Consider the following 56633-nt stretch of genomic DNA (forward strand, 5'->3'; position numbering starts at 1 on the left):
ACCTGGTCGAGCAGCTCGACGCCATGGAATCGAAAGTGGAAAAGGTGGTGGTACCGCTGTCGTACACCGACGAGCTCTACGCGCTGCGCAACAACATCCACCTGGTGCGCAAGAAGCTGCTGAGGAAAGTCTGAAGACCTCGCGAAGCGGGGAAGAGTGGGGGCAACGTTTTGCCGCCGGGCCGCCCCAAGGCAAAACAGCCCCCTCGGGGGGCAGCGACCCGCGCAGCGGCGGAGCGTGGGGGCTACGTTAAAGCCCTTCAGCCTTGATGCTGTTCAGCCAGGCTTGACGTGTGACCTCGTCCAGCGCTTCATCGACCACGCCGTGGTCCGCCACCACACGCAGTTTGTCCAGCTCGATCAAGCGGTCCAGGCCGCGACGGGTCATGGACAACGAGCGGCCATTGGCGCCCGAGAACAGAAACAGCGTGCCGTGCGGGCTGGCCCAGGTGATCTGGCAACGCAGGGCCTGACCGTCCTGCCACACGTCCACCCAGGTGCCCACGCTGAGTTGTGACGGCGGTTGCGCCGCCATCTCCGCCTTGAGATCCACCCAGTCCCGCTGCAGGGGCTGGGTGTCCACAAAGGAGGGATGGGTGTCGGGCTGAGAGTCCGGCAAGGAGTCGTCCATGAAGCAGGTGTCGCGCGCCTCGGCGGGCTGCATCCACGGCTCCAGGTCGTCCTCGAACTGCTGGCTGGGCTGCACGTCCTGCGGCGACTCGGTGCGCTGGGTCTTGTAGGCCGCTTCGTGCAGACCCATCAAGGCCTGAAAGAAGGCTTCGGCCTGTTCGCGCGGGTAGTCGATCGAGTCCAGGCCTTCGCGCAAGGTGCGCAGCACGGTCGGAATGATCTTGACCAGACGCGGGCGGTTCAGACTCGCCACCGCCAGCTGACTCGACCACAGCAGATCGGGCAGGATGTCCGTGTAACGCATCGCAGGCACCTCGGAGGGGCCCAGGCCTGTGGCGTTGGAGACTTCCAGCCGGGCCTGCGCCACCACCTGGGCCCAGGGGCCGGTGAGAAAGCGCCTGACCACCCCGGGGGAACGGTCAAAGTCGTTGCGCGACCGGAATTCGGCAGCCACGCGCTCGGCCAGCAGGTTGCGCTGCTCCACCCGCACCAGGGTCTTCACGGCCAGGCCACGCGCCTTCACCTGCTCGGGTGCCATGGCCTCGGTCTGCGAGCGGTTGAAGTGCTGAAGCAAGCCTGGAAACCGATCGGCGAGGTCCGGGCCGGGCTTCTGCAGCGTGTCGATGATGCCGCGCACCTGGCGCGAGAACGCAGCGTAGCCACGGTCCTGCTCGTTCGTGTAGGCCAGGCTGTGTTCGGTGATGGCGTCGAGCAATCGGCGCGCGGGATTCTGCCGATCGGCGAAGAAACGCGGGTCGGTGCGGGCCACTTGCAGCAAGGCGGGCTTCATGCCCTGCAGCATCTCGCGCACCGGCCGCAACAAGCGCTCGTCGGCCGAGATCTGCTTGAGCATGAGCGAGACGACCTCGCTGGCGAGCGTGCGCACCATGGCGTTGCCGGCACCGACCGTGCCAGGCTCGCGCAGGGGCTCGTCGTCGGGTTGCTCCAGGTTGCCCACCAGAAGCTGGTGCAAATGATCGAGCGTGAGCAGGGCCTCGGTCCCCAGGCCCGCCTCTTCCTTCGCACCACCGGCCCGACGGCCCATGGGGGCGTCGGCCGTGGCGGTGCGGGCATCGGGCAACTGGATCACGGCATAGCCAGCCGCCTGCACGCCCATGCGATCCAGGAAGGCGCTCAGCCGCGTGTACAGGCCCTGCAATTCGTGACCCAGGGAAATGGCGCCGGTTTGCAGCCAGCGCGAACGCACGGCCGGCGCGATGCTCAAGCCCTTGAGGGCCTTCATCAAAGCGCCGACCACCACGTCTGCGCGCAGCGGATTGGCCTCGGCATTGACGCTGTGCATGCCTTGTGCGGTGCACAGGCGGGCGGTGAGCTCGACGATTTCATGATCAACCGTCATGCTGACGATCTGCTGCACGCGGGCCAGCTCGACCGTCTCCTGCACCTGGTCGTCGCCCATGAGTTCGAGCTCGTCAAAGCTCACCGACTTGGCCCGGCGCGGCTGCGCGTCGGTGCCCGGCAAGGCGTTGCCCACCGAATCGCCAAGCGCTGCGAGGAACCGGGTTGCAATCAGGTCGCGATGCGACTCCAGAGCGGTGCGCGCTTCGACGAAAACCTGCTTGTCGCCCAACTGGCGGGCCGACAATTCCTTTTCCTTGAGTGCGGCTTGCAGCTTGTCCAGCCAGCGCGGCACCCACTCGCGCGTCTGGGCGAGCGCCTCCTTGAGGCAGGCGTCAAAGGCCTGGAGATGGGCAGCCATGCGGGCGAGTTCCTTCAGTCAAAGGGCCAAGGTGAAGTGATGGAACCATTGTGACCAGCAGCCGACCCACACACAACCGCGAAAAGAAACCGAATGTCCCGGCTGTTCACTCTTTAGCCATAAGGGCTCGCCAGCCCTCGGCGCCCAGATCGCGCAAGGTCTGCAGGTTGCGTTCGACGATGGCGTCGGCGTCACCGCCTTCACTGGCCACGGCGCGTTCCACGCTCTCCTCGCGCAGCAGGTGCAGCGTGGGAAACGGTGCCCGGTTGGTGCAGTTGGTCACATCGTCGGGCTCGGTGCCCTCGAACTGAAATAAAGGGTGAAAAGGCGCCACCTGGATCACACCTTCAAGCTCGTGCTCGGCCACCACGTCATCCACCACATTGAGGAAGTCGTTGAACACCTCGAAGTCGGGAAACAGCGTGGCGTGCACCAGCAACGTGGTGTCGATCTCCTCGGCTGGGGTGTTCACCAGCAGCGTGAGTTCGCGGTCCAGGTCGTCCAGAAACGCATCGAGGTGGCGCGCCTGGCTCACCACAATGCGCACCTGATTCTTCACATACACCGCCCGTGCGAACGGACACAGGTTGAGGCCGATGACGACCTTTTCCAGCCAGTGACGGGTGGCGGCTTCGACGTCCGACATCACTTCAAGGCTTTGAAGCGCATGCGTTTCGGTTTCGCGCCTTCTTCACCCAAACGCTTCTTCTTGTCGGCTTCGTACTCCTGGTAGTTGCCGTTGAAGAACACCCACTGGCTGTCGCCTTCAGCGGCCAGGATGTGGGTGGCGATGCGGTCGAGGAACCAGCGATCGTGGCTGATGACCAGCGCACAACCGGCGAACTCGAGCAGCGCGTCTTCGAGGGCGCGCAGGGTTTCCACGTCCAGGTCGTTCGAGGGTTCGTCAAGCAGCAGCACGTTGCCGCCTTCGGCCAGCGTCTTGGCCAGGTGCAGGCGCCCGCGTTCACCGCCCGAGAGGCTGCCCACGCGCTTTTGCTGGTCGCCGCCGGAGAAGTTGAAGCGGCCGCAATACGCGCGGCTGGGCATCTGGAACTTGCCCACCGTGATCATGTCGAGGCCGCCCGAGACGTCTTCCCACACCGTCTTCTCGTTCTGCAGATCGTCGCGGCTCTGGTCCACCACGGCCATCCGCACCGTCTGGCCGATCTTCACTTCGCCGCTGTCGGGCTGCTCCTTGCCGGAGATCAGCTTGAACAGCGTGGACTTGCCCGCGCCGTTGGGGCCGATGATGCCGACGATGGCACCGGCCGGAATCTGGAAGCTCAGGTTGTCGATGAGCAGGCGGTCGCCGAAGGATTTGCTGACGTTCTTGAACTCGAACACTTCGTTGCCCAGGCGCTCGGCCACGGGAATAAAGATCTCGTTGGTCTCGTTGCGCTTCTGGTAGTCCACATCGCTGAGTTCTTCAAAGCGCGCCAGACGCGCCTTGCTCTTGGCCTGACGGCCCTTGGGGTTCTGGCGCACCCACTCCAGCTCCTTCTTCATGGCCTTGGTGCGTGCGTCTTCGGTGCGCTGCTCCTGCTCCAGGCGGGCTTCCTTCTGCTCCAGCCAGGTCGAGTAGTTGCCCTTGTACGGAATGCCATGGCCACGGTCGAGTTCGAGAATCCACTCGGCCGCGTTGTCCAGGAAATAGCGATCGTGGGTAATGGCCACCACGGTGCCGGGAAAGCGCTTGAGGAACTGCTCCAGCCAGTCCACCGACTCGGCGTCCAGGTGGTTGGTGGGCTCGTCGAGCAACAGCATGTCGGGCTTGGACAGCAGCATGCAGCAGAGCGCCACACGGCGTTTCTCACCGCCGGAGAGCACGCCCACCTTGGCGTCCCATGGGGGCAGGCGCAGCGCGTCGGCCGCGATTTCCAGCTGGTGCTCACCATCGGTGCCCGAGGTGGAGATGACGGCTTCGAGCTGGGCCTGCTCGGCGGCCAGCGCGTCGAAGTCGGCGTCTTCTTCGGCGTAAGCGGCGTACACCTCTTCCAGACGTTTCTGCGCGGCGCGCACGCCGCTCATGCTGTTTTCCACCGCCTCACGCACGGTCTGCTCGGGGTCGAGCTGTGGCTCCTGCGGCAAATACCCGATGCGAATGCCCGGCATCGGAATGGCTTCGCCTTCGATTTCCTTGTCGATGCCGGCCATGATCTTGAGCAGCGTGGACTTGCCCGAACCGTTGGTGCCGAGCACGCCGATCTTGGCGCCGGGGAAGAAGGAGAGCGAAATGTCCTTGAGGATCTGACGCTTGGGCGGCACGATTTTGCCGACCTTGTTCATGGAAAAGACGTATTGAGCCATTGCTGTGTGTGCCTGAGAAATCTGCAGCCAGGACGGCCGCGCAACCTTTGATTATCCCAGCATGCGACAATACGGCTCGTCGGGCACTTCAGTTGGCTCGACACCAGCCTTTCGCTGGGGTGCTCGCCAACCACTGGCGGCACCAAACCCCTGAATCCATCTGCCCCAGACTGGCCGGGTCCCGCTTCCAACACCGAAGCGGTTCACGGAGTGGCCGATGCCCCCAGCGCCCTGGACGGGCGCCTCCAAAAAAATGACCTTTGACGATCTGAATCTGGCCCCGGCCATCGTGCAAGCCGTGCGTGAGCACGGTTACGAAACCCCCACCCCCATTCAAGCGGAAGCGATCCCCGCCGTGCTGGCCGGTCGCGACCTGCTCGGTGGCGCCCAGACGGGCACCGGCAAAACCGCTGCCTTCACCCTGCCCCTGCTGCAACGCCTTGCCGACGGCGAGCGCGCCAAGAACCGCTTCGGTGGCGTGGCCATCCGGGCGCTGGTGCTCACCCCCACCCGCGAACTCGCCGCGCAGGTCGAGGAATCGGTGCGCACCTACGGCAAACACCTGACGCTCACCTCCACGGTTGTCTTCGGCGGTGTGGGCATGAACCCGCAGATCAACGCCATGAAACGCGGCGTGGACGTGCTGGTGGCCACCCCGGGCCGTCTGCTTGATCTGCAACAACAAGGTTTCCTGGACCTCTCCGGCGTGCAGATGCTCGTGCTCGACGAAGCCGACCGCATGCTCGACATGGGCTTCATCCACGACGTGAAGAAGATCCTGGCGCTGGTGCCGAAAGACAAGCAGAGCCTGCTGTTCTCCGCCACCTTCAGCGACGAGATCCGCGATCTGGCCAGCGCGCTGCTCAAGGACCCGCTGCACATCCAGGTGACCCCGCGCAACACCACGGTGCAACGCATCACCCAGGTGATCCACCCGGTGGGCCGCGGCAAGAAGAAGGCCCTGCTGGTGCACATCATCAACCAGCACAACTGGAGCCAGGTGCTGGTGTTCACCCGCACCAAGTTCGGCGCCAACAACGTGGCCGAATTCCTCACGAAAAACGGCATCCAGGCAATGGCGTTGCACGGCAACAAGAGCCAGGGTGCCCGCACCCAGGCCCTGGCCGGCTTCAAGAGCGGCGACATCCGCGCCCTGGTGGCCACCGACATCGCAGCGCGCGGCATCGACATCGACGAACTGCCGCACGTCGTGAACTACGAAATTCCGAACGTCAGCGAAGACTACGTGCACCGCATCGGCCGCACCGGCCGCGCGGGCAACGACGGCGCTGCGGTCAACCTCGTGAGCCTGGACGAAGAAGGCTTCATGATGGAGATCGAGCGCTTCACCAAGCAGCGCATCCCCGTGCAGATGTTCCCCGACTTCATGCCCGAGCCGGGTGAGAAGGCCGAGCCCATCGCCATGGGTCGCCAGACCATCTGGGGCGGTGCCGGCAAGCCGCCGAGCCGCGACGTGATGGCCGCGGCCGCCAAGGCCGCGCGCACGGAAATGATGCAGCGCGTGCGAGAGAAAAAAGCCGGTGAGCCACAACAGGCTCGCGGCAACGGTGGTGGCGGTGGCCAGCGTCAGCGCCCTGCCGGTGACGGCGCCCAGATCGACGGCCCGCGCGGTGAAGGTCGCCGTGGTGGCGGCAACGGTGGTCAACGCGCGAATGGCAACGGGGGCAACGGTGGTGGCAACGGTCAACCACGCGGCAACAACGGCCCGCGCAACGGCGGCGGCCAGGGCCAGCGCCCGCCGCGCCAGCAGGCCGACCGGGGTGACCGCATGGACCGCGCGCCGCGCGAGGACCGTGGTCCGCGTGAAGACCGCGAACCCGGCGCCGAGCGCCAGCCCGGACCCAACGCCCACCTGGGCAGCCTGCGCATCAAGGAGCCGCGCCCACGCGCGGCCAACCCGGGCGGTCAGCCCGACCCGCTGCGCACCAGCATCGATGCCATGCGCACCGGCAACCGCGGTGGCAAGGGCGGCGGCGGTGGCGGCCGAGGCGGCCCACGCAATGCGGGTGGCGGCGGTGGTGGTGGCGGCAACGCCGATCCGCTGCGCACGAACTTTGGGCGGATTCGCTGAGCGGATTCGCTGAACTACAGTGCGGTCATGCAAACCGACCGCACTCTTCCCTCTCCCGACGCCCCGTCTGCCCTTATCGGCAACGGGGCGTCGCCACGTTGGGCCACGCTCATGGTGGCCACCTGCAACGTGCTCAACCTCGCGCAGGCCGGGCGCCATTTCTACGATGGGCAGGACCCCTACAGCCAGACCGAGTTCGAGCGCAAGGTGGACTGGCTGGGTAACCGCTTCAGGGCGCTCAACGCCGATGTGATCGCGGTGCAGGAGGTGTGGGACGAACTGGCCCTGCGCGCGGCCGTGGCGCGCAGCGGATTGCAATACAGCTCGGTGGTGGTGCCCGGCGCCGAGAACGGACCGGGCCAACCGGGTGCACAAGGCACGCCGCGCGTGGGCATCGTCACCCGGTTGAAGCTGGAGTCGGTCGAGTCCATCGTCAACTTCCCCGCCGCCGCCGTGGTTCAGGTGCCCGGCATCGGCGCCCACAGCCGCTTCGAGCGCCCACCGCTGGTGGCCACGCTGCGCTTGAAGCACGGCCAGCCGGTGTGCGTGATCACCGCGCACCTCAAGAGCAAGCGGCCGAAGTACCTGGAGGACGCCAGTGGCAAGACCATCGAAGACACCGCCGACCCTGCCGTGCAGGCGCTGGGGTCCCTGCGTTCCCTGATCATGCGGGCCGCTGAGGCGCTGGCACTGCGCCTGAAGGTGGTGGAGCTGCTGCACCGCACGCGCCTGCCATTGGTGCTCATGGGCGATCTCAACGACAGCCCGCACAGCGTGACCACCCAGCTCATTGCCGCCACCTCGCAGGTGGCTTACGACAAGGGCGCGCGCGACAACGCGCTGTTCAGTGCCTGGGATGTGCAGGGCGAAGCCGCGCTGCGCCGCGACGTGGCGTATTCACACATCCACCAGGGCTACCCCGAGGTGCTCGACCAGGTGCTGGTGAGCGAGGAGTTCGTGGCCACCAGCCGCAGTGCCATTGGCGATGTGCGGCGGGTGGAGGTGTTCAACGACCACCTGTTCGAGGGCCGCGACCGCAGCCGCAGCGACCACGGCTTCGTGCGCGCGCTGCTCAGGCTGCGCCTGCCCGATCCGGTGTGAGCGTCACACCTTGACGAACGCGGTCACCAGTGGCTCGTCACCCACCTGCCGGCTCCAGTGTCCGTGCACCGCCGCATCGAACTGGGCGCCCGCGGGCAACGTATCGGCCGAATAAAAGTGGTCGCCCGCGCCGAAGATGCGCGAACTGCCGTCCTGCAAACCGATTTCCATCTGGCCCTGAAGCACAAACAGCCACTGCGGCGCATCGGTGCAATGGAACTGGCTGCGGAACCCCACCGGACTCTGGCGCAACTGCAATCCGCTCGCGGGCAACACCGGCGACAAGCGGGCTGCGGGCGTGCCTTCGGTGAGGCCTACCGGTTCCTCGCGGAATCGCGCGCGGCCATCGGTGTCGGTGAACAGCACGACCTTGTTGAAGGGGATCATGAGAGGCTCCTGAAAAAGGTGCCCGGTTGTACCAGACGGCACAACGCCCGGGATCCTGTGAAGGACACCGGGCGTTGGCGTCGCCAGCCTCATGAGCCGGCGATGGGCTTTGCGAAGGCGATCAGTTGGCCCTGACGGTGCTCGCGTTCACCAGTTCGGCACGCACGTCCTCACGCGACTTGCCTTGGGCAACGGTCGGCTGTGGGTAGCGGTTGGGGTAGAGCTGGTTGAAGCGCTGACCCGTTTCGCTGTCGGCGATCAGGTCACCGTTGCGCTGGGCTTCGGCCAACTCGGCTTTCACTTCAGCGCGGGTCTTGCCCTGCGCGACCACTTCAACGGCGGGTGCCGACGTGCGGGTGGCTGCGTATTGCTCGGGGTACAGCTGGTTGAAGCGCTGACCGGTTTCGCCGTCGGCGATCAGGTCACCATTGCGCCGGGCTTCGGCCAGTTCGGCTTTCACTTCGTCGCGGGTCTTGCCCACGGAAGCCACAGCGGCCTGGGGGTAGAGGTTGGAGTAGATCTGGTTGAAACGCAGACCGGTTTCGCTGTCGGCGATCAGGTCGCCGGTGCGCTGGGCTTCAGCCAGTTCTGCGCGAACCTGTTCGCGGGACTTGGCAGCAGCAGGGTCGGCAGCCAGGGCGTGACCGGCAACGAGGGTGGAGAGGGCGATGGCAACAACAGACAGACGGGTATTCATGACAATTTCCTTTGAGAGGGGTTGAACATGCCGGTCGGTCCGTTGTGCGGTCTGGCCGGCTTCGATGCCTCTGCGGAGGGTTTGCGTGCATCGATGGGTTGAACTGTAAAGTTTCTGATCCTGAAGAAAAATAGCATTGGAACGACTGCTGTGTTTCGTATTCAGCAATAATCGAGGCTTTCTCACCCGGGAAAACCCTTTAAAGGAGCCTCTTCATGGACCGTCTGGCCTCGATGCGCGTCTTCCAAAAAGTGATCGACGAGGGAGGTTTTGCAGCCGCCGGACGCGCCATGGACATGTCGCCCGCAGTGGTCACGCGGCTGGTCGCCGATCTGGAGGATCACCTGGGTACCCGTCTGCTGCACCGCACGACGCGGCGCGTGTCGCTGACCGACGCGGGCGAGAGCTACCTCGACCGGGTGCGCGTGATCCTACAGGACCTCGACGAAGCCCATGCACTCGTGAGCTCACAGACCAGCGAGCTGGCGGGCGTGCTGCGCCTGCTGGCGCCACCGGTGCTGGCCACGCACGTGCTGGCGCCGCTGGTGAGCGGTTTCCGACAGACCTACCCCAAGATCCTGCTCGATATCGACGTGGAGTCGCACCGCGAGCCGCCGATCGAGGACTACGACATCACGCTCATGGGCGCCAGGGCTTCGTTCGACGCCAACGTGATTGCGCGCAAGGTGATGTCCAGCGTCACCGTGCTGCTGGCCTCGCCGGAATACCTGCGGCGCAAGGGCACGCCCGCGCGGCCCGAAGACCTGGCGCAGCACGACTGCCTGCGCCTCAAGCCCGCCGCCGGCCGCAGCCGGGCCTGGCGCCTGCTGCACGAGACGGACGAAGCGCGCTTCGCCGACATCGAGGTGCAGCCGGTGCTGTGGGCCAACCACACCGACACGCTGATGCACGCCGCGCTCGACGGCGCCGGCATCACCGCCACCACGATCGAGCTGGCCGCCCCGCTGATCCAGAACGGCGACCTGGTGCGCGTGCTCAACCCCTGGATCACCGACCGCCTCACGCTCTACGCGGCCCTGCCCAGCCGCAAGTTCATGCCGCGCCGCACCGAGGTCTTTCTGGACTACCTCATCGAGCAGACCCGCGCGCGCGTGGGCGGCGCTCTCGCCGCCTGCAGCAGTTGCTGACGGTTACATAAAAAGCGCCGCCGCTTCAACCCCGTTGAGGCGGGTGGTTCGTTTCACCAGGCTCCATCCACTTTTCGGAGCCCGCATGAAACCCCTGGCCATCCTGCGCACCACCCTCACCACCGCCGCCCTGCTCGCAGCAGCCCTGCCCGCCCACGCCGTGGGCCGCCTCGCCGACATCCAAGTGGTCGACCGCGACAGCGGCGAGACGCTCACCGTCTACCGTCACCAGGGCGAACACTGGGTGGCCGGGCGGCCGGGCGCGCGCTATGCGGTCTCGGTGCGCAACGCCACGGCGGGCCGCGTGCTCGGCGTGGTCTCGGTCGACGGCGTGAACGTGATCTCGGGCGAAACCGCCGCCTGGCAACAGACTGGCTACGTGCTCTCGCCGTGGCAGCAGCACGCCATCACCGGCTGGCGCAAGAGCGACGCCGAAGTGGCGGCCTTCCATTTCACGGCCTCCAGCGCGTCGTACGCCGAGCGCACCGGGCGCCCGGCGCACGTGGGCGTGATCGGCGTGGCCGTGTTCCGCGAGAAGCCCCTGCCCCCGCCGCCGCCCGCGGTGCTGCCCTGGCCTTCGCAGTGCGAACCCGGCGCTGCAGAGAGCCGCTCGTCCGCCCCGTCCAGCGCGGCGGATACGACCGCCGAAGCGCAGGCCAACAACGGAGCGCCACGCGAGCGAGCCGAATCGCTGGCCGCGCGCCGCATGGCGCCCGCCGCGCCGATGCCGGCGCCGCGCCTGGGCACCGGCCACGGTGAGCGCGAGGCATCGCACATCAGCCACACCACGTTCGAGCGCCGCAGCGAGCGGCCCGACGAACTCGTCCGCATCCGCTACGACAGCCGTGAGAACCTCATCGCCATGGGCATCATTCCCACGCAGGCCGTGCCGCTGCGGCCGAACCCGTTCCCCGCGGGTGTGCAACCGGGCTACGCACCGGACCCGCGTTGACCAACAACCGGCTTCCATAATCGCGTGCATGACCGACGAGGCCGTGCCCGCCAACGAAACCCTGATGCAGGCCTTTGCCGCGGGCGACGCGCGCGCCTTCGAAACCCTGTACGACCGCCACGCCCTGCCGGTGTGGCGCTTCGTGCAGCGCAGCGTGCACGACCACGCGCTGGCCGACGACCTGGTGCAGGACGTGTGGTTTTCGCTGGTGCGGCAGGCGCCGCAATACCAGCCCCGCGCGCGCTTTCGCACCTGGCTGTTCACGCTCGCCCACCACCGCATGGTGGACCACTGGCGCACCCACAAGGCCCACGCCAGCCTGGACGCCGAGACCGAAGACGGCGCGGCCCTGGCCGACACACTGGCGGCCGATTCGGGCTTCGGCCCGGTGCGGCAACTGCAGTCGCGCGAGCAGGCGCAGGCCCTGCTGGACGCGCTCGCTGCGTTGCCCCTGCCGCAGCGCGAAGCCTTCCTGCTGCAGGCCGAAGGCGGCCTGAGCCTGGCCGAGATCGCGCAGGCCACGGGCGTGAACACCGAGACCGCCAAGAGCCGGCTGCGCTATGCGCGCGAGCGCCTGCGCCACACCCTGGAGGCCCTGGCATGAGCGCCGCGCCGGGCCGCCCCAAGCCAGCTCGCACGGCAGCGCGATGCGCGGAGGTATCCCCATGACGCCCGAAGACGATCTGCTGCAACGCTACCGCGAAGCCAATGAGCACGACCCCGCACGGCCCGACCCGGCCCTGCGCGAGCGGGTGCTGGCGCGCGCGCGCGCCGCCGCACAAGCGCGCAGCGCGCCGGGCACCGGCAGACCACCCGCCGCCAACGACACCGCCTGGCGCTGGCGAGCCTTCGGTGGCCTCGCCGTGCTCGGCCTGGCCACGCTGGTGGCGTTGCAGTTCGACCGCGGCACGCCCGAGGAACGCAAGATCGCGCTCGGCGAGACCGCGGCACCGCAGCGCGAGGCCGCTCGCGCCGATACCGCGCCTGCGGCGCGCGAAGCGGCACCGTCAGCGGTGGTGACCCCACCCTCCCCTGCGGCCCCATCGGCGACCAAGTCACGACCGACGCCCACGCCGCCGCAGGCACGCAGCGCCGCGCCCGACCCGCCCCCGGCGCCACCGACACCCATGCCCGCACCCGCCCAGGCCTTTCCAGCGGCACCCCGCATGGCCGGCGCCGCCCCGTCGACGCAGGACGCAGAGGCCCGGTCCAGCGCGCCCGCGGACACGGCCGCCGCGCCCCGTGCGCGTGGTCTGGCGCGGGAGGAAGCCCCTGCCACCCTGTCATCGCGCCAGGCCGCGTCGCCCGCCAGCGCCACGCCACTCGCGGCCTTGTTGGGCGCTGCGGCGCACGGCGCAATGGTCGAGGTGCGCGAGGCCCTGACCCAGGGCGCGGACGTGAACGGCACCGATGCGCGCGGCCGCAGTGCACTCATGCTCGCGGCGCAGCGCGGCGATGCGCCGCTGGTGCGCCTGCTGCTCGACGCGGGCGCCGATCCGCGGCGCACCGATCGCGACGGCCTGCGCGCCGCCGATCTCGCGCAACAGGCCGGACACGCCGCGTTGCTGCCTTTGCTGGAAGAACGCGGCACGCGCTGAGACCGCTCGCTACCATGTCGGCATGAACATCTCAGCCCCTTCTTCCTCCGTGCACTTCGGCCATCAGGGTCGCATCGTCCTCGTCACCGGCGGTGCCCAGGGCATCGGCGAAGCCTGCGCGCGCCGCTTCGCGAGCGAGGGCGCCCACTTGGTGATCGCCGACGTGGCCGACGCCGCCGGCCGAGCACTCGCGCGCGAACTCGGCGGCATGTACATGCACTGCGACGTGGGCGACAAGGCCGATGTGGACGCCATCGTGGCGCAGGCGCTGGATGCGCACGGCCGCATCGACGTGCTGGTCAACAACGCCGGCATCTTCAAGGCTGCCGAGTTCCTCGACGTGACCGAGGACGACTTCGACGAAGTGCTGCGCGTGAACCTAAAAGGCGCCTTCCTCATGGGCCAGGCGGTGGCGCGCGCCATGGCGCAGGCTGGCGGCGGCAGCATCGTCAACATGAGCTCGGTCAACGGCGTGCTCGCCATCCCCGACATCGCCAGCTACAACGTGAGCAAGGGCGGCATCAACCAGCTCACCCGCGTGATGTCCTTGGCCCTGGCCGATCACGGCATCCGCGTCAACGCGGTGGCGCCCGGCACCATCGCCACCGAACTCGCCGCCAAGGCGGTGCTGACCAGCGAGGCCGCGCGGCAGAAGATCCTCAGCCGCACGCCCCTGAGGCGCCTGGGCGAACCCGACGAGATCGCCGACGTGGTGGCCTGGCTGGCCAGCGACGCGGCCAGCTACGTCACCGGCGAGATCGTCACGGTCGATGGCGGGCGCATGGCGCTGAACTACACCGTGCCGGTGGAGTGAGCAGCGCGCTGGTTCAAGCTGCTTGGGGCCGCACCACCACCGCTTCGCGGATCGGCAGGTGGATCAGCGCCGCACCCACGGCCAGCACGATGTCGATGTACCAGACCCAGTCGTAGCTGCCGGTGGCCTCGAACACCTGTCCACCGAGCCAGGCGCCGAGGAAACCACCCACCTGGTGGGACAGCATCACCAGGCCGAACAGCATGGCCATGTTGCCAGTGCCGAAGAACTTGGCGACCAGCCCCACGGTAGGTGGCACGGTGGAGAGGAAGGTCAGGCCCATCACGGCCGCAAACGTGAGCATCACGGCCTCGGTCTTGGGCGCGAGCAGGAAGATGAGCACCGCAAGCGCACGCGTGGCGTACACCAGCGAGAGCAGCGACTTCATGCGCCAGCGGCCCACGGCCCAGCCCATGGCCAGGCTGCCGATGATGTTGAACAGGCCGATGACACCCAAGGCCCACGCCCCCACCGGTGCCGGCAGGCCGCACGCGGCGACCACGCCCGGCAGGTGCGTGGCGAGGAACGCCACATGAAAACCGCAGACGAAAAAGCCGGCCGACAGCAGCAGATAGCTCGGTGTGTTCAAGGCCTTGCGGATTGCTTCGCGCGCCGGCAGCGCGACTGGCGCGGGCGCGGCACCCGCTTTGGCCGCCGGGCCGGGGCCGCGCAGCACCCAGGCCGTCGGGAGCGCCAGCAGCACGATCAAGGCCAGCGCCTGCATCGCGCCCGCTCAACCCAGGCCGAGCGTGAGCGCGGCGGCCAGCGGCGCCATGACGAACTGGCCGAACGAGCCGCCCGCGTTCACGATGCCGGTCGCCATGCCCCGCCGCTCGGCGGGGATCAGGCGCGCGGTGGCCGCCATCAGCACCGAAGGTCCGGCCATGCCGGCACCACCGGCCGCGAGCACGCCGATGGCCAGGATGAGGCCCCAGGTGCTCGTCATGAGCGGCGTGATGTAGGTGCCCAGCGCCACCAGCAAGACACCTGCGAGCAGCACACGCCCGGCGCCGATGCGGTCGGCCACGGCGCCCGCGAAAGGCTGCGTAAGGCCCCACCAGAGCTGGCCAAAGGCAAAGGCCAGGCTGATGCTGCCCACGCCCAGGCCAGTGGCGGTGTTCAGCGGCGAGAGGAAGAAGCCCATGGTCTGGCGCGTGCCCATGGTAAGCGCGAAAGCGCCGGCCGCGGCCAGCAGCACCACCCACCACGCATAGGGTGCGCGCGCGGGCGCGGCGGTTGAGCTCTCAGCTGGCATGGGTGTCTTCCTCGTGAAATGCGGCCAGACCCTGGTCCAGCAGGTCGTGCAGCGCCACCACCGTGGCGGCGCCAAGTTTGTCGTTGAGCGCCACCTGGGCGGCCTTCCAGCGCCGTTGCGCCTGGCGCCGCGTCTCGCGCCCCGCGTCGGTGATGTGCACGGTGCGGCTGCGCGCGTCGGCACCTTCGCCCATGGCCAGCCAGCCGGCCGCGATCATCGGCTGCAGGTTGCGCGTGAGCGTGGACGCGCCCATGTCCATGCGCCGGGCCAATTCACCGGGCGCGAGCGGCCCGAGGCGGTCCACGTGCGTGAGCAGCGAGTACTGCGTGATCTTCAGCCCCGCGCCGGCCAGGTGCTGGTCGTAGTGCTGGGTCACGCGGCGCGTGAACTGGCGCAGCTTGAAGTTGGTGCAGCCCACCGGAGTGGGCAGTGACGCATGGGTGTCAGCATTCATGAAATGATTGTATCTACAATATTTGTACCCGCAAATACATGGAGTTGAAATGACCCCGGAAGAAACACTGGCACAGTGGACGCAACAGTACGAAGCCGTCGTAGCACGCCTGAAGGCCGGTGTCGGCGTGGGCCTGGCCAACCCGGCCGATTTCGCGGGCCTGACCGGCCTGCAGCAGATGCAGGCCATGCTCGACGGCAAGCTGCCTTACCCGCACATCGCCGACACGCTGGACTTCTCGCTGGTGGAAATTGACGAAGGCCGCGCCGTCTTCCAGGGCCAGCCCCAGCTCAAGCACTACAACCCGCTGGGCTCGGTGCACGGCGGCTGGTACGCCACCCTGCTCGACTCGGCGCTGGGTTGCGCGGTGCACACCGTCATGCCGGTGGGCCGCGCCTACACCACGGCCGAACTCGGCGTGAACATCGTGCGCGCGGCTTCCTTCAAGAGCGGCCCGCTGCGCGCCATCGGCACCGTGCTGCACGCGGGCCGCCAACTCGCCACCGCCGAGGCCCGCATCGTCGGCGCTGACGGCAAACTCTACGCCCACGCCACCACCACCTGCCTCGTGTTCGAAACCCCGACAGGCTGAGGCCAGGCAAAAAAAAGCCCGGCGAACCGGGCTGACTGGAGGGTGGTTCGCCTTAGCCGGCGAGCATCCTTGCCGGCTCAACCGGCAATCGTCACTTCCACACGGCGGGCTTCGGCGTCGTTGCCGGTACCGGTGGTCTGCTCGGGCTTCTTCAGCTCCATGCTGGTCTCGGCCACGCCCGCACCCACCAGCGCGTCGCGCACGGCCAGCGCACGCTTTTTGGCCAGTTCGGCGTTGAATGCCGGGTCGCCGGTTGCGTCGTGAAAGCCCGAGAGCACCAGCCGCTTGCCGGCCTTGGCAGCAGCGATTGCATCGCCCAGCGCCACCAAAGCGCCAGATGCCAGATCGGCCTTGCCCGAAGCAAAGTAAAACTTCACCACGCCGTTTTCCACCACCACGCTGGCGTCGTCGCTCGAAGCCACTGCCGCGACCGCGGCGGGTGCAGCGGCCGCAGGGGCCGCAGCCACCGTCTTCGCAGCGCCACCACGGGATTTGTGGATACCCAGGCCCACGGCGAAGCCGGTCACCAGCACAATCACCGCCACCAGCAACACCGCGACCACGCGATACTCAACTTCGTTATCTTGGGAAGACATGGGAAACACTCCGTGAAAATGGTTGTACGTTCATCGACCTCCCGGGCGCAGCGCGCCAACCTGTCACAGCGGCACGGCCCTTCGGGCGCTGCAGGATTGTAAATGGCACCCTCCCACACCCCACCCCGCACGGTGCGCCCCACCACCTGGGACCCCGCCCAGCGCAACGGCGCGCAGATGATGGCCGACACGATGGCGCAGTGGCGCTCCCAAGGGCCTCGCCCCGACCTCTGGGTGTTTGCCTACGCCTCGCTGGTGTGGCGCCCCGAGTTCACCGCGGCCGAGCAGCGCCTGGCGCGCGTGCACGGGCACCACCGCTGCCTGGAAATGTGGAGCCGCGTCAACCGGGGCACCGTCGAATGCCCTGGTCTGGTGTTTGCGCTCCTGCCCGGCGGCAGTTGCACCGGCTTGGCGCTGCGTGTGCCGCACGACGAGGTGGAGAGCCTGATGCCGCTGCTGTGGGCGCGTGAAATGCCCAACCCGGTGTACGACCCCAGATGGCTGGCCTGTCAGACCGAACAAGGCCCGGTGCACGCGCTGGCTTTCACGCTCTCGCGGCGCAGCCCCAGCCACACCGGCACGCTGAGCGAGGAGCGCTACCGGGAGATTTTCAGCCGCTCCTGCGGACGCTACGGCACCACGCTGGACTACGCGCGCCAGACCTTCCATGGACTCTTGCACCACGGCATCCACGACCGCGCTCTGGGAAAACTGCTGCAGCTAGTCGACGAATGAGGCTCATTGACCTGCCGCAAGCCCGGGCGGACGGCCCACTCCTATACTGAAACCATGAACATCGCCGACCTGCGCAAGAGCTATGAGAAGGCCGAACTCAGCGAGTCGGCCTCCCACGCCGATCCCCTCCAGCAGTTCTCCAAGTGGCTGCACGAAGCCATCAGCAGCGAGGTGCCCGAGCCCAACGCCATGACCCTGGCCACGGTGGGCTCCGACCTGCGGCCCAGCACGCGCGTGGTGCTCATCAAAGGCTATGACGAGCGCGGCATCGTCTGGTACACCAACTACCAGAGCCGCAAGGGCCGGGAGCTGGCGGGCAACCCGTTTGCCGCGCTGCAGTTCCACTGGGTCGAGCTCGAGCGCGTGGTGCGCATCGAAGGGGTGGTGGAAAAGGTCGGTGATGCGGAGAGCGACGAATACTTCCACAGCCGCCCGCTGGACAGCCGCATCGGCGCCTGGGCCAGTCCTCAAAGTCAGGTGATCGACAGCCGCACGGTGCTCGTGACCAACGCCGCGAAGTACGGCGCGCAGTTCCTGCTGCAGCCGCCACGCCCGCCGCATTGGGGCGGCTACCGACTCAAGCCCGAGCGGTGGGAGTTCTGGCAGGGTCGCAAGAGCCGCCTGCACGATCGGCTTCGCTACACCGCACAAGTCGAGGATGGCTGGTTGCGCGAACGGCTTGCGCCCTAGAGTGCTTCGATCACCTGGTCAGCCACTGTGTCCAACTGGACGGCGCTGACCAGCAACGGCGCGATCTCGGCCAGCGGAACCAGCACAAAGGCGCGCTGCCCCATGCGAGGGTGCGGCACGGTCAAGCGCGGCGAATCGATGCGCGCGCCGCCAAACAGCAACAGATCGAGGTCGAGCGTGCGCGGTGCGTTGCGGTAGGGACGTTCGCGGCCGGCCTGTTCTTCGATGGCCTGCAGGGCGTCGAGCAAGGCCGGTGCGGTCAGGGTGGTCGAGACCTCGACCACGGCGTTGATGTAATCGGGCCCGGTGGACTGCACCGGTGCGGTGCGGTACAGACGGGAGGCACGCACGACACGGATGCCTTGCGTGTCGCCCAAAGCCGCCACAGCATCACGCAAGGCTTGGGCTGCATCGCCCAGGTTGGCGCCCAGCGCGACAAAGGCCGTGACATCAGGGCGGTCCACGGCCGACGAGGTCAGACCGGCCCCGGTTCGCCACCGGTGGCGGCGCCACCTGGCTTGCGGCGGCGACGGCGGCGCTTCTTGGCCGGTGCCGAGCCGTCGATGGACGCGGTCGACTCGGCGCCGTCATCGGACTCACCCGTGTCTTCCTCGTCCCGGTCGTCACCGCCCTCGTTGACCGCACGGAAACGCGGGTCGGGCGTGAGTGCGTCGCTCGACGCGCCGGCATTGGCCGGGTGGTCGTCGTCGCTGCGCTTCACGCGCCGCGCCTTGCCGGCACCGGGTTTGGCCAGGTTGTCTCGGCGCTGCGCGTCCACCATGTCTTCGCGCATGTCGTCACTGGCCATGCTGAAGGTTTCCCACCAGTGGGCCAGCTCTTCTTCCACCTCGCCCACCTGCGCGCGCAGGCGCAGGAAATCGAAGCCGGCACGAAAGCGCGCCTGGTCCACCAGGCTGAAGGGCGAGGTGCCCACGCGCTTGTCGAAGCGCGGCTGCATCATCCAGATTTCGCGCATGTCGGCGCCGAGCTTGCCGCGGCCCGACACATCGCCGATGCGCGCATCGAAGGCTTCGTCGACCGCATCCTGCAAGGCCGCGAACGGCGGCGGCGGGCGCTGACCCGGGCGTGCGTTCAGGCGCTGGCTCCAGCCCTTGCGCACATCGGCCCAGAGCACGCAGGCCAGCAGGAAACTCGGCGCCACGGGTTTGCCCTCGCCCACGCGCCGGTCGGTGTCTTGCAAGGCGAGTTTCACGAATTCGTCGTCGGCGCGTTGCACCACCACGTCGAGCAGCGGGTAGATGCCGGTGTCCAGACCGACGGCCTTGAGCTGCGCCACGCTGGCCAGCGCGTGGCCGGTCTGCAGCAGCTTGAGCATTTCATCGAACAGGCGGCTTTGCGGTACGTCCAGCAGCAGCTTGCGCGACGACGCCAGTGGCTCCAGCGTCTTGGCATCAAACGTGAAGCCGAGCCCGCTGAGCTTGGCGGCAAAACGCACGGCACGGATGATGCGCACCGGGTCTTCGCGGTAACGCGTGGTGGCGTCACCGATCATGCGCAGCGTCTTCTTCTTCGCGTCGCGGATGCCGTGGTGGAAATCGACCACGGTCTGCGACTCGGGGTCGTAGTACATGGCGTTGATGCTGAAGTCGCGGCGCGCGGCGTCGTGTTCGATGGGGCCCCACACGTTGTCACGCAGCACCCGGCCGCTGGCGTCCACCGCGTGTTTCATGCCGGCGAGTTCACCCTTGCTGGTCCGCTCGTTGCCGGCCACCTGCTCGGCGTCTGCACTGTCGAGGTAGGCGCGGAAGGTCGAGACTTCGATCATTTCGTGTTCGCGGCCGCGGCCGTAGATCACGTGCACGATGCGAAAGCGCCGGCCGATGATGAAGGCGCGGCGAAACAGGCCCTTGACCTGCTCGGGCGTGGCGCTGGTGGCCACGTCGAAGTCTTTCGGCCGCAGGCCCAGCAGCAGGTCGCGCACCGCGCCACCCACGATGTAAGCCTCGAAACCCGCCTGTTTGAGGGTGTGCACCACGTCCAGCGCTCGCTGGTCCACCAGCTTGGGGTCGATGCCGTGCACGGACACCGGCACGTCTTCGCGCTTGCCGAACGGGTTCGCGCGGCGCGCGGGGGCCGCTGGCGATTTGCCGAGCAGCCTGTCAATGAATTTCTTGATCATTCGAATAGGTTCAATATGCGCCAACCCCGTTCCAGGGCAATGGCTTGGAGCCGGGCGTCCGGATTGGTGGCCACGGGCTCATGCACTTTTTCCAGCAGCGGCATGTCGTTCATGGAGTCGCTGTAGAAGGTGCTGCGCTGCACGCCAGCCCATTCCAGGCCGCGCGCCGCCAGCCATTGTTCCACACGGGCGACCTTGCCCTCGCGAAACGACGGCGTGCCCCGAATCTCACCCGTGGGCTCGCCACGTTCGTCGGTGGCCAGATCGATGGCAATGAGCTCCTCCACACCGAAGGCCTGTGCGATCGGGCGTGTCACGAATTCGTTGGTCGCGGTGACGATCACGACCGTGTCGCCAGCGGCCTGGTGCGAGCGCACCAGTTCCAGTGCGGCGTCTTTCAGCGCAGGCTGCACCACCTCGGCCATGAAGCGTTCGTGCGCCTCCCGCGCGGTCTTCAGGCCGCGTTCGCGCACCGCTTCAATGGCAAAACGCACGTAGCGGTGGATGTCCAGCGTGCCCGCCTTGTAGTCGGCGTAGAAACCGTCGTTGGCCTGCGAGAAGCTGTTGGCATCGCGCCAGCCCAGGGCCACGGTGAACTCGCCCCACGCGTAATCGGAGTCAAACGGGATCAGGGTGTGGTCGAGGTCAAACAGTGCCAGTCTCATTCGTTTTCCAGCATGGATTTGATCAACGGGATGGTGATGGCACGCTGGGTGCGAAGCGCATAGGCGTCGAGCTGGTCCAGCAGCATCATGAGGCTGGAGAGATCGCGCGAAAAGCGGCGCAGCATGAAGTCCATCACCTCGTCGCTGAGGAAGACACCGCGGTCGTCGGCGGCGCGGCGCAGCACACCACGCCGCTCGGTTTCTCCGAGCGCGTGCAGTTGGAACACATGGCCCCAGCCCAGGCGGGTGCGCAGGTCCTCGCGCAGGTGAAGATCGGCTGGCGGGCAGTTGGCCGCGGCCAGCACCCAGCGCGCCGGGCCGTGAGCCGGGTTCTGCGCGTTGACGAACCAGTTGAAGGCCGCGGCCTGCTGCGTGGCGGTGTAGAGATGGCAGTCGTCCAGCAACACCGCGTCCCAGTGCTCGTCGAACTCGGGCGGGTCCAGCGTGTCAACGTCGATCCAGCCGACGCGGCTGCCTTGCTCGCGCAGGCTTTCGCGCACCGCTCGCAGCAGATGTGTCTTGCCGCTGCCGCTCTCGCCCCACACAAACGTGGGCACGGGCGAGCGCAGCGGGTTGTGCGTCCACAGCTTGAGGTGCTCCAGCGCGGCCTCGTTGCCGGCGGGCACGAAGTTGGCCAGTGTGGGGACGGGCGCAAGACCAATGTCCAGCGCCATCTGTTTCATGGGTCCTGTGCTCATGACTCGATGGTCCCGTTGGGGGTGCGGGGCCCATCGCCCAGGTACATCTGACTGGCCAGATAACCGCGCTTGGCGCGCCGGATAGCCACCAGCAGCACGGCGCTGGCGGGCAAGGCGATCAACACCCCCACAAAGCCGAACAGGTGACCAAAGGCCAACAGGGCGAAGATGACGGCGATCGGGTGCAGGCCGATGCGCTCACCGAGCAGACGGGGGGTGAGGTAGAGGCTCTCGACCACCTGGCCCAGCAGGTAAACGCCACCCACCAGCGCCACACCCAGCACGGTCTGGAACTGCAGCAAGGCGGCGAACAGCGCCATCACCAGGCCCAGGCCAAACCCCAGATAGGGCACGAACACGGCCAGCCCGGTGAACACGCCGATCGGCAGCGCGAGGTCCAGCCCCACGAGCGTCAGTGCCACGGTGTAGAGCACCGCGAGCACCGCCATCACCAGCAACTGACCGCGCAGGTACTGGCCCAGCACCTCGTCGGTTTCGTTCAGGAAGCTCTGCACACTCTCGCGCCAGCGGGGTGGAATCAGGTTTTTGGCGCGTGTGATCAGGTTCGTCCAGTCCAGCAGCAGGTAATAGGCCACGATGGGCATGAGGAACAGGTTGCCGATCACCGCCGCCAGCGCGCTGCCCCCGATGCGCAGGGAGGAAAGCAGGCCGTTGATCAGCTCACTTTCGTTGCCGGTGATCAAGGAGCGCAACCATTCGCGCACCTGGGTCACATCCACCTGCAGGTCGATGCCGAAGCGGGTGGCCAGTGGCAGCAGGGCATCGTTGAGCCGGTCCAGCAGCAGCGGCACCTGTTCGCGCAACAGCGGCACCTGCTTGGTGATGACCGGCACGATGAGCAGGAGCACAGCCAGCAGCACCAGCATGAGCAGCGCGATGGCCAGACCGGCGCCGAGCCAGCGCGGCACGCGCCGCTTGTGCAGCCGCTCCACCAGCGGATGCAGCGCGTACGCGAGCACGGCGGCCAGCAGGAATGGCATGAGCACTGGTGCCAGCAAGGAGAGCAGCAGAGCACTCACCACAGCGATCAGGGCCCAGAGCAAGGCGCGGATCTGGTTGGAAGTCAGTGGCATGGAGCGCGAGGGTCGATGAGGCCGCGAGGGCGACCCCTTAAAATCTGGAGCAAATTCTATCGGGCCACTCTCAGGGTACCCGAAAGCCCCCCACCCGCCCAGCGTCCCGCTCCACCGACCGCCCCGCCTCCCGCCGGGCCAGCCCGCACATGACCTCTTCCACCACCCCCCTTTCGTACAAAGACGCCGGCGTTGACATCGACGCGGGCGACGCGCTGGTCGAACGCATCAAGCCGCTGGCCAAAAAGACCATGCGCGAGGGCGTTCTGGCCGGCATTGGCGGTTTTGGAGCGCTGTTCGAGGTGCCCAAGCGCTACAAGGAGCCGGTGCTGGTGAGCGGCACCGACGGCGTGGGCACCAAGCTCAAGCTGGCTTTCGAATGGAACATGCACGACACCGTGGGCATCGATCTGGTGGGCATGAGCGTGAACGACGTGCTGGTGCAAGGCGCCGAGCCGCTGTTCTTCCTCGACTACTTCGCCTGCGGCAAGCTCGATGTGGACACCGCCGCTGCCGTGGTGGGCGGCATCGCCAAAGGCTGCGAGCTCAGCGGTTGCGCCTTGATCGGTGGTGAAACCGCCGAGATGCCGGGCATGTACCCGGCCGGCGAATACGACCTGGCCGGCTTCTGCGTGGGTGCGGTCGAAAAATCGAAGATCCTCACCGGCCAGAGCGTCAAGCCCGGCGACGTGGTGCTGGGCCTGGCCTCGCACGGCGTGCATTCCAACGGCTTCTCGCTGGTGCGCAAGTGCATCGAGCGCGCCGGCGCCGATCTGCCCGCCGCGCTGGACGGCATGCCGTTCAAGCAAGCCATCATGAAACCCACCCGGCTCTACGTGAAGAACGTGCTGGCGGCGCTGGCCGCTCACCCCATCAAAGCACTGGCCCACATCACCGGTGGCGGCCTGCTGGAGAACATCCCCCGTGTGCTGCCCGATGGCACGGCGGCGCACCTGGTCAAGGGCAGCTGGCCGCAGACGGAACTGTTTGCATGGCTGCAAAAGACCGCGGGCATCGACGACGTCGAAATGAACCGCACCTTCAACAACGGCATCGGCATGGTGGTGGTGATCGCCGCCGACCAGGCCGCCAGCTGTGCGGCCACGCTGCGCGGCCTGGGCGAAACCGTGTTCGAGATCGGCCGCATCGCCGAGCGCTCGGCCGGCGCCGCCGTGGTGGTCGCCTGAGTCCCTACAGAATTGCTTCCGACGGCAACACGTGCACCCCGGGCGCGGCCCCCAGCGCGGCCTTCAGCAGATGGTGTGCGATGCGCTCGGCAGGCACCACACGGTAGCGCCGCCGCAGCAGCGGCTGCACCCACCGAGACAAGGTCACGGCCAGCTGTTCGGCCGGCCGGCGCTGCTCTCGATCACCGCCGATCAACCCGGGACGCACCAGGGTCAGTGAGGGAAAGCCCACCGCCTGCAAGTCGCGCTCGGTCTCGCCCTTGGTTCGCGAATAAAACACCCGTGAGCCGGCATCGGCACCCAGTGCGGAGTTGAAGGCGAAGGCGCGCGCGCCATGGCGCCGCGCGAGGTTGGCCACCTCCAGCGGGTGGTCGTGGTCAACCTTGTAGAACGCTGCCTTGGAGCCCGCCACGCCGATGGTGGTGCCCAGCGTGCAGATGACCGACTCCACCTCCCACCAGCCGGCCTGCTCGGGCAAACGCTCGAAGTCCACCAGCGGGTTGAGCAGTTTGGGGTGCGGCACCAGTGACTTGCGCGTGGGAGCGACCACCCGGACCACGGAAGGATCGGCCAGCGCCTGGCGCAACACGTGGCTTCCGACCAGTCCGGTTGCTCCCACCAGCATCAGTTGTTTCATGGTCGTGTCCGTTGGGTTGATGGGGCTGCCCAGCCCCGGCAGGCCGATGCGGTGCTGCGTCCATTTCCGCAACCCGGTGGGGTAGGCGATGGTCACAGCGCACCCGTGGTGCGTCAACCGGCCTTACATGAGGTCACACAAATGAGGTCACACGGCCCTGCGGACGCACTCAGTTGAGCGCGCGGCGCAACTCCTTCACGCGCTGCGAGATGGCCTCGCGGTCCATGGTGTCCTCGGAGTGCTCGACGTAAATCTCCAGGTCGTTCACCGCCAGCCGCAGATCGCCCATTTCGGCCCACGCCAGGCCTCGATCGCGGTACTCGGACCACGCATCCGGCAACAAGATGAGCAAACGATCCTGCACGGCGATGAGCCGCAGCCAGTCTTCTTGCGTGCGGTGGATTTCCTTCAGGTTGCGCAGCAGCCGGGCGACGATGTCGCGCGGCGTGGCGGCCTGCAGATACAGCCCCACCGGCACATCGAAGTCGTCCACCAGGCCGTTGCGTCGCTTGTACGGCTCCAGCCGCTCCGAGAGGTCTTCGCGGCTCAGTGACTGACCAGTGAAGGGGTCGATCACCACCTGACCGTTGGGCAGGTTGACCTTCACCATGAAGTGTCCCGGAAAGTTGACACCCCGCGCCTTCAAACCCAGACCGGTGGCCAGCTCCAGCCACAAAACGGCCAGCGTGATCGGAATGCCGCGACGCGTGCGCAGCACGGCGTTGAGGTAGCTGTTGTCGGGATCGTAGTAGTTGTTGACGTTGCCGCCGAACCCCATGTCGCGAAAGAAAAACTGGTTCAGCGTGCGCAGCCGCTGCAAGGGGCCGGCGTCGGCATTGCAGCGCCGGCGCACGCGCGAGAGCATCTGGTCCACGTCACCCAGCACCTGTTGAACGTCCAGATCCGGGTACTCGTCCTGCGCGATGGACACGGCCGCCTCAAACAGCGGAAACGCGTCCTCTTCTCCCACTAGGGCGGCGAAATAGCCCAGGGGTGTCGGCGAAGGGAATGCGTACGCGGGGCTCATGACAGGCTTGCTTTCTGAAGCCGCAGGTTACGTCATTTTCGAACGAACTGGCGCAAGTTCAACCCCGCCAGCAACAGGGTAAGAAAATAGACCAAAACACCACCCAGCACGCACAGCGTCAGCAAGCCCACGCGCTCCAGTGCCCGGCCCTCGAAATCCAGCCAGTTCACCCGGGCGGCCACCCACATCAGGAACACGGCCAGCAAGGCACTGGAGGCCACCACCTGTGAGCCAAATCGAGCCCATCCAGGCGAAGGACGGTAGGCGCCCCGGCGCATCAGGCCGATCAGCAGGAACAAGGCGTTGACCATGGCGCCGATGCCGATGGCCAGCGCCAGCCCGGCGTGCGCCAGATGGGGCACCAGCAGGTAGTTGAGCACCTGCGTGAGGATCAGCACCACGATGGCGATTTTCACCGGCGTGCGGATGTCCTGGCGGGCGTAGAAACCCGGCGCCAGCACCTTGATGGCGATCAGGCCGATGAGCCCGGCGCCGTAGCCCATGAGCGCGCTGGCGGTGCGCTGCACGTCGGCCGCGGTGAAGGCGCCGTAGTGGTAGAGCACCGCCACCAGCGGCTGTGCAAAGGTGAGCAGCGCCACCGCGCAGGGCACGGCCAGCAGCACCACCAGGCGAAGACCCCAGTCCAGCAGGCCGCTGTAGCGCGCGGTGTCGTCGGCCGCCTTGGCCGCGGCGAGCTGCGGCAGCAGCACCACACCCAGCGCCACACCCAGCATGGCCGTGGGGAACTCCATCAAGCGGTCGGCATAGGTGAGCCAGCTCACGCTGCCGGTCGTCAGGTGCGACGCGATCTGCGTGTTGATCAGCAGCGATATCTGCGCCACGCTCACGCCGAGCAGGGCCGGCAGCATGAGCGTCGTCACGCGGCGCGTTCCCGGGTGGGCCCAGGCGGCCTTCAGGCCCGACCAGCGCAGGCTCACGCGCGGCAGCATGCCCAGCTTGCGCAGCGCAGGCAACTGCACACCGAGCTGCAGCGCGCCTCCGAGCAACACGCCCCCCGCCATGGCAAAGATCGGCTCGATGCCCTGCGTGGCGAACCAGGGCGCGCCCCAATAAGCGGCGGCGATCATCGCCACGTTGAGCAGCACCGGCGTGGCCGCCGGCACAGCAAAGCGCTTCCAGGTGTTCAGGATGCCGGCCGAGAGCGCCACGAACGACATGAAGGCGATGTAGGGAAACATCCAGCGCGTCATGAAGACGGCGGCATTGAACCCTTCCTCGCTCAGACCGCTGGCCATGGCCCACACCAGCACCGGCGCGCCCAGCACACCCAGCACGCAGGTGAACGTGAGCGCCCAGGCCAGCACGGTGGCAATCTGGTTGACCATCAAGCGCGTGGCGTCGTCGCCCTCCTTCTCACGCGCACCCGCCAGCACCGGCACGAATGCCTGGCTGAAAGCACCCTCGGCGAAGAGGCGGCGCAGCAGGTTGGGAATGCGGAAGGCGACGTTGAACGCGTCGGTCAGCGCACTAGCGCCAAAGGTGGCCGCCATGAGCAGTTCGCGCACCAATCCCGTGATGCGGGAAGCGAGGGTGAGCAGGGAAACGAGAGAGGCGGATTTGAACAAGGTCACGGCGCGAGTGTAGCGACGCGCCGCCGGGGCACCCAGTTCAGCCTTGCCAGCATCCTGGCCCGTGCTAAAATCGCGGGCTTTGCTGGCATCATCCCCAAACATTGAAGGAATCACATCATGGCAACCAAGCCGAAGAAAAAGAACCCCCGTCTGGCGTCTGGCCGCAAGCGCGTACGCCAGGACGTCAAGATCAACGCAGCCAACACCTCGCTGCGCTCCAAGTACCGCACCGCTGTGAAGAACGTGGAAAAAGCCGTTCTGGCCGGTGACAAGGACAAGGCGACCGAATTGTTCGCCAAGATGCAAAAAGTGGTGGACATCGTTGCCGACAAGGGCATCTTCCACAAGAACAAGGCCGCTCGCGACAAGAGCCGCCTGTCGACCAAAGTCAAGGGCCTCGCAGCAGCCGCTGCCTGAACCCCACCGGTCTGGCCCTGTCAGACCACCAGCCCGGACCTGCAAAGGTCTGCCGTTTGAAACGGGTGCGCTGCCAGCAAAAGCAAAAAAGCCGTCGAAAGACGGCTTTTTTGCGTCTGGGCTTCTTCAGGTCTGTGTGTTTCGAAGACACCTCTCGCCTGCACCTCGTGGGCTCGTGAGCGAGCGTCGCCCTGCTCCGCGGCTGTCCTCCGGGCCGGCTGCGCCGTCCCTCCTCCTTGATGCCGCTGCGCAGAACGCCACTCACTCACGAGCTGGCGTGATGTTGGCTCAACCACAGACCGAAAGCCAACAAGGTCATCGGCGGCCATGGGGCAGGGCGCAGCGAAATAAAGGGGGAGAGGCGGCGAAGCCGGCTCGGAGGACATTCGCGGAGCCGTGCTCCATGGCCGCCGAGACCGGACCAACCGGAGAAAACAAGCGGGAGAAAAGCCTCAGGAAGACCGCGGCAGGTCCGGCAACAAACAAGCTTCGGCCACCTGCAGATCGTTGTCCCGCGCAAAGTTCATGCAGAAGTCCCAGGCCATGGGTTCGGCTTCGCGCAAGTCCACGTGGACCACCACGCACTTGACGCCGTTGATGGTGTTGGGGACGCACCAGGGGGAGTAACTCAGGTGGCTGCCCGGTTGTGCGCCACCTGGGCGAAACGGGCTCATGACGCCGGCCAAACGCTCGGCCCAGTCGCTCGGCCGGAAGGTACGGCCGTTCTGGGTGATGCCCTGGATGAAGACTTGTTTGGCTGTCGGTGAAACCATCGGGAGAAGCCTTCGGATGGAGGGCCGTGCAGAGGAGAAAACCACCACCGGAACGAGGATCGCTCGCCGCTGGAAGCGATGGGTATTATATCTTATATAAGACTTGAAACGAGGGATTACCCGGACCCGGAACACCCGGTCGCGGCGCATTTCAGCGATGCCCAACAAGCAATGATGATGCCCGGGCGCTGCGCCTAAAATCGCGCTTCGACGGCTCAACCTTCGTTGAGCCGCTTTCTTTTTGGCCCCTCCAGCGCCTTTCTTTTCCGGAGTCACCGCATGAACGCCGCCCTCAAACCCGTCGCCTCGCCCCATGTGATGAACACCTACGGCCGCCTGCCGGTCGCGATGTCGCACGGCAAAGGCGTGCGGGTGTGGGACGTGAACGGCAAGGAATACATCGACGCGCTGGCCGGCATTGCCGTGAACACCCTGGGCCACGGCCACCCCAAATTGGTGCCTGCCTTGCAGGACCAGGTGGCCAAGATGATCCACTGCTGCAACTATTACCACATCCCCGACCAGGAACGCCTGGCGCAGATGCTGGTGGAGCGCTCGGGGCTGACCAATGTGTTTTTCTGCAGCACCGGCCTGGAAGCCAACGAAGCGGCCCTGAAGCTGGCGCGCAAGTACGGCCACGACAAGGGCATCGAGCGCCCCGAGATCGTGGTCTATGAGAAGGCTTTCCACGGCCGCAGCATCGCCACGCTCTCGGCCACCGGCAACCCCAAGGTGCAGGCCGGCTTCGGCCCGCTGGTGGAAGGCTTCATCCGCGTGCCGCTCAACGACATCGAAGCGCTCAAGAAGGCCACCGTGGGCAACCCCAACGTGGTCGCCGTGTTCTTCGAGACCATCCAGGGCGAAGGCGGCGTGAACCCGATGCGCGCGCAGTACCTCCAGGACGTGCGCGCGCTGTGCGACCAGCAGGACTGGCTGCTCATGATCGACGAGGTGCAATGCGGCATGGGCCGCACCGGCAAGTGGTTTGCCCACCAGTGGGCGGGCATCGTGCCCGACGTGATGCCGCTGGCCAAGGGCCTGGGCTCGGGCGTGCCCATTGGCGCGGTGGTGGCCGGCCCCAAGGCCGCCAACATCTTCCAGCCGGGCAACCACGGCACCACCTTCGGCGGCAACCCGCTGGCCATGCGCGCCGGGGTGGAAACCATCCGCATCATTGAAGAAGACGGCCTGCTGGCCAACGCCGAGCGCGTGGGCGCACACCTGCGCGAGGCGCTGGAGAAAAGCCTGGGCGGCCACGCTGGCCTGAAAGAGATCCGCGGCCAGGGCTTGATGATCGGCGTCGAACTCACCCAGCCCTGCGGCGCCCTCACCCAGCGCGCCGCCGACGCCGGCCTTCTGATCAGCGTCACCGCCGACAGCGTGATCCGCCTGGTGCCGCCGCTGATCATGACCATCGCCGAAGCCGACGAGGTGCTCGCCATCCTGCTTCCCTTGATCCACGCCTTTTTTGCCGAGCAGAGCCCGACATGACGATCCGCCACTACCTGCAGTTCAAGGACCTGAGCGCGGCCGAATGCGCCCACGTGCTGGAGCGCGCCGCCCACATCAAGAAGAAGTTCAAGGCGTTCGAGAAGTACCAGCCTTTCGCTGACCCCGACCGCACATTGGCCATGATCTTCGAGAAGGCCAGCACGCGCACCCGCGTGAGCTTCGAGGCCGGCATGTACCAGATGGGTGGTTCGGTGGTGCACCTGACCACCGGCGACAGCCAGCTCGGCCGCGCCGAGCCCATCGAAGACAGCGCCAAGGTGATCAGCCGCATGGTCGACCTGGTGATGATCCGCACCTTCGAGCAGCGCAAGATCGAGGCGTTTGCCGCGCACTCGCGCGTGCCGGTGATCAACGGCCTGACCAACGAATTCCACCCCTGCCAGATCCTGGCCGACCTCTTCACGCTGGTGGAGTACCGCCCGGCCGCCAGCGGCCAGCCGCTGGACGCCATCAAGGGCAAGGTGGTGGCCTGGGTGGGTGACGGCAACAACATGGCCAATACCTGGCTGCAGGCGGCCGAGCTGCTCGGCTTCACGGTGCATGTGAGCACGCCCGGCGGCTACGAGGTCGACCCGGTGCTCGCCGGCATCAGCAACCGCGACTGTTACAAGGTCTTCAAGGACCCGCGCGAAGCCTGCGCTGGCGCCGACCTGGTCACCACCGACGTGTGGACCAGCATGGGCTTCGAGGCCGAGAACGAGGTGCGCCGCGAGGCCTTCAAACGGTGGTGCGTGGACGAAGACATGATGCGCACCGCCAAGCCCGACGCGCTCTTTATGCACTGCCTGCCGGCGCACCGCGGCGAAGAGGTCAGCGCCGAGGTCATCGACGGTCCGCAGTCGGTGGTGTGGGACGAAGCCGAGAACCGCATGCACGCGCAAAAGGCACTCATGGAATTCTTGCTGCTCGGCCGCCTGGCCTGAGAGCGGCTTGATGCAGGCCCTGCTCGACGCGATCGCGCGCATTGAACCCGGCACCGACGCCCGCCGTGTCTTCCACGGTCGCGGTGGTCTGCACCCGGGCTGCGAACACTGGACGCTGGATGCGTTTCCACCGGTCTGGCTGCTCACCAGCTTCCAGCCGGTGTCCGAAGACACCCTGACCGTGATCGGTGAAGCCTTGTCGGCGCGCTGGAACGAGATCGCGCCGGGTGAGCCACTGAACTGGGTGTTCCAGTGCCGAGGCGAGGGCCAGGCCGACACCCGCCTGATGGCCGGCAGCGTGCCCGATCCGCACGTGGTCAGCGAGCGCGGCGCGCGTTACCTGGTGCACGTGCTCAAAGGGCAAAACCACGGCCTGTTTCTCGACATGGCCGAAGGCCGGCAATGGGTGCGCGAGCATGCCGCGGGCCACAAGGTGCTCAACCTGTTTGCCTACACCTGCGCGTTTTCGGTGGTGGCGCTTCAGGGCGGCGCGAAGCAGGTGGTGAACGTTGACATGAGCGCTGGCGCCATGGCCATCGGTCAGCAGAACCACCCCATCAACGCCCTGCCCTCGGGCGCGAGCTTCCTCGTGCATGACATCTTCAAGACCTGGGGCAAGATCACGCGCGGGGGTCCGTACGGCCTGGTGATCGTTGATCCGCCGAGTCACCAGAAGGGCAGCTTCGTGGCCACCCAGGACTACATCAAACTCATCCGTCGCCTGCCCGATCTGCTGCGCCCCGAAGGCCGCGTGCTGCTGTGCCTGAACGCGCCGCAACTCAGCCCGGCCTTTCTGATGGACCAGATGCGCGAAGCCGCACCCGAGCTGGTGTTCGAGCAACGCCTGGCCAACCCCGCGGTGTTCGCCGATGTCTCCGACGAGCGCTCGCTCAAGGTGCTGGTGTACCGGGCGCCTGCGGTGGTCAGGGCCAGCGCAGGTTCATGAGCTTTTGTACCGCTTGCGGCGCCTGTTGCGCGTGCTTTCGCGTTGATTTTTCGGTCCATGAAATGCAGGACATGGGCGGCTCGGTGCCTTCGGGCCTGGCGGTGGAAGTCACCAACACCACCATGCGCATGCGCGGCACCGACCACTCGCCACCCCGCTGCGCCGCGCTCACCGGCCAGCTCGGCAAGAAGATCGGTTGCGGCATCTACGAGTGGCGCCCATCGCCCTGCCGTGAGTTCGAAGAGGGCAGCGACGCCTGCACCCGCGCACGCCAGCGCCACGGCCTGCCGCCCGTCGACGGGGCAGACTGAAGGTCGCATTTACTTCAGGCCTCAACTTTTTTGAGGCCTGTTGGGATTAACCGACACCACGGTTTTTTTCACGGTGCTACCTTCACCGCACCATGAACAAACTCTGGGACATCTCCCCACCCGTGCACGCAGCTTCCCCGGTGTTTCCGGGGGACACGGCCTACACCCAGACCTGGGCCGCCACCATCGGCCCGGGCTGCCCGGTCAACGTGAGCGCGATCACGCTTTCGCCACATGTGGGTGCGCACGCCGACGCGCCACTGCACTACGACGCGGATGGCGCATCCATTGGTGAGGTTTCGCTCGACGCCTTCCTCGGTCCCTGCCGCGTGATCCACGCCATCGGTTGCGGCCCGCTGGTGCGGCCCGAACACATTGCACATGCACTCGCTGACTTGCCTGAAAGAGTGCTGATCCGCGTCTACGAGCGCCAGCCGCAAGACGCGTTCGACGACGCCCTGCCCGCCTTCGCTCCAGAAACCGTGGAACAACTCGCCGACCTGGGCGTGCTGCTGATCGGCATCGACAGCGCCAGCATCGACCCGGCCAACAGCAAGACGCTGGACAGCCACCACACCATCCGCCGCCGCGGCCTGCGCGTGCTGGAAAACCTGCTGCTCGACGACGTGCCCGAAGGCGACTACGAGCTCATCGCCCTGCCCCTGAAACTCACCACCGCCGACGCCAGCCCCGTGCGCGCCATCCTCCGGGAACTCTGAAACCGTTCGGGCTGAGCCTGTCGAAGCCCTCTTGAGAACCACCATGACAACGACCCTTCACGACTGCCGCGCACTCGACGCGCAAGACCCGCTGCGCTCCCTGCGCGACCTCTTCCACCTGCCCGAAGGCACCATCTACCTCGACGGCAATTCGCTCGGCGTGATGCCGCGCGCCACACCCGCGCGCGTGGCCGACGTGGTCACCCGCGAATGGGGCACCGACCTGATCCAGAGCTGGAACAAAAACGGCTGGTTCGCCATGCCGCAAAAGGTGGGCGACAAGATCGCCCGACTGATCGGAGCGGCACCCGGCACCGTGGTGGCCACCGACAGCACCTCCATCAACCTCTTCAAGGTGCTCTCGGCCGCGCTCAACCTCAGCACCGCCGACCACCCGCAGCGCAAGCGCATCGTGAGTGAGCGCAGCAACTTCCCGACCGACCTCTACATCGCCGAGGCGCTGTGCAAGGAGCGTGGCTTCGATCTGGTCCTGGTCGAACCTGAAGAGATTGCCGCGGCCCTCACGTCCGAGGTGGCCGTGCTCATGCTCACGCACGTGAACTACCGCACCGGCGCCATGCACGACATGCCCACCGTGACCGCCGCCGCACACGCGGCCGGCGCACTCATGCTGTGGGACCTCGCACACAGCGCGGGCGCCGTGCCGGTGGACCTCACCGGCGCGGGAGCCGACTACGCGGTGGGCTGCGGCTACAAGTACCTCAACGGCGGCCCGGGCGCCCCGGCCTTCGTGTGGGTCAACCCGCGCCACACCGACCGCTTCTGGCAGCCCCTGGCCGGCTGGTGGGGCCACGCCACACCGTTTGCTTTCACACCCGACTACCAGCCCGCGCCCGGCATCACACGCTACCAATGCGGCACCCAACCCATGATCAGCCTGGCCGCGCTCGAGTGCGGCGTGGACACGCTGCTGGCCACCGAGTCCGTTGGTGGCATGGCCGCGCTGCGCACCAAGTCGCTCGCGCTCACCGATCTCTTCATCTCGCTGGTGGACGAGCGCTGCCAGGGCCACGGCATCGGCCTGGCAACACCGCTCTCGCACGCACAACGCGGTTCGCAAGTCTGCTTGACCAAGGACGAAGGCGCCTACGCCATCGTGCAAGCGCTCATCGCACGCGGCGTGGTCGGCGACTACCGCGCCGGCGACCCTTCGACAGGCTCAGGGCGAACGGGGGCGAAGGACATCCTGCGCTTCGGCTTCACCCCGCTCTACATCGGCTTCGAAGACGTGTGGCACTCGGTCGAACACCTGAAGCAGGTGTTGGACAGTGGCGAGTGGCAGCGCGCCGAGTTCAACCAGAAACACGCGGTGACCTGATCATGTGCCCCCATCAACCCACCTCCGCCAAACCCGAAGACATCGTGCGCGAGGAAGGCGCGCAGCTCGACTTCAGCCGCGACATGAGCTACGGCGACTACCTGCAACTCGACAGCGTTCTGAACGCGCAGAAACCGCTCTCGCCCGCGCACGACGAGATGCTCTTCATCATCCAGCACCAGACCAGCGAACTCTGGATGAAGCTCATGCTGCACGAGCTGCACGCGGCAAAAGCGCACATCGCCGCGGACGAACTGCAGCCCGCGTTCAAGATGCTCGCGCGTGTGAGCAAGATCATGGAACAGCTGGTGCACGCCTGGGACGTGCTCGCCACCATGACGCCGCCCGAGTACAGCGCGCTGCGCCCCTACCTCGCGCAGTCCAGCGGTTTCCAGAGCCACCAGTACCGCTGCATCGAATTCGCCATGGGCAACAAGAACGCCGCCATGCTGAAACCCCATGCGCACAGCCCCGAGCGGCTGGCCATCGTGCAGGCCGCGTATGAAGCGCCATCGCTCTACGACGAAGCCCTGCGCCTGCTCGCGCGCCGCGGCATCGCGGTGCCGCAGAGCCACACCGAGCGCGACTGGACCCAGCCCTACGAGGCCAGCGACGCGGTCGAGCAGGCCTGGCTGCAGGTCTACCGCAACCCCAAGGACCACTGGGACCTGTACCAGCTCGGCGAAGAACTCACCGACCTCGAAGACACCTTCCGCCTCTGGCGTTTCCGCCATGTCACCACGGTGGAACGCGTGATCGGCTTCAAGCGCGGCACCGGTGGCACAGGCGGCGTGAGCTACCTGCGCAAGATGCTGGATGTGGTGCTGTTTCCGGAGATCTGGCGCTTGCGGACCTCGCTCTGAGCGGGCGCCTCACGGCACCACCACGGCCCCTTCTTCGCGCGCGCGTGGGCTGGTGTCCGGCGGCAACCGGGCGGGCACCACACCCGGGGCGCCACCGGGGCGCGGCGCGGCGGGTGTGTGCCGGGTGGGTGAGTTCGGGTTGCGCGGTTTCGCCAGCACATCGATGTACTCGGTGTTGGTGCCGGTCTCCGTGAGCACATCGTGCGCGGCCCTGCGGCTGGGCTCGGTCAACGTACCTTTGTCGGTGCGCGCGAAGCTGTAGCTGGAGTCGCTGTCCATCTCCCACACGTATTCCCCGGTCGCCCGGTTGAGGCGCGCGTTGAGCTCACCACCCGCCCGCGCCGAGCCGCGAAACTCACCACCGCCACCCGGCACCAGATCGCCGTGTTTGACCACCCGGCCAAAGCCCGGCTGCGTCTCGGGCGCGATGATCACGCGCCCCTCGGGGTCCACCACCCACAGATAGCGCTGGTTCGGGTCGAGGCGGGAGACATCGATGGGGCGGCCCCGTTCGGCCACGTACACCTCGGGGGGCAGGCGGTAGGGCAGTTCGTTGGCCCGGATCGTCTCGGCGGTGCTGGGCTCACCCACCCGCGCCAGCAGCTCGGGTGCCGGCCGCGTCGGCTCCATGCGCAGCACCCGCGTGCGCACCCACTCCACCGCGCTGCTGGCGCCGCCGCGCGTGCCGGCCCACATCTCCACACCCACCGCCCGCATGCCGCGCCCCATCTGGCCCATGGCGCCGCGCAGCCCGACAAAACCGCCCGGGCCAGATCGCATGCCAAAGAGCCCGCGCGGCAAGGCGCTGGGACGCACGAACGCGCCCCCGGGTGGCCCCTTGATGGCGCCGCGCACCCCCAGCGCCAGCGACACCATCGTCACCACGCCCATGGTTCCGCGTTCGGTGCGCTCGCCCTCGGTGAGGCGGTCGCCCGTGACGAAATCGTGGCCGCTCGCGGCTTCGTGGATGCCGACATAGCCCACCGTGTCGCCCAGCGCGATGGCCGCGACCTCGTACCAGGGTGCGTCGGCCAGTTGTTCCTGCTGCGAGCGCGCCCGCAAGGCCAGCACGAAGCCCACCACGAGCAGGATGGCGCCGGCGATCATCACGGCCGTCCACGCCGTGAGGATCACGCCGAAGGCGGCGGCGATCGCCGCGACCACCAGCGCCACAGCCACCATGATGACCAGCCCGATCACGATCTGGCCGATGGCGCGCGCCAGGCCTTCGTACCACGCGTCGTCGGCCTGGTCGGCGGCTTCGGCCGTGCGCGTCTCCACGTCGTCCGTGCGCGGCAGGATGGCCTGCTCGATGCTCTCGTCCACCCCCGCCTCCAGACCGGTGGCGAACTCGGTGGTGAGGTCGGTCATGGCCGCTTCGGCCTCGTCCAGCGCCTCGTCGATCTGCGCCATCACGGGTTCGATCAGCCCGTCCTGCTGCAGCGCCACCGCCTCCGCGGTTTGCTCGCCCTGCGTGGCCTGCCCCTGCACGATGCCGTCGCCCGCCGCGTCGGCCGCCGCCACCAGCGACCTCGTGCCCGCCGCCATGCTGCTGACCACCTGCGCGACTTGCACAGCCAGGCCCTGCGTCTCCTGGCCCAGCGCGCTCACGCTCGCCTGCGCCGTGGTTGCCAACGCGGTGCGCCCGTCGGACGCCGCCGTCTGCAGGCCCAGGCGCGCGCTGGCGATCACATCGAGCACGCCAAGCAGGAACACCTCGCCGCCACCCATCACCACCGCCTCGGTTTCCTGCAGCGCCACGTCGATGTTGGCCACCAGGATCCCGGCCTGCGTGTCGATGCCCGCGCAGGCCGCTTGCGCTTCACCATCCATGCGCGCCAGGCTGGCCTGCCGCGCCTGAGCCACCTGGCCCACCGCGCTGTCTTCCGACGACTGCAGCGCGTCGAGATCCGCGGCATGGCGCTGGTCCAGGCTGTCGCTCACGCCCTGGGCGCTGGCCTGCAACGAGGCCGTGGCCTGGGCCGCGAACTCCATCAGCGAGGGAAGGAGATCCGCGCGCGCCATGTCGATCTGATCGCTCACGCTCTGCGCGTACTCGCCGTAGCGGGTGGACGCATCGTCGCTGCGCGAGCGGATATCTTCGGCCAGGTCCGCTTTCTTCGCGCGGATGTCCTGCGCGCTCTCGCTGCCCACCTCGCGCGCGGCGGCGCGCTGGTCCGGGTTGCCATCGTCCCCGCCGGGGTGCTTCGCGGCTTCCGCCTCGCCGGCCGCGTCGCATTCGGCCGCCGCCGACTCCAGGGCGGCCGTGGCCCGCTGCGCCTCGGCCTGCGCCAGTTCGGCCGGGCGCGCCTGTTCGCTTTCAGCGGACGCGGTGACGCGGCTTTGCCGTTCGTCAAGCTGGGCCTGCGCCAACTCCATCTTCGCGGCCGAGGCCGCGTCCACACGCGCCACCTGCCCCGCGACCTGCTCGGCCAGCGCGGCCTTCTTCGCCTGCAATTGCGCCGCCAGCGCCGAGCGCGCGGCAGCACCCCGCGATCGCACCCCCGCGATGGCGCCCGCAGCCGCACCTCTCACCGCCTCGGCCTCGGCCGCCGCGGCCGCCAGCACCGTGTCCTTCTGCAACTGGGCGTCGGCCAGGATGGCCGCCTTCGCGGCCTCGGACTCGGCGCGCAGTTCCGCCAGCCATTGAGCGGCCTGCGCCAGATCCTGTTCGGGCGTCTGCGTCGACTCGACCACCGCGATGAACTCGTCCTCGGTCAATGCGCGTTCGGGCACGTGGGCGCGCAGCGCTTCGGGTTGCGGCGGTGGCACCGCTTCGTCGAGCGTGGCGGGCACCGCTGGCACGGTTTCGGCCTCGGCCTCCGTTGTTTCGGCGGTCTCCTCGGTGGCCACCAGCTCGGGCACCGCTTCGGGGTCGGGCACGACCCCGGCCGGTGCTTCGTCCGAGGCCCCACCTTCCGGTGTCGCCTCTGGTGGTTCCCGGGCCGGATCGGTTGGCACTGCGGCGCTGTCATGCGCCGATGCCGCCGGCGCTTCAGCGACCAGCGCGGCACGCGCAGCGGCGGGCGGTTGCAACACGGTCGGCCGCCCCGGTGCGCGCTCGGCCTCGATGCCGGGTGAGGCCGTCACCTCGGCCAGCTCGGCGTCGATCACGGTGCTGTCGATCAGCTCCGGTGGCAACACCTCGGCGCTGGCTTCGCTGTCCGGCGCGAGCCCCGAGGCGCGCAGCGCGTCGCCCACCTCGGGCGAGCCCGTGCGGTCGAGATAGCGCGGCGTGCGGCGCTCGGCCTCGGGTGCGTCGGTGCGTGGCCCGCCCGGTCGCGCGCGAGGCCGTGACGGTGCCGGGGACCGGGGACGCGGGATGGGACTCGCGTGCATCACGGCCCCGCGCGCGCCAGCCCGTTGGGCAGCTGTTTGCCCAGCTTGCGGTATTCCTCCACCAGCCCGGCCATCACGTCGGCCTCGCCGATGGCCTGCCCGCCACGCGAGGCACTCACCGCCGCGCTCAGCACCACATTGCGGATGTGCCCGCCCGCCAGATCGAACAGGCAGGCCAGCCGGTTGATCTCCGCCGCCGACAGCGTGTGGCCCTCGCCCAGGTGGGCCAGCCACAACGCGCGCCGTTCTTCCGGCGAAGGCTGCGTGAATTCCAGGATGGCGTCGAGCCGGCGCGTGAAGGCCGGGTCGAACCGCGTGCGGCTGTTGCTCGTGAGGATCACGATGCCCTCAAACGATTCGATGCGCTGCAGCAGGTAGTTGGTCTGGGCGTTGGCAAACCGGTCGTTGGACTCCTTGACCTCTGTGCGCTTGCCGAACAGCGCGTCGGCTTCGTCGAACAGCAGGACGGCTTCGGTGCGTTCGGCGCGCGCGAACAGCCGCGCGAGGTTCTTCTCGGTCTCGCCGATGTACTTGCTCGACACCGAGGCCAGGTCCACCCGGTACAGCGGCACACCGAGCTTTGTTGCCAGCCAGCCGGCGGCCAGCGTCTTGCCGGTGCCCGACGGTCCAACGAACAGACCCCGCACGCCGGGGCTGTAGCGCGTGCGCGCCGAGACGCCCAGGCCGTCCACCAGGTGTTCGCGCACCGCGCAGCGCTGCAGGAACGAGGCGAGTGCCGTGCGCAGCTGTTCGGTGACCAGCAAGGCCTCGTCCGGCACCTCCTGCGGCAGCCGTTCGGCCAGGCTGCCGAGTTCGCCCGCCACGCCCGCGCGAGCGGCCAGCCGCACATGCGCCACGGTCGGCGCGTCCGCGCCCTGAGCGCGGGCATGCTGGTGTGCCGTGCGGGCCAGCATCTGGATTTGCGCGGCGTCATAGCGGTGCGCGCGGCCGAGCGCGCCCGCGAGTTCGCCAGGGCCCAGGTTCGATCGCCACAAGGCCTCACGCTCGTGCGAGCCCGGCACCGGCACCGACCAGCTGCCCACGGTGTCGCCGTCCCACTCAAAGCTGCCGTCCGGGCCTGAGGCCACCAGCACCGGCCCGCTGTGACCCGGCAGCGCAGGCAGGCGGCGCGTCTCGCCGGGCGCGAGTTCGGCGCACACGACGGGCACCGAACCCCTGAGCCACAGCCACGGCCCCAGCCCGGTGGGCGCAGCGTCCTCCAGCAGCACCGGCACACGCTCCAGCGCCTGGGCCACGAGCGCGGCCGCGTTGCGCGCTTCGCGCGGGTGTCCGCTGCGCACCACCAGCACGCACGGCCCCGCGTGAACGCCACTGGCGGGATCAACAACCAACCCACGCGCCTGCTGCCGCGCCGCATCGCGGATCGAAGCGACCACCAGCGTTTCGTCCAGCACCAGCGGCCGGACACCGCCCCAGTGGCCGCCCTGGCCACGCAGCGCCATGGCCAGGGCCACCGGCGTCTTCACGGTCAACTCGGGCAAGGGGCGGCTGTCGTCCGGCCACTGCAGCAGCCCGGTGGCGATCGCCTGCCCGTTGACGATGCCCGCGCTCGCCGCGCTCAGTCCCAGCGCGCGGGCGATCTCGTCGATCAGACCCAACGATGGCCGGGGGCCACCCGCCGGTGTCTGCCACCACGCCACCACGCGGCCCACCATCGCGTCGTGCTCCACCGCCGCCGCCAGCGCCACGGCGATCAATTCGCCCCAGCTGAGCCGCAGCTCGCGCGCCAGTGCGAGCAGCTGCGCATCGTGGGCGGGCGTGTCCTGCTCCCATTGGTGGAAGGCCTCCACCGGTGCAAAGCCGCAGTGCAGGCGGCGCGCGTGCAGCCATGTCAGCTCGGGCCCGTCCAGCGCCGTGTGGGCCGTGTCGACCAGCGCAGCCAGCGCCAACTCGTGCAGCGGCGGTGGCGCAAGGCGCGCACCGGCGTTGACGGTGTGAGGAGCGTTCATGGCAGCGGGTCCAGCCGCTGGTAGCTGAACGTGACCACCCGGCCCAGCCAGGGCAGCCAGCCCGGGTCCAGATCGAACCCCTGCCGGCGCACGCGGATGTCGGCGTGCCGCAGGTCCAGCTGCACGTCGAGGTGGGTCGCGCTCCAGCGCAGCCGGGCCGGGCGCCGGCACAGCCGCGCCAGGCTCAGCTTGTCCGCACGGTAGAGCTCGCGACGGCACGCGTCCAGCCACGCGGCAGCCATCTCGCCGTGCGACCGCGACCACGGCCCCGCTGCGGCGGGCAGGCTGTCCACCAGCGCCCAGGCCGGGTCGGTCTTGGCCACGCGCAGGTGCCGCAAGGCCAGCCGCAGGATGGGCGCGCACAAGGGCGGGTCGGCGTGTTGCGCCTGCCACTCGACAAAGCCCAGTCCGCTCAGCACCGGCAGCAGGAACAGCAGGCCCCCCACCGATGTCGCGCGCGGCGCGTCGGCATCTTCCCGTGTGGACATGTCGGCGGTGGCGCCGGTCGTCACCGCACCGGGTGCTGCGGCTGCCGCGCGTGGCCGCTCTTCGGTCAAATCCATCGGTGGCATGGAAACGCCTGGCGACCCGCTGCGCCCAACGGACGGCGGGAGTGTGGCGCGCGTGCGGTGCGCGCGCCACCCGGCGGCCCGCAAGTGCGCATGCAAAGCCGCGGGCCAGGCGCGGGGCACGTCGACGCCGTGTGGATCGCGGTAGTGGACGACGCCCACGTCAGCCTCGCCGCCATCGAACGAATCGGCGGTGGTCTCCTGCGTGAGCGACGCGCCCCGTGTCGGGCCCAGGGTGTGCGACAGGTAGCGCACCAGCCAGTCACCGTGGCCTCGCGCCACCGCGTCCGCCACCAGCGCCGACTGGCTGGCCGACGCCGCCGCTTCGCGCTCCAGGCAACGCCACAAACCCGGCACGAAGGCCTGTGGGTCGGCTTGCAAGGACACGTCGGGCAATGCAGCGCGCCAGTACCAGGCCGCCAGCGGCAGACCTCGCGCGCGGCGGTCGAGCGCGATGCTGGCGGCCTGCCAGCGGCCCTCGAAGAACACCGTGTCGCTGAAGGTCGCACGCTCCTCGCCGCCGTGCACCCACGCACCGCCCAACGCCGCCACGCGCTGCTCGATCAGCAAGCTCAGGCTCTGCGACGACAAGCCTTCAGGCAGGCGCCCCAGGTGAAGCCGGCGCACCAGCAGCACACGTTCCCCCGCATCGGGCAGGCTGGCGCAGCGCAGCGCGTCTTCGAGCCGGTGTGTCGCGCGCATCGCGGCCTGGGCGCTGGGCGCGCGCAAGCGCAGGTGTTGAACGGTGCGGTCGGCGGCGCCCATGGTGGGTCCGTTTGGTGTTCAGACCTTGAGCAGGCCGGCCTTGCGCACCGAGGCGCTGCTCAGCACCTTCGCCTGGTCAAAGTGCACGCGCACGTCGGTGTCCAGATCGATCTGCACGCTGCTGGTGTGCACCAGCCGGGCCGACACTTCGCCCTGCCCCACGTCTTCCACCGTGGCGCGCGCCATCAGGGTGTTGCCCTTGTAGATCATGGCCTGCATGCCCACGCGCAGGCGGCTGTGGTCCAGCGCGGTGAGCGGTATGCGGCTGCCCACGCGCACCGCCGTCACCGGGCGAGGCATGCGCCCGGCCACGATGCGGCCCACCGGTGCGTGGCTGGCCAGCAGCAGCGCCATGCGCACCACGTCGTTGATGAGCGCCACCGCCGCCTCGTTCGTCGGCGGCACCTGGTCGAACAGGAAGTCGGTGTAGGCCTGCATCTGGCGGCGGTCCACATAACCGATGCTGCTCCAGCGCGGCAGGCCACCCAGGTTGCGCAGGTTGGGCGCCTCGTCGAACTGCGACATCACCTCGGCCCACTCCAGGCGCACCGCCGGCAGCACGCCCGAGAACTCGGCGTGCAGGCAGGCGCAAACGCCCGCGATGCGCTCGAACAGTTCGCTGGCGCGGCGCGACACCTCGCCCTTACCGTGGTCGCCGTCAATGATGTCGCCCAGCGAGATCACCGCCTGTGCTTCGCGCTGCACCGTCTGCCACGAGTGGCTTGAGAGGCGCTGGATGTCCAACCGCTGCACCGCCTCGGCGCGCACCGCAATGGCCTGCGTCTGGCGCACCAGCATCTGGCCGATGTGCACGCCCAGCTTGCCGGCCGCAGCATTGAAGGTGGGCATGACCCGCTGCGTGATCACGCTGCTGCGCAGCTGCGCGCTCTGTATCGTGCGCAGCAGCAACTCGGGCCGGTCGATCTTCTGCAGGATGGCGGGCGCGCCAACGAAGTGCGAGGCCGGCGCTTCGCGCAGCACCTTGAGCATTTCATCCAGCTCGTCGGGCACGTCGTCGTGCTCGCGCAGGCAGGCCGGCACCGGCGCTTCGAGCAGGCCCGGGTCGAGCACGCGGCGCGGTGCGGCCAGCAGGTTGCTCGTCTCGCGCGGCCGCACGAAAGCCAGGTACTGCACCTCCTCGGTCAGCACGCGGGTGCGCCGCGCATTGACGGCCAGCACGCGCGCCTTCTCTTCTTCGAGCAGCGCGCGCGCCACGCCTACGTCGTGCCGCGCTTCGGCCAACCGGTCGTCGACCTCGCGCACGCGCAGGCCGGCGGCACCGATGTGCCCCTGCAGCGCGCTCAAGGCCTGCTCACAGCGCGTGAGCGCACTGCGGTAGGCGCTCAGCCGCCCCTCAAGATTGCGCAGGATGGCGATGGTGTTTTCCGACAAGGCCACCGTCTGCGTGAACAGCACCGCTTCGTCGGGCTCCACGGGTTTGGGCGCACCGTCGCTGCCCGGCACCGTGGTGGGCGGGGGTGCGAGCAGCTTGGTCTTGAGCGCATCGTTGCCCAGGAAATCGGCCAGCGCCCGCTCGCCGCTGGCGCCCTCCAGAAACGGGTCTTGCGCCAGGCCACGCACCTTGAAATCGCGCAACAGGGCGGGCGTGGTGCCGCCGTCTTCCGCGGTGAATGTCTGCAGCAGCTGCAACACCTCCAGCACGGTGCGCTGGCGGTTGGCCAGCGCGAAGTCACGCGCTTCGGTGGACGGTGGCTGCTTGAGCCGGTCGGCCACCGCCACGGTGCGCACCGGCGACAGGCCCACCACCGGGTTGGCGTAAACGATGTTGATCGGCGCGCTCGGCGCCTTCAGCAGCGTGATCTGGCTCTTCTGCTGCACGAGCTGCACGCTGCTCACCGACGAAACAAAGTTCATCGACGTGAACACCGCGGCCGCAGGCGTCACATTGCGCGCCACCGGCACCGGGTCGGGTGCCCGCAGCGGCGCGAGCACCGGCTGCTTGATGCGGCCGATGAACTCCTTGATCTGCGTCTGCACGTTGACCGCACTGTCCGACTTTGCGATCGCCGCCAGCGCGGGCGAGGTCGCCAGCCGCGCGGCGTCCGACGTGGTCATCATCATCTGGCGGATGCGGTGCATGTCCACCTGCATGTGTGTGAAACCGAAGTCGGTGATGTCGTCAGCCCGGTCGATGCGCGCGCGCAGGTAGGCCATGAAACCCTCCAGCCCGCGCAGCGGCAGCTGGGCCTGCTCGCGCTCCGACAGGGCCGTGACCACCGGGTCGGCCATGAGGCTGGCAATGGCGCTGGACTGGCCCACACGCGCCGCCGGCGTGGGCTCCACCATCTCCAGCGGCTGCAACCAGGTCCAGCTGCCCACCAGCGTGGCACCGGCGGGCGCGGCGCCCGAGAACCAGACCGTCTCGGCGCGGATGCCGGGCGGGCTCGTCGTGGCCTGGGCGATCTTCCCGCTGGCGCCGAAGGCCGCGCAGCCGTCGAACAGGGTGAAGGCGATGCCGTTGATGGCGCGCGTGCCGATGTCGAGTTCGGCCGAGGGCACCTCCAGGCGCACCCACTCACCGAGCTTGGGCAGGGCGCCCTTGGGTCGGCGGCTCGGGCTGTTGTTCACGCCCCAGGCAATCAGGTCTTCGCCCCAGTACGCACGCCGACCATCGGTGTTCCAGTTCGGCCCCACCTTCCACTGGATCATGAGTTCGCGCGGCGGGCGGGTCGCGTCCAGGTAGACCCAGACGAACAGGTTTTCCGTGGACCCGACGGCACTCAAGGGGGCGGTGGCGCCTTCCAGGTAGTGCTGGTGGATGCCGGGCTGCGCCGCTTCCACGTGGCCGCCGCCGTCCGGCACCAGCGTGGGCTGCGTGGGCTGCAGGCCTTCGTTCAGCTCGAAAGGTGCCCACAGGTCGTTGTGCGAGAGCAGCGCCCACGGCTCGTTGCCATCTTGCCGCGAGCCGGTGGGCAGCACATGGCCGAACCACGTTCGCTCACCCGCCCCGGTCGGTCCAAACGCCGCACGCCCGTCGAACAGATCGAACGACACACCGTTGACCGCCACACCGGCCAGACCCACCGCGCTGCTCGGCACCTCCAGGCGCACCCAACGGCCGGCGGGCGGCAGATCGCCCACGTGGAAATGCCCGGCGACCTTGAACGGGTGCGCGCCGGTGGCCGGGCGGCCCCAGGTCAACAGCGGCTCGCCCCAGTAGGCGCGGTGCGACCAGCCGGTGTCGTCGCGCCACTGGAGCATCAAGCTGCGTGGTGGGTTGTCCGGGTCCAGGCACACCCAGGCATGCAAGGCCTCGGCCGCGGTGGCCGTGAAGGGCTGCAACGCGCCGTCGAACAGGTGGGCGTGCGCGCCGGCCTGCAGCGTGCTCACGTGCCCGCCCCCGGTGGGAGGTGGACCCCAGGGCTCCAGGCCTTCTTCGTCGAGTGCCTGCGGGTCGTCGCCCAGCTCGGGCACTGCCTGCGGCCGCCCGGTGAGGGCGCGCACCAGGTGGGCCTGCTCGTGCCGCAGGCCCTGTCGCCCGCCCAGTGCGCGCGCGCGGCGTTCGGTGAATTCACTCACCGCTTCCTGAAACGCCGGGTCCACCACCTCGGCGTGCAACAGGCGTGGCTCCCAAGCCGGGTGGAAAAAACGGACTGCTGAGCGTGGGCTGGGTGAGCACGGTGGAGAGGTCCAGCGCGCTCCTGGGCATGAGGCCGCACGGCGGCAGGCGCAGGTAGGGATCGGCCAGCACGTTGGGCGCGGGCAGTGGCTCGGGCGTCTCGGCCATCTGCTGCGCGAACTGCTCGATGCGGGCCTGCCACAGCGCGGGCAGGCGGCTGTTGGCGCCCAGAGCGCCCACTGCCAAACGCTGCAGGCGCGCCTCTTTCGCGCGCCCACCCTGGCGCACCACCGAGGCGCGGTCCACCCACTGCACCACGCCCGTCTCGCTCAGGCCCACCAGCGCCAGCGGCACGCCCCAGGCTTCCCAGGGCAGTGCCTCACCATGGCGCAGCGCGGCCTCGGCGTCGAACACGGTGTGGGCCAGCGCATTGCGCAGGCGCAGCGTGGTCAGGGGCAACGCGCGCCATTCCACCGGCCAGGGGTACCAGAGCAGGCGCGCGCCGTCGTTGATGCGCCAGTCCTCGAAGGCGGCCACGTTGCTGTCGTCACTCTCACCTTCGCCACAGGGGCAGCGGTCGCACGGGTCGTTCGGATCGAACTCGGCGGTGTCCACCGTGACCGGCTGCAGCACCAGCACACCCACTCTCGGCAAACGGGCACCAGCGCTCGAGCGCAGATCGGCCAAGGTGATGCCCTCGGGCACGTCGCGCGGGTTCACCAGCCCCAGACCATCGGTCTCGGTGGCCTCGCCCCCCTCTCCCGCGTCACCCTCCTGCACCTGCAGCCAGGCCGGTGGCGCCACCACGGGAAGGTCGTCAAGACGGCATTCGGCGCGGCGCGCGAGCACCACATCTTCACCGCTCACCGCCAGCCCCTGGCCGGGTTCGATGAGCAGGCGCGTGCCGCCCGAGCCGGGCAGCGCAAACACCTCCAGCCCGCGCACCACACCAGCGGTGAGGGCCTGGGCGCGGTGGTTCAAGCGCCCGGCCTGCCAGCTCTGGCGGCCCTGCAGCGTGGCCTCGGTGAGGGTGCGCCCTGCAAACAGGTTGGGCCGGCGGCGCCAGTCGGTCGCGGCCCGGCTCGCGTCTTCCGGTGACAGGGCCACCACGCGCTCGCCCTGCAGCGGTTGGTCAATGCGTTCGATGGTCACGTCAGGTCTCCCGGGTGAGGGTTGTGGCGCGGGTCAGGACTTCTTGCGGGCCGGGGTTCGGGTGGTCTTCTTCGCCGGGGCCGCGCGCGTGATGCGCGTCGTCACGGGCCGCCATTCGTCAACCGACTTCACCAGGCCGCGCAGCGTGTCGGCGTCCAGCGGGCGCCGCCGCTCCAGCGCGAGGTGCTTGTTGAGCACATCGCTGTTGATCGGGTCGAGCAGGCTGTTGGCCACCTCGTTCACCAACGCCGGGTCCTTGATGGAGCCATTGCGCTGCACGAGCTCCAGCATCAGGCCGAGCGCGGCGGCACTCAGCACCGGTGAAGCCTCGTAGCGGGTGCTGGCGAGCAACTGCACTTCAACGGCCATGGCTTTGGCCGACGAGTTCTTGAACACCTCGGTCCACACGTCGGCCAGGCCCAGGCTCTCCATGCGTTTGGCGACCCGCTCGGCCTGTGCGCCCTCGTCCACCGGCGGCGTGTTCCAGGCCGCGCCGCTGGCGATGCTCAGCAGCTCGGCCGCCGGTATCGGCTCCTTGCTCTCGCGCTGGATCAGCGCCCACAGCGCCTCGTTCTTCTCGGGCTCACCCAGCACGGCGGCCACGCCAAGCACCTGTGTCTTGTCCAGCGTGGGTTTTCCGGTGAGCTGTTCGGAGGTCGCGATGGCATCGGTGAGCAAACCCAGTGCGGCCGCGGTGAGCACCGGCGACTCCAGGTAACGCTTGCCCGCGAGCAGGCCGATGACGGTGCTGGCCGCCGCGGGCGTGGCCACCTTGAGCACGTTGTCGTAGCGCGGCGTGAGGCCCAGCTTCGCGATGCGGGTGTTGAGGTCGAGTTCGATCACGCGCTCGTCGTTGCCGGTGATCTCGCGGTAGCTGCCGGCCAGGTCGTCGCGGTAGGCCAGGTGGCGACGGCGCACGAACCACAGGTTGTTCAGGCGCGCCAGGCGCTGCCATTCGGCGTCGGCCGGGCCCAGCGCCGTGCTCTCCAGCACCGCGCGCGGCAGGCGCAGCTTCTGCAGGATTTCGAACGGCCTGCGCTGCGCGATCAGGTTGGGCGCGGCGGGCTTGACCACCCGCTGCGCCAGTGTGGCGCCCTGCCCCACGCGCGCGGCCACCGCGCGCCACTCCACGCGCGGCACCGGCGCCAGGATCATCACGGCGGTGGAGTCCAGCGACTCGGCGGGCGCGGTGAGGTCGATCGGCTGCAAGGCCAGTGCCTCCTCGATCAGCGCGGGCAGTTCGTCCTCCGGGATGATGGTGAAGTCCACGTCGACCTCGGCCGGAAAGTAGTTCTGCGTGAAGTCCACCGCGTTGATCACACCCGCTGGCAAGGGGCCGGCCGGTGGCAGCGCGGGGAAGTGCGTGATGGCCGGAAAGCCCCGCCCGCCGCTGCGCGACTCCACGTCGGCCAGGTGCGCCTGGTGCTGCATGAGGTGCGCCAGCCGCAGGCCGCGCGGCGCGAAGCCCAGGCCCGGCAGGTCGCCGCGATCGGCGCCGAGCTCGCGCCGCACCAGGGCTTCGTCGATCCATACCACGGTGTTGTTCTGCAGCGCGATCATGGCCAGCGGCAGCACGTTGGCCGACACGCCGGCCGAGCTGCCCTGGGTGAAGATGGCGCGGGCCGCGCGGCCGCGCCGCGCGTCCAGCGCATCGGCCGCACCATCGTCCTGCCAGGGCACCAGCACCACGGCGGTGGCCTCGATCACGTCACCGTCTTCCACCGTGCGCTGGCCGGTGATGGAGGTCGGGTAGGCGCCGATGGGGTTGGCGGTGAACTCCACCGGGCGCAGCGCCAGCACGAAGAGTCCGGTGCGGCTGCGCAGCGGCGGCTGCGGCAGGCGCGAGAGGCCGAATCGCGCCGAGAGCTGCTCGGCCACCGGCAGGTTGGCCAGCTGCACGTCGATGTTGCGCGGCAGCAGAACCAGCTCGCCCGAGGGTGTGACGCCGTGCCCGCTGGAGACCACCAGCGTCTGGGGCTGGCCCCCTTCCTGCACAAACAGACCCGTGGCCACGCCACTGCCCGCGGCCTGGCCCAGATCGGCCTCACGCGTCAGGAAGTACTGCTGGTCCCGGATGAGGTCGCGCGCGGCGAGAAAGCGGCCGTCGAAGTAGCGCGGCCGGTCGCGCCGGTGGTCTTCGATCAACACGCCGGCGTCGCGCAGGGTCTGCACCTGCGCGGAGGCGATCGGTTCGCGGGCGGTGCCTGTACTGAGGTTCATGGCGTGCTCCGGTGAAGGGGTTGGAAACTGGCTCAGAGTCCGGTCCAGCGCGCAAGCACGCCCAGGCCCGGCAGAAAGCGGCGGCTGTGGTTGTCCACCAGCACCGCGCTGCCCTGGCGAACGGTCGGGTCGGCGGGCGCAACGGGAATCAGCACGCGCGCGATGAACACCGCGCTGGCGTCCACGGTGGGTGGATGCTCGGGGCCGCGCGGCAGCTCGTCGTCGGCCGGGCGGCTGTAACCGTGCAGCACCGCGTCCTGCAGCGCGGCACGACGCACGGCGGGGTCCACCGAGGTGTCATCCATCGCGGCTTCACGCGCCAGCGCTTCCTCGGCTGTTTCATCTTCCACCGGCAAGGTGAAGGCACCGGGGCGCAGCGGCAACCCGAGGCCGGTGTCGGTGAGGTTCTGGCGCGGCACCAGGTGCAGTTCGTACGCATCGCGCAGGCGCGACACGCTCACCGCGTTCAGCGCATCGAGAGGGCCGCTGGCAAAGGCCGGCGTGAGGCCGCGCGGGCAGGCCACGAAACGCAGGAACACGTCGGCCACCACCGCGCGCGCGGGCAGCGTGACGCCAGCCTGCGCGCGCGCCGAGATGAAGCGACCCGGCGTGGTGTAGTCGGCCTGCAGCAGGCCGTCGCGCGCGGCCTCGGCGTCCCACCAGCGTTGCACCCTCAGGCAGGCCGGGCGCGGCAGCTCGATGAGGCGGCCCAGCCGGTCCACCGCCAGCCCGGCGTTGACCTGGATTTCCTCGGGCGCGGTGTCCTGCGCCGGGCGGTGCTGCACCAGCAAACCCGCCAGCCCGAGCGCGCGCGCCAGCCGGCCCCGGTGGTAGGTCTGCTCGTCCTGAAAATCCTGCGCATCCAGCAGCATGCCGGTGGCGTACACCGGGCGCTCGCCCAGCGGCTGGCGCGTGAGCGGGTCCAGGGTGCTGAAGGTGGTGGCGGTGCTCATGGGCTGCTCCTTGCGTGGTCGTGGTTGTCTGGTGCGCGGTCTTCAAGCGGGTGCAGCGGGCACCACGGGCGGTGGTGCGGCCTCGCCGCGCAGGCGCGGGTCCAGCGTGGTCGGGCCGAGCACGAAGTCGCCCCCGCCCAGCACCGAGCGCTGCACACGCGCGGGACGCGGCGGCACGGCACGCGCCAGATACGTGTCCACCCCCACCAGGCTGGCCACGCCCACCATGAAAGGCCAGCTCGCGGTGGTCACGCGCACCTGCACATGCGCGGGTGCTTCCATGGCCACGATGCGCCGGATCAAGCCCAGGTCCACGTCGTCCACCTCGCGGTGCACCAGCACGGTGGCGCGGTGCGCCAGGCGCCCGTAGAAATCAGCGATGTCTTCGTCTTCGCTCTCGGTGGTGGCCTCTTCGCGGTAGAGCGCCATCAGCTCAGCGCGCGCCTGGTCGCCCAGCACCAGCGTGTCGCCCACCACCGAATTGCCGCTGACCTGCAGGCCCGGCAGCAGCGGGTCGTCTTCATCGGCCAGGTCCACACCCAGCAGCGTGGCGAGCAGGCGGCGCAGCCGGAAGTCTTCGATCACCACCACCTCGCCACCGCTCACGCCACCGCCGGTGGCCACGTCGAGCGCGAGCGCCAGGCCTCGGCGCGTGCCGTGCCAGCGCGCGAGTTCGGGCGCGGCCTGCAGCCAGGCGCGCCGACGCGCATCGGGCAGGGCCGCATCAAAGCTCAACCCGACCCAGCTCGCCAGCCAGTCGAGGTGTTCGGCAGGTGTGCTGGCGGGATCGGTCAGCAGGTGCGCGTGCGCCACCCGGTCTTCGAGCTGCGTGAGCACGCCCTCCACATTGGCCAGGCTGCGCGCCAGGAAGTCGGCCGGTGTTGCCTGCGGCCGGTACACGCCGATGGCGTGGCCATCGAGCAGCAGGCGCCAGCAGCGTGCGCTGCCGCCATCCTTCAGCAGCCAGCTGCGCCCGGTGTGTTCCACCACCACCTGTGCACCGTCGCTCACCGCGATGCCGCCCGTGGCCAGGCGCAGCAGCAGCGCGACCTCGGGTGTGCCTGCGCTGTTCAACCCGTCGGCGTAGCTTTCGTCGATGCTGTCCAGGCATTCGCCGGGCAGCTGCGCCGCATCACCAAACAGGGTCTCGCGGTAGATGCGCGGCAGGTATTGCTCGGCGTAGTTGAAGCGGCTGGCCCAGGCGCGCAGCGCCACCACCTCGGGGCTGGCGCGGCCGTCACCTTGCAGGCTCAGGCGCACCCAGAGGTAGCGCCCGTTGAGCGAACGCACGGCGGTGCGCGCGTTCTGCACCAGCACCGAAAACAGGCCTCGCAGCCCGCGCTGCGGCGTCCACGGCGCCAGGCCGGGGTGCGCCGGCAGCTCGGAGGGCGCACGCTCCCACACCGCGTGCGGCACGTGCGGGCCCGACGCGGCGGGGTCGATGGCACGCACGTCGCGGCCGAAGGCGTGGGGGTGCCAGGCGTCCAGCCGCTCGGGGGCGGGCGGCTGTGGGTCGTTGGTGGCGGCCAGCCACACCACCACGCCGCAGGCCGGGGGAATGCTGGCCTCCATGAACACGCGGTGCCAGGTGGTGGCGGGTGTGCCGCTGTCGATGAGCTGCGCGCGCAGTTGGCCATCCTCGGTGGTGAAGCTGGCCGCCGCGCCACGGCGCGCGAGGTTGGGCAAGGCCAGCGGCCACAAGGGCTCGGCGGCGTCTTCGCGCACCGGGTAGTGCGCCACGCCGTCGACGCGGTGCACAAACGGTGCCTCGCGCTGGTCGCTCGCCAGCGGAAACACCTCGCCGAGCGCGGGCAACTCGGCGTCCGACGTGTCGTCGATCGCAAACGCGGGCGCGTCGACCCGGCCCGGCATGCGCAATCCGATGCGTGTGCCATCGATCCAGGTGAGGGCGTAGGCGTGCAGCGCGCCCCGCAGCAGGCGCATGGGGCCGGGCGTGCGGGTCGCTTCATGCCAGCGCCGCACCCAGGCCTGGCCTTCGGTGTTCCAGCCCATGAGCAGCAAACCACCCTCGGGGCGACAGGTCAATGCAAAGGGCTCGGCCACTCCGCCCCAGCCCTCATGCACAACGGTCATCGCGGGTGTGCGGCAGTTCTCGGGATCGGGGCGGAACACGCCCGGGGCATAGGCGTCGGTGGCCGGTGTCTGGCTGGGCAGCGGGTAACCCTTCAAACGCGCCAGCCGCCCGCTGCCGCGTTCCAGCACCCACACACCACCGTGGGGGTGGGCCGCCAGGCGCCAGGGCGCAAAGCCGGGCTCCATCACCTCAACGGCGGCCCAGCGCTGGCGCAGGTCGTGCATGAGCACGCGCCCGGGCATGGCCACATACAGCACGCCGTCGCTGGCCACACAGAGGTCGGTGGGCACGGCGTCCAGCGGGAGCGCGATGGCGGCCTCCGGCAGATGGGCGCTGCGCACCACGATGGCCTGGCTGGGCGCGTGCCAGCTGCACACCACGCCTTGCGCATCGAGCGCGCGCGGCACCTCGTTCAGTGCCAGCAGCCCCGCCACGCGGCTGGCCTCCGCATCGGCAGGCGCTTCCAGTTCACGTTCGGACGCCAGGCACAGCGCACTGCAGGCCGCGTGCCAACGCACATGCCCCCCACCCTGCACCAGCGTGGGCCAGTGGGTGGGCGCCTGCAGCGACCAGAAGCGGGAGCCGTTGGCGTCCATCAGCAGAGCTCCGGCACGACGGGCACGGCCACCGCATTGGCCTGCGCAAACGGGTTCGGCAAGGTGCGCAGATTCGTCGGCGCCTCCGCGCCCTCCACCACCACGATGGACAACAACTCGGGCAACTGCCAGGGCCGCAGGTTCAGCGTCTGCTGGGCGCCGGCCTGGTTGCGCGGCAGCAGGGCCCAGTCTTCCTGGCCGGCGGCGCCCTGGCGCGCGAACAGCTGCAGGCCGGTGACCTCGGCCACGCCCGCCACGCGCGAGACCTCCACTTCCAGTTCGCGCTCGCGCACCGAGCGGCCGAGTGCCCAGCCCTCGCCCTCCAGCCCGCCAGGCGCCAGCGGCCAGAGCAGGCGGCGCAGGGCTTCGCGCACCTCGTACAGCAGCTTGTCGCGTGCGAAGCCTTCGCGCAGGCGCAGCGCCACCGACAGGCCCAGTGGCACGTATTCGCAGCCGATCACGTAGAGCTCGGTGGCCAGCGGCACACGCGCCGAGAGGTGGGCGTGCACACGTTCGATGAAGGGCCGGTCTGGCCGGGGGTTGGGTGCTGGCGCCAGCGCGGCGGACGGCAGCACCACCACGCTCACCACGCCGGGCACATGAAAACGCCGGTCGCGCGGCTTGAAGCGCGGCATCACCTCGACGCGGCCCACATCGGCCGCGGGCGTCTCCAGCGCGAGGCGCTTGAAGTCGTCGGCGGTCACTGCGCGCTGCTGGTGGCGCAGCATGGCCGGAATGCGCCGCTCGGCCTGGGGCAGCGTCTCGGCATCGTCACCACCGTCCATGGCCAGGGGCTGGTGCACCTTCATGGCGGGTGCGCGCTGACCGTTGATGAGCGTGGCGGCGATCTCGCTGAGGCTGCCGGGCGCGAGGTTGCCTGCGCGCCCGCCGCCAAAGCGCCCGCGCGCCAGGCGCACGCGCATGAGCCGCTCGGGGATGCGCCCGCGCACGCCGTCGCCGAAACGCACGGTGCCGGCCTCGGCGTCGAGTTCAAACGCGCCGGCCTCGCGCGCCGTGAGCGCATCGGCGCTGATCGCGGCCAGGTCGTCCACGCGCCGCCACGGCTGGTAGCCGCGCCCGCCGGGCTCTTCCACCTCGATCAGCAGCGTCTCGCCGTCCACCGAACCGGCGGGCAAGGCAAAGCTCTGGTCGGCCGCGCCCGTGCTGGTGCCGAGCACCTGGCCTTGCAGCGTCACGCGCTGGTCGACCTCGGCGGCGTTGATGCCCAGCCAGGTCAGGGGCAGGCGCTGCACCTGGCTGCCCGGACGCGGGCGCACGCGCAGCCAGGCCACCAGCCGCGCGGCGCGGGCCGCGTCGTCCAGCCGGGGCGGAGCATCGCCCACGCCGGCCAGCGGGTTCACGCCCACCTGGTTGGAGGGCACCCAGATGTCGTCCTGGCCGGGCAGCGGCAGGCGCAGCGTGCCCGGGCGCGTGAAGCCGCGCGAGGTGTCGCTGCCGGGCAGTGGCTCCAGCGTGAGGTAGTCCAGCGTCTGCGTGCCGGGCTGGCGGGTGACCATCTCCCAGATCACCGGCACCTCGGCCAGCGGGCCGACCTCTTCGAACAGCGCGGGCAAGGGCAGCGCCGGCACGATGCCCAGCGACAGCAGCGAGGGCACGCCGGTGTCGCCACCGCCGAGCGCGGCACGCACGTTGTCATTCACATCCGCTTGCTCCAGCAGGCTCGGCGCCGACGGTGCGAGCAAGGCGATCCACAAGGCGCGGTCGGTCGAACGCTCGAACACGTCGAAGCCACCGGGCTCGGCGCGCCCCTCGCCAAACACCGCCAGCGTTTCGTAGCCCTGCACCGCGCCGCTGATGCGGTGCACGCGCGAGAGGCCACTGATCACGTCGGCCATGCGCGCCGCCTCCGTGTCGGTGAGCCGGCGTTTGATGTAGGCCTCACCGGTGACCGGCAGCACGGTGGTCTCGCCCAGGGTCTCGAACGGCTGCGCACCCTTGAGCCGCGCGCCGGGCAACAGCGAGCTGGCGCGCAGATCGGCCAGCGGCTGCGCGTACGACAGGCCCACGATGCCACGCGCCGGCTGCGCTGCGCGCAGACCCTGGCCGAGCAGCTTCAGGAACACCAGGCGCTGGCGCTCGGGGATGAGGTTGGCGCGGTAGAGCAGCGCATCGCCCAGCCAGGCGAAGAGCTCGATCAGCGTGCGTCCGGGGTCGCCCTGGCGCGGGTTGGTCCACTCGGGGGTGTGGGCGGGAATGCGCGCGATGAGGTCTTCAACCAGATCATCGAAGCGGCGGTCGTCCAGGCTGGGTGGAACGATGGGCATCTAGTTCTCCAACTGCACATTGACGTTCATGCGGCCCGGCGCGCCCGTGCGTGCCAGCCGGTACTGGATCTCCACCCGCAGGTGGCTGGGGGCGTCGGGCACGTCCCACACCTCCACCGCGTCGAGCAGGATGCGCGGCTCCCAGCGCGTGAGCGAGCCCTGCACCAGATCGCGGATGCGCCGGCGCGTGGCCAGCGTGTTGGGCTCGTGCAGCAAACGGTCCAGCCCACCACCGAATTCGGGCCGCATGAGCTGCTCGCCGGGGCGTGTGCTCAGCACGATGCGGATGCCGTCGCGCACGCTTTTCTCAAGCAGGGGCCAGCCGAGCTGGCCATGCTCGTCGGGCAGGCCGAGGAACGGAAATCCGATGGGGGCTGATGCCGGATTCATCACTCGCCCTTCTTCGGAAACGGAATGCAGATCTTGATGAACGCCATCCACTTGAAGATCAGGTCGAACAGGCTCAAGAAGATGCTCAGCACGATGAAGGCGCACAGCGTGATCACGGGCAAGCTGAAGCTGCAGATCCAGCCGATGGTGATGCCGCCGTCGGGTGGCTTCTTGCCTTCCATCAGGTCTTTCGGGTTGCCGCTCAGCAGGTTCTGCAACGCCGGCGGCACGGTGAACGACACATTGGGTTTGAGCGAACGCAGCAGGCCGGGCTCGGTGATGTCGGGCAGGCTGATGCGCACCGGCGGCGCGCCCGAACCTTCGAACCACGGCGCGATCACAAAGGGTTCGGTGGCCTCGCTCCAGACGATGCGCGCGGGGCAGCCGCATTCGGGCTTCAGGCGCACGAAGGCGCGCACCACGTACTGCGCGGCCGGGTCGTCGAAGCGGCCTGGCGCCGGGTTGAGTTGCGCAAACCGCTCGGCCACGGCGCGCGAGAGCGCCAGCCGCAAGGCCTGTGCCTGATGGCTGGGCAGCGCAGGCCAGCGCGTGGGCATCTCGGGCCTTGCGGCCTGCTCGTCGCGTTGCACCAGCACTTGCGCCGCCTGGCGCAGGAAGGCTTCGGCGCTCACCGTGCGCGCCACCGTTTCCCCATCGCGCAGCTTCAAAGGCAAAGCGATGGCCGCGAGCTGCTGGCGCAACGCCTGGCTGGCGGGCGAGGTGCCGGCAAACGCATTGAATTCACCATCGAGCTGGCGCAGCAAGCGCAGCAAGCGCTGCATGCCCGTGCGCGCACCGCCGCCCGGGCGCAGCTGGTTCCAGTGGTCGATGGACACGCCGGTGGGCCGCACGGTGGTGGCGAGCTCGGCGGCTTCTGTCCAGGCTGGGTTGAGGCTCTCGCCATCGAGGGGGAAATCCATGGCCTCACCGCGCAGGGCCTGCACCAGGTGGTTACGGAAATCCGCGCTCTCGGGCCCGAAGGTGTTGGCTTCGTCGAACACCGGCGCGGTCTCGGCCAGCTCGCCGCTCACCGTGGGCACCAGGCCGTAGTACAGCGTCTTGCCCGCGGCCTTGCAGACCTCGGGCGGCGCCACGAACATGGGCACCACGTGTTCATCGAGCAGCGTGTCCTCGCGCTGCAGGGCCAGTTGCACCAGCTCGTGGTCGATGTCGGCCACGCCGGTCTGGCCGCTGTGCAGCCGCAGCTGGCTGGCCGGGTCGCGCGCGGCGCCGCCGATGCGCTGCACCGGCAGCCAGCCGCGCAGGCGTCCGCGCGAACGCATCCAGCCCTCTTCTGCGGCGCCACCAGCGCGACGCACGCGGCGAACCACGAGGCCCGCCGACGCCACGCGCGCGGGGTCCACACGCGGCGTGCCCGGTGTGTCGCACCAGGCCTCCAGCACGGCCAGGTGGTGCTGGCGCTGGATGGGCTGGAACAGCTTGAGCACCTGGCGCTGAGTGCGCGCGGCAGCGCGCGAGGCCAGCAACTTCGCGCGGCCCTCGACGCTGGTGATCTCGTCGAGCACGGCGTCGATGAAGTCGCCATCGGCGCGTTGCAGCAAGAGCGGCGCACCGCCCGAGACCAGACCGCGCGGCGCGCCCAGGGCCACGTCGTGTGGAAGTTGCTGCGTGAGCGTGCGGGCCATGGCGTCACCAGATGTTGCCTGCGCCCGGCGTGTAACTGGCGGAGATGACGGCGTTGGTCTGCAACACGTCGCACTTCACCATGCCGGAGAAAGTGGACATGGCCGCATCGACCTTGACCATGCCCGCGCTCACCTCCACCTGCGCGGCGGTCACCTTCACCTTGGCCGCGGCTTCCACCGCGATGCCTGCCGTGTCCATCACCACGCGGTTGCCGTTGGCGTCTGCTAGCGTGATCGAGCCCGGCCCGTCCTGCAGCGTGACGGTCTGGCCACCGGGCGTCTCCAGCGTCAGGGTTTCCTGCCCGTCCTCGTCGAGGATGGTGATGGCCACGCCGTTCTTCGACTTCAGCCGCTTGGTGCGGTGTTCGCCATTGGCCAGATCGGCCGGTGATGGCGAGTTGCCGTTCCACAGCCCGCCGATGATCAGCGGGTGGCGCGCATCGCCGTTCATGAAGATCACGAG

General features: G+C 68.8%; 48 protein-coding genes and 1 pseudogene (2 of these 49 only partly in view). 20 read left to right on the forward strand and 29 right to left on the reverse strand.

Annotated elements, in window-relative coordinates:
• Positions 1–134: the 3' end of a TAXI family TRAP transporter solute-binding subunit gene (locus tag ASE11_RS11795; RefSeq protein ID WP_056271173.1), read on the forward strand. 1192 nt of this gene lie to the left of the window's left edge; only the last 134 of its 1326 coding nucleotides appear in the window; the start codon falls outside the window, past its left edge; the stop codon is at positions 132–134.
• A gap of 115 nt (positions 135–249) precedes the next feature.
• Here the strand turns inward: ASE11_RS11795 and ASE11_RS11800 are convergent, their stop codons facing one another.
• The 3 genes from ASE11_RS11800 to ettA form a co-directional block, all read right to left on the reverse strand.
• Complete coding sequence (locus ASE11_RS11800; RefSeq protein ID WP_056271177.1) at positions 250–2349, reverse strand: DUF1631 family protein; 2100 nt, start codon at positions 2347–2349, stop codon at positions 250–252.
• A 106-nt stretch (positions 2350–2455) separates the two neighbouring features.
• Positions 2456–2995, reverse strand: coding sequence for a DUF1415 domain-containing protein (locus ASE11_RS11805; RefSeq protein WP_056271181.1), 540 nt, complete (start codon positions 2993–2995; stop codon positions 2456–2458).
• A complete protein-coding gene (gene ettA / locus ASE11_RS11810) occupies positions 2995–4656 on the reverse strand; it encodes an energy-dependent translational throttle protein EttA (RefSeq protein ID WP_056271184.1) in 1662 nt (553 codons plus the stop codon). Before ettA ends, ASE11_RS11805 begins: the two co-directional genes overlap by 1 nt.
• A 253-nt stretch (positions 4657–4909) precedes the next feature.
• On the opposite strand from ettA, the gene ASE11_RS11815 reads away from it, so the two are divergent.
• Positions 4910–6748, forward strand: a complete 1839-nt coding sequence (locus tag ASE11_RS11815; RefSeq protein ID WP_056271187.1) for a DEAD/DEAH box helicase — start codon at positions 4910–4912, stop codon at positions 6746–6748.
• A 111-nt stretch (positions 6749–6859) separates the two neighbouring features.
• Positions 6860–7849: an endonuclease/exonuclease/phosphatase family protein gene (locus tag ASE11_RS11820; RefSeq protein WP_056271190.1), complete on the forward strand. Its 990-nt coding sequence runs from the start codon at positions 6860–6862 to the stop codon at positions 7847–7849.
• 3 nt (positions 7850–7852) lie between these two features.
• Here ASE11_RS11820 and ASE11_RS11825 read toward each other — a convergent pair whose 3' ends face one another.
• Both ASE11_RS11825 and ASE11_RS11830 read right to left on the reverse strand, forming a co-directional pair.
• Positions 7853–8236: a hypothetical protein gene (locus ASE11_RS11825; protein ID WP_056271194.1), complete on the reverse strand. Its 384-nt coding sequence runs from the start codon at positions 8234–8236 to the stop codon at positions 7853–7855.
• 121 nt (positions 8237–8357) lie between these two features.
• The gene (locus tag ASE11_RS11830) at positions 8358–8933 is read right to left on the reverse strand and encodes a DUF4148 domain-containing protein (protein ID WP_056271198.1); all 576 of its coding nucleotides are present in this window, start codon (positions 8931–8933) and stop codon (positions 8358–8360) included.
• A gap of 215 nt (positions 8934–9148) precedes the next feature.
• Between ASE11_RS11830 and ASE11_RS11835 the strand changes: the two genes are divergently transcribed.
• From ASE11_RS11835 to ASE11_RS11855, 5 genes are all read left to right on the forward strand, one after another.
• On the forward strand, positions 9149–10081 hold the full coding sequence (locus ASE11_RS11835; RefSeq protein WP_056271203.1) for a LysR family transcriptional regulator: 933 nt from the start codon (positions 9149–9151) through the stop codon (positions 10079–10081).
• An 85-nt stretch (positions 10082–10166) separates the two neighbouring features.
• The gene (locus tag ASE11_RS11840) at positions 10167–11033 is read left to right on the forward strand and encodes a hypothetical protein (RefSeq protein WP_056271206.1); all 867 of its coding nucleotides are present in this window, start codon (positions 10167–10169) and stop codon (positions 11031–11033) included.
• 28 nt (positions 11034–11061) lie between these two features.
• On the forward strand, positions 11062–11637 hold the full coding sequence (locus ASE11_RS11845; RefSeq protein WP_235501271.1) for an RNA polymerase sigma factor: 576 nt from the start codon (positions 11062–11064) through the stop codon (positions 11635–11637).
• A gap of 61 nt (positions 11638–11698) precedes the next feature.
• Complete coding sequence (locus tag ASE11_RS11850; RefSeq protein WP_056271209.1) at positions 11699–12631, forward strand: ankyrin repeat domain-containing protein; 933 nt, start codon at positions 11699–11701, stop codon at positions 12629–12631.
• A 22-nt stretch (positions 12632–12653) separates the two neighbouring features.
• A complete protein-coding gene (locus ASE11_RS11855; protein WP_056271212.1) occupies positions 12654–13445 on the forward strand; it encodes an SDR family NAD(P)-dependent oxidoreductase in 792 nt (263 codons plus the stop codon).
• Between the two features lie 13 nt (positions 13446–13458).
• Here ASE11_RS11855 and ASE11_RS11860 read toward each other — a convergent pair.
• A pseudogene (locus ASE11_RS11860) lies at positions 13459–14700 on the reverse strand (MFS transporter).
• Positions 14690–15154: a MarR family winged helix-turn-helix transcriptional regulator gene (locus ASE11_RS11865; RefSeq protein ID WP_056271217.1), complete on the reverse strand. Its 465-nt coding sequence runs from the start codon at positions 15152–15154 to the stop codon at positions 14690–14692. Before ASE11_RS11865 ends, ASE11_RS11860 begins: the two are co-directional and overlap by 11 nt.
• Positions 15155–15203: 49 nt before the next feature.
• Between ASE11_RS11865 and ASE11_RS11870 the strand changes: the two genes are divergently transcribed.
• Positions 15204–15746: a PaaI family thioesterase gene (locus ASE11_RS11870; RefSeq protein WP_056271220.1), complete on the forward strand. Its 543-nt coding sequence runs from the start codon at positions 15204–15206 to the stop codon at positions 15744–15746.
• Between the two features lie 77 nt (positions 15747–15823).
• Here ASE11_RS11870 and ASE11_RS11875 read toward each other — a convergent pair whose 3' ends face one another.
• Entirely contained in the window at positions 15824–16342 is a 519-nt protein-coding gene (locus ASE11_RS11875) for an OmpA family protein (protein WP_056271223.1), read from the reverse strand.
• 102 nt (positions 16343–16444) lie between these two features.
• Between ASE11_RS11875 and ASE11_RS11880 the strand changes: the two genes are divergently transcribed.
• Both ASE11_RS11880 and pdxH read left to right on the forward strand, forming a co-directional pair.
• Complete coding sequence (locus ASE11_RS11880) at positions 16445–17077, forward strand: gamma-glutamylcyclotransferase (RefSeq protein ID WP_235501273.1); 633 nt, start codon at positions 16445–16447, stop codon at positions 17075–17077.
• A gap of 54 nt (positions 17078–17131) precedes the next feature.
• Positions 17132–17767 (forward strand): pyridoxamine 5'-phosphate oxidase, encoded by a 636-nt coding sequence (pdxH, locus tag ASE11_RS11885; RefSeq protein WP_056271226.1) that lies wholly within the window; start codon positions 17132–17134, stop codon positions 17765–17767.
• On the opposite strand, the gene folK is transcribed toward pdxH, so the two are convergent.
• From folK to ASE11_RS11910, 5 genes are read right to left on the reverse strand one after another with little or no spacing between them, the layout of a single operon-like run.
• The gene (folK, locus tag ASE11_RS11890) at positions 17764–18231 is read right to left on the reverse strand and encodes a 2-amino-4-hydroxy-6-hydroxymethyldihydropteridine diphosphokinase (RefSeq protein WP_235501274.1); all 468 of its coding nucleotides are present in this window, start codon (positions 18229–18231) and stop codon (positions 17764–17766) included. The genes pdxH and folK overlap by 4 nt on opposite strands.
• 11 nt (positions 18232–18242) lie before the next feature.
• Positions 18243–19907 (reverse strand): polynucleotide adenylyltransferase PcnB, encoded by a 1665-nt coding sequence (pcnB, locus tag ASE11_RS11895; RefSeq protein ID WP_056271232.1) that lies wholly within the window; start codon positions 19905–19907, stop codon positions 18243–18245.
• Positions 19904–20572, reverse strand: a complete 669-nt coding sequence (locus ASE11_RS11900; RefSeq protein ID WP_056271235.1) for an HAD family hydrolase — start codon at positions 20570–20572, stop codon at positions 19904–19906. Before ASE11_RS11900 ends, pcnB begins: the two co-directional genes overlap by 4 nt.
• A complete protein-coding gene (gene hda / locus ASE11_RS11905; RefSeq protein WP_056271239.1) occupies positions 20569–21255 on the reverse strand; it encodes a DnaA regulatory inactivator Hda in 687 nt (228 codons plus the stop codon). The genes ASE11_RS11900 and hda overlap by 4 nt, the downstream gene beginning before the upstream one ends.
• An 11-nt stretch (positions 21256–21266) precedes the next feature.
• On the reverse strand, positions 21267–22364 hold the full coding sequence (locus ASE11_RS11910; protein WP_056271242.1) for an AI-2E family transporter: 1098 nt from the start codon (positions 22362–22364) through the stop codon (positions 21267–21269).
• A 149-nt stretch (positions 22365–22513) separates the two neighbouring features.
• Between ASE11_RS11910 and purM the strand changes: the two genes are divergently transcribed.
• Positions 22514–23551: a phosphoribosylformylglycinamidine cyclo-ligase gene (gene purM / locus ASE11_RS11915; RefSeq protein ID WP_056271245.1), complete on the forward strand. Its 1038-nt coding sequence runs from the start codon at positions 22514–22516 to the stop codon at positions 23549–23551.
• Between the two features lie 4 nt (positions 23552–23555).
• Here purM and ASE11_RS11920 read toward each other — a convergent pair whose 3' ends face one another.
• From ASE11_RS11920 to murJ, 3 genes are all read right to left on the reverse strand, one after another.
• On the reverse strand, positions 23556–24188 hold the full coding sequence (locus ASE11_RS11920; RefSeq protein ID WP_056272178.1) for an NAD-dependent dehydratase: 633 nt from the start codon (positions 24186–24188) through the stop codon (positions 23556–23558).
• 169 nt (positions 24189–24357) lie between these two features.
• On the reverse strand, positions 24358–25215 hold the full coding sequence (locus tag ASE11_RS11925) for a SirB1 family protein (protein WP_056271250.1): 858 nt from the start codon (positions 25213–25215) through the stop codon (positions 24358–24360).
• A 32-nt stretch (positions 25216–25247) separates the two neighbouring features.
• A complete protein-coding gene (gene murJ, locus ASE11_RS11930) occupies positions 25248–26807 on the reverse strand; it encodes a murein biosynthesis integral membrane protein MurJ (protein ID WP_056272179.1) in 1560 nt (519 codons plus the stop codon).
• 117 nt (positions 26808–26924) lie between these two features.
• Between murJ and rpsT the strand changes: the two genes are divergently transcribed.
• Positions 26925–27224: a 30S ribosomal protein S20 gene (gene rpsT / locus ASE11_RS11935; RefSeq protein WP_069047062.1), complete on the forward strand. Its 300-nt coding sequence runs from the start codon at positions 26925–26927 to the stop codon at positions 27222–27224.
• Between the two features lie 452 nt (positions 27225–27676).
• Here rpsT and ASE11_RS11940 read toward each other — a convergent pair whose 3' ends face one another.
• Positions 27677–27997 carry a DUF3579 domain-containing protein gene (locus ASE11_RS11940; RefSeq protein WP_056271256.1) on the reverse strand — a complete coding sequence of 107 codons (321 nt, stop codon included), beginning with the start codon at positions 27995–27997 and terminating at the stop codon, positions 27677–27679.
• Between the two features lie 279 nt (positions 27998–28276).
• On the opposite strand from ASE11_RS11940, the gene ASE11_RS11945 reads away from it, so the two are divergent.
• From ASE11_RS11945 to kynA, 7 genes are all read left to right on the forward strand, one after another.
• Positions 28277–29488 (forward strand): aspartate aminotransferase family protein, encoded by a 1212-nt coding sequence (locus ASE11_RS11945; RefSeq protein WP_056271261.1) that lies wholly within the window; start codon positions 28277–28279, stop codon positions 29486–29488.
• Positions 29485–30432 (forward strand): ornithine carbamoyltransferase, encoded by a 948-nt coding sequence (gene argF / locus ASE11_RS11950; RefSeq protein WP_056271264.1) that lies wholly within the window; start codon positions 29485–29487, stop codon positions 30430–30432. The genes ASE11_RS11945 and argF overlap by 4 nt, the downstream gene beginning before the upstream one ends.
• Positions 30433–30442: 10 nt before the next feature.
• Entirely contained in the window at positions 30443–31378 is a 936-nt protein-coding gene (locus tag ASE11_RS11955) for a class I SAM-dependent methyltransferase (RefSeq protein ID WP_056271268.1), read from the forward strand.
• Positions 31375–31689 (forward strand): YkgJ family cysteine cluster protein, encoded by a 315-nt coding sequence (locus ASE11_RS11960; protein WP_056271272.1) that lies wholly within the window; start codon positions 31375–31377, stop codon positions 31687–31689. Before ASE11_RS11955 ends, ASE11_RS11960 begins: the two co-directional genes overlap by 4 nt.
• A gap of 92 nt (positions 31690–31781) precedes the next feature.
• On the forward strand, positions 31782–32408 hold the full coding sequence (gene kynB, locus ASE11_RS11965) for an arylformamidase (RefSeq protein ID WP_056271275.1): 627 nt from the start codon (positions 31782–31784) through the stop codon (positions 32406–32408).
• 43 nt (positions 32409–32451) lie between these two features.
• The gene (gene kynU, locus ASE11_RS11970) at positions 32452–33747 is read left to right on the forward strand and encodes a kynureninase (RefSeq protein WP_056271278.1); all 1296 of its coding nucleotides are present in this window, start codon (positions 32452–32454) and stop codon (positions 33745–33747) included.
• A gap of 2 nt (positions 33748–33749) precedes the next feature.
• Positions 33750–34610: a tryptophan 2,3-dioxygenase gene (gene kynA / locus ASE11_RS11975; RefSeq protein WP_056271281.1), complete on the forward strand. Its 861-nt coding sequence runs from the start codon at positions 33750–33752 to the stop codon at positions 34608–34610.
• A gap of 9 nt (positions 34611–34619) precedes the next feature.
• On the opposite strand, the gene ASE11_RS11980 is transcribed toward kynA, so the two are convergent.
• The 12 genes in view from ASE11_RS11980 to ASE11_RS12035 are tightly spaced (at most 42 nt apart) and all read right to left on the reverse strand, a layout consistent with a single transcriptional unit that may run on beyond the window.
• Complete coding sequence (locus ASE11_RS11980; protein ID WP_056271284.1) at positions 34620–37949, reverse strand: hypothetical protein; 3330 nt, start codon at positions 37947–37949, stop codon at positions 34620–34622.
• Entirely contained in the window at positions 37949–39919 is a 1971-nt protein-coding gene (locus ASE11_RS11985; protein WP_056271287.1) for an ATP-binding protein, read from the reverse strand. The genes ASE11_RS11980 and ASE11_RS11985 overlap by 1 nt, the downstream gene beginning before the upstream one ends.
• Positions 39916–41253: a hypothetical protein gene (locus ASE11_RS11990; protein ID WP_056271290.1), complete on the reverse strand. Its 1338-nt coding sequence runs from the start codon at positions 41251–41253 to the stop codon at positions 39916–39918. The genes ASE11_RS11985 and ASE11_RS11990 overlap by 4 nt, the downstream gene beginning before the upstream one ends.
• An 18-nt stretch (positions 41254–41271) precedes the next feature.
• Positions 41272–44832, reverse strand: coding sequence for a hypothetical protein (locus tag ASE11_RS11995; RefSeq protein ID WP_056271292.1), 3561 nt, complete (start codon positions 44830–44832; stop codon positions 41272–41274).
• On the reverse strand, positions 44786–45985 hold the full coding sequence (locus ASE11_RS25845; RefSeq protein ID WP_056271295.1) for a hypothetical protein: 1200 nt from the start codon (positions 45983–45985) through the stop codon (positions 44786–44788). The genes ASE11_RS11995 and ASE11_RS25845 overlap by 47 nt, the downstream gene beginning before the upstream one ends.
• A 33-nt stretch (positions 45986–46018) precedes the next feature.
• Positions 46019–48205 (reverse strand): hypothetical protein, encoded by a 2187-nt coding sequence (locus tag ASE11_RS12005; protein ID WP_056271298.1) that lies wholly within the window; start codon positions 48203–48205, stop codon positions 46019–46021.
• Between the two features lie 32 nt (positions 48206–48237).
• Positions 48238–49158, reverse strand: coding sequence for a hypothetical protein (locus ASE11_RS12010; RefSeq protein ID WP_056271301.1), 921 nt, complete (start codon positions 49156–49158; stop codon positions 48238–48240).
• Positions 49159–49200: 42 nt separating this feature from the next.
• Positions 49201–51849 (reverse strand): phage tail protein, encoded by a 2649-nt coding sequence (locus ASE11_RS25850; RefSeq protein ID WP_056271304.1) that lies wholly within the window; start codon positions 51847–51849, stop codon positions 49201–49203.
• On the reverse strand, positions 51849–54134 hold the full coding sequence (locus ASE11_RS12020) for a putative baseplate assembly protein (protein ID WP_056271307.1): 2286 nt from the start codon (positions 54132–54134) through the stop codon (positions 51849–51851). Before ASE11_RS12020 ends, ASE11_RS25850 begins: the two co-directional genes overlap by 1 nt.
• Complete coding sequence (locus ASE11_RS12025) at positions 54135–54524, reverse strand: GPW/gp25 family protein (RefSeq protein WP_056271311.1); 390 nt, start codon at positions 54522–54524, stop codon at positions 54135–54137.
• Entirely contained in the window at positions 54524–56170 is a 1647-nt protein-coding gene (locus ASE11_RS12030) for a hypothetical protein (RefSeq protein WP_056271314.1), read from the reverse strand. The genes ASE11_RS12025 and ASE11_RS12030 overlap by 1 nt, the downstream gene beginning before the upstream one ends.
• A 4-nt stretch (positions 56171–56174) precedes the next feature.
• A protein-coding gene (locus ASE11_RS12035) for a phage baseplate assembly protein V (protein ID WP_056271318.1) crosses the window boundary here: on the reverse strand, positions 56175–56633 show its 3' portion. The gene runs 228 nt beyond the window's last position; the window shows 459 of its 687 coding nt (coding positions 229–687); its start codon lies beyond the right edge, outside the window; it ends in the stop codon at positions 56175–56177.

Source organism: Hydrogenophaga sp. Root209 (genome assembly GCF_001428625.1).
GTDB lineage: Bacteria > Pseudomonadota > Gammaproteobacteria > Burkholderiales > Burkholderiaceae_C > Hydrogenophaga.

Excerpts from the sequence above, each read along its gene's own strand:
- ASE11_RS11800 (WP_056271177.1), bottom strand. The coding sequence starts at position 2,349 with ATGGCTGCCCATCTCCAGGCCTTTGACGCCTGCCTCAAGGAGGCGCTC.
- ASE11_RS11805 (WP_056271181.1), bottom strand. The coding sequence starts at position 2,995 with ATGTCGGACGTCGAAGCCGCCACCCGTCACTGGCTGGAAAAGGTCGTC.
- ettA (WP_056271184.1), bottom strand. The coding sequence starts at position 4,656 with ATGGCTCAATACGTCTTTTCCATGAACAAGGTCGGCAAAATCGTGCCG.
- ASE11_RS11815 (WP_056271187.1), top strand. The coding sequence starts at position 4,910 with ATGACCTTTGACGATCTGAATCTGGCCCCGGCCATCGTGCAAGCCGTG.
- ASE11_RS11820 (WP_056271190.1), top strand. The coding sequence starts at position 6,860 with ATGGTGGCCACCTGCAACGTGCTCAACCTCGCGCAGGCCGGGCGCCAT.
- ASE11_RS11825 (WP_056271194.1), bottom strand. The coding sequence starts at position 8,236 with ATGATCCCCTTCAACAAGGTCGTGCTGTTCACCGACACCGATGGCCGC.
- ASE11_RS11830 (WP_056271198.1), bottom strand. The coding sequence starts at position 8,933 with ATGAATACCCGTCTGTCTGTTGTTGCCATCGCCCTCTCCACCCTCGTT.
- ASE11_RS11835 (WP_056271203.1), top strand. The coding sequence starts at position 9,149 with ATGGACCGTCTGGCCTCGATGCGCGTCTTCCAAAAAGTGATCGACGAG.
- ASE11_RS11840 (WP_056271206.1), top strand. The coding sequence starts at position 10,167 with ATGAAACCCCTGGCCATCCTGCGCACCACCCTCACCACCGCCGCCCTG.
- ASE11_RS11845 (WP_235501271.1), top strand. The coding sequence starts at position 11,062 with ATGACCGACGAGGCCGTGCCCGCCAACGAAACCCTGATGCAGGCCTTT.
- ASE11_RS11850 (WP_056271209.1), top strand. The coding sequence starts at position 11,699 with ATGACGCCCGAAGACGATCTGCTGCAACGCTACCGCGAAGCCAATGAG.
- ASE11_RS11855 (WP_056271212.1), top strand. The coding sequence starts at position 12,654 with ATGAACATCTCAGCCCCTTCTTCCTCCGTGCACTTCGGCCATCAGGGT.
- ASE11_RS11865 (WP_056271217.1), bottom strand. The coding sequence starts at position 15,154 with ATGAATGCTGACACCCATGCGTCACTGCCCACTCCGGTGGGCTGCACC.
- ASE11_RS11870 (WP_056271220.1), top strand. The coding sequence starts at position 15,204 with ATGACCCCGGAAGAAACACTGGCACAGTGGACGCAACAGTACGAAGCC.
- ASE11_RS11875 (WP_056271223.1), bottom strand. The coding sequence starts at position 16,342 with ATGTCTTCCCAAGATAACGAAGTTGAGTATCGCGTGGTCGCGGTGTTG.
- ASE11_RS11880 (WP_235501273.1), top strand. The coding sequence starts at position 16,445 with ATGGCACCCTCCCACACCCCACCCCGCACGGTGCGCCCCACCACCTGG.
- pdxH (WP_056271226.1), top strand. The coding sequence starts at position 17,132 with ATGAACATCGCCGACCTGCGCAAGAGCTATGAGAAGGCCGAACTCAGC.
- pcnB (WP_056271232.1), bottom strand. The coding sequence starts at position 19,907 with ATGATCAAGAAATTCATTGACAGGCTGCTCGGCAAATCGCCAGCGGCC.
- ASE11_RS11900 (WP_056271235.1), bottom strand. The coding sequence starts at position 20,572 with ATGAGACTGGCACTGTTTGACCTCGACCACACCCTGATCCCGTTTGAC.
- hda (WP_056271239.1), bottom strand. The coding sequence starts at position 21,255 with ATGAAACAGATGGCGCTGGACATTGGTCTTGCGCCCGTCCCCACACTG.
- ASE11_RS11910 (WP_056271242.1), bottom strand. The coding sequence starts at position 22,364 with ATGCCACTGACTTCCAACCAGATCCGCGCCTTGCTCTGGGCCCTGATC.
- purM (WP_056271245.1), top strand. The coding sequence starts at position 22,514 with ATGACCTCTTCCACCACCCCCCTTTCGTACAAAGACGCCGGCGTTGAC.
- ASE11_RS11920 (WP_056272178.1), bottom strand. The coding sequence starts at position 24,188 with ATGAAACAACTGATGCTGGTGGGAGCAACCGGACTGGTCGGAAGCCAC.
- ASE11_RS11925 (WP_056271250.1), bottom strand. The coding sequence starts at position 25,215 with ATGAGCCCCGCGTACGCATTCCCTTCGCCGACACCCCTGGGCTATTTC.
- rpsT (WP_069047062.1), top strand. The coding sequence starts at position 26,925 with ATGGCAACCAAGCCGAAGAAAAAGAACCCCCGTCTGGCGTCTGGCCGC.
- ASE11_RS11940 (WP_056271256.1), bottom strand. The coding sequence starts at position 27,997 with ATGGTTTCACCGACAGCCAAACAAGTCTTCATCCAGGGCATCACCCAG.
- ASE11_RS11945 (WP_056271261.1), top strand. The coding sequence starts at position 28,277 with ATGAACGCCGCCCTCAAACCCGTCGCCTCGCCCCATGTGATGAACACC.
- argF (WP_056271264.1), top strand. The coding sequence starts at position 29,485 with ATGACGATCCGCCACTACCTGCAGTTCAAGGACCTGAGCGCGGCCGAA.
- ASE11_RS11955 (WP_056271268.1), top strand. The coding sequence starts at position 30,443 with ATGCAGGCCCTGCTCGACGCGATCGCGCGCATTGAACCCGGCACCGAC.
- ASE11_RS11960 (WP_056271272.1), top strand. The coding sequence starts at position 31,375 with ATGAGCTTTTGTACCGCTTGCGGCGCCTGTTGCGCGTGCTTTCGCGTT.
- kynB (WP_056271275.1), top strand. The coding sequence starts at position 31,782 with ATGAACAAACTCTGGGACATCTCCCCACCCGTGCACGCAGCTTCCCCG.
- kynU (WP_056271278.1), top strand. The coding sequence starts at position 32,452 with ATGACAACGACCCTTCACGACTGCCGCGCACTCGACGCGCAAGACCCG.
- kynA (WP_056271281.1), top strand. The coding sequence starts at position 33,750 with ATGTGCCCCCATCAACCCACCTCCGCCAAACCCGAAGACATCGTGCGC.
- ASE11_RS11980 (WP_056271284.1), bottom strand. The coding sequence starts at position 37,949 with ATGCACGCGAGTCCCATCCCGCGTCCCCGGTCCCCGGCACCGTCACGG.
- ASE11_RS11985 (WP_056271287.1), bottom strand. The coding sequence starts at position 39,919 with ATGAACGCTCCTCACACCGTCAACGCCGGTGCGCGCCTTGCGCCACCG.
- ASE11_RS11990 (WP_056271290.1), bottom strand. The coding sequence starts at position 41,253 with ATGGGCGCCGCCGACCGCACCGTTCAACACCTGCGCTTGCGCGCGCCC.
- ASE11_RS12005 (WP_056271298.1), bottom strand. The coding sequence starts at position 48,205 with ATGAACCTCAGTACAGGCACCGCCCGCGAACCGATCGCCTCCGCGCAG.
- ASE11_RS12010 (WP_056271301.1), bottom strand. The coding sequence starts at position 49,158 with ATGAGCACCGCCACCACCTTCAGCACCCTGGACCCGCTCACGCGCCAG.
- ASE11_RS25850 (WP_056271304.1), bottom strand. The coding sequence starts at position 51,849 with ATGGACGCCAACGGCTCCCGCTTCTGGTCGCTGCAGGCGCCCACCCAC.
- ASE11_RS12020 (WP_056271307.1), bottom strand. The coding sequence starts at position 54,134 with ATGCCCATCGTTCCACCCAGCCTGGACGACCGCCGCTTCGATGATCTG.
- ASE11_RS12025 (WP_056271311.1), bottom strand. The coding sequence starts at position 54,524 with ATGAATCCGGCATCAGCCCCCATCGGATTTCCGTTCCTCGGCCTGCCC.
- ASE11_RS12030 (WP_056271314.1), bottom strand. The coding sequence starts at position 56,170 with ATGGCCCGCACGCTCACGCAGCAACTTCCACACGACGTGGCCCTGGGC.